Below are 57,671 nucleotides of genomic sequence, written 5' to 3'. Positions count from 1 at the left end.
AGGCCCGCGACCGCCTGGGCGGGCGCATCCACTCCCTGCGCGCGTGGGACGGCACGTCGGCCACGCTGGACGTGGGCGCCTCCTGGATACGCGGTGAGGAGAACAACCCCCTCGGGCGGCTGGTCCGAGAGATCGGCGTCCGCACCACCGTGTTCAACCGCTCCACCGAGACCGCCTACGACCCCAAGGGCCGCAGGCTGCTCTTCGACCGGCACCGCCGCAACATGGAGGACGTCAACCTCCTGCACGAGCACATGTACTGGGACAACGTCGGGGCCACGCCGCAGGAGTCGATGGAGGAGGGCATCAAGCAGGCCCTCTACGACGCCAACCTGGTGCGGGGCAGGGCCCGCGACGCCAACGAGATCGTGCACCGCCTCGTGGAGGGCGACCACGGCGCCGACGCCGACGAGGTCGCCTTCACCGCGGTGGCGGCCCTGCACGAGTTCAGCGGCGACGACGTCGTCTTCCCGGACGGCATGGCCCAGGTCACCGACCACCTGGCACGGGGGCTGGACGTGCGCCTGGAACACGTGGTGCTGTCGGTCTTCCACGACGAGGACGGCGCGGGCGTGCGCGTGGACACGCCCCGCGGGGAGGAGACCCTGACCGCCGACCGGGTCCTGGTGACCCTGCCCCTGGGCGTGCTCAAGGCCGGAGGGGTCGACTTCGACCCGGCGCTGCCCGAGGACAAGGGCGGCGCCGTCGAACGCCTGGGCAGCGGCCGCCTGGAGAAGCTGTTCCTGCGCTTCGACGACGTCTTCTGGGGCGACGCCGAGGTCCTCGTGCACCTGGGGACCGAGGAGGGGACGTGGTTCCACTGGTACGCGGGCCAGCGGGTCATGGGCGCGCCGATCCTGGTCTGCCGCAACGGCGGCAACGCGGCCCGGTTCCTGGAGGAGAAGGACGAGGCCGACGTGGTCGGGCACGCGATGGACTCGCTGCGCGGCCTGTTCCGCAAGGTGCCCGAACCCGTCGGCCACCACCTCACCCACTGGATGGACGACCCGTTCGCCCGGGGCAGCTTCTCCTTCACCGCCGTGGGATCGGGGGACGAGGACCGGATCGCGCTGGGCGAACCGGTCGGCGAACGGCTGTTCTTCGGGGGAGAGGCGACCGAGACCGAGCACACGGCCACCGTGCACGGCGCCCTGCTCTCGGGCCGGAGGGAAGCCGAGCGCATCCTGGAGCTGTGAGCCCGCCACCGCGGAACCGCGTGCGGCCCGGTGGGGCCGGGGCCCGGACCGGAGCAGCGGCGCCCGGGTCGGTGGGGGCCGCACCCGGGGCGGAGGGGGCGCGTGCGGCGCGGCGGCTCCGCGCGGGAGCCCCGCCGTGCTCCGGGTCGTCGTGAAGGCGGCGGTCAGAGCCCCAGGCGGCCCTCCACGGTCCGGATCCCCGCACGGCAGGCGCGTTCCACCTCCCGGTGGTTGCGCAGCCGCTCCAGCAGGCGGAAGGGCCGCGGGTCCGCGTCGGGGCCGCCGTCGGCCTCGGTGACCGCCAGGACCTGCCCCGACAGCGTTCCGGTGCGGGTCCAGCGCTCCCAGCGCTCGAAGTCGGGGCTGGCCTGGTGCCCCATCACCAGGGCCCGGCCGCCCCGGCCGGACAGGTCGCCGCCGTCGCGCGACCACAGCTCCACGCTCCGGCCCGGACCGGCCGACCAGTCCCGCGCGGTGACCACGTCCACGCGCACGTCCGCGCCGGGGACCGCTCCGGCGTCCGCGTCCATGTCGGCGTCAGCGTGTGCACGCGCGCCCGCGTCCGTGTCAGCGCCCGCACTCCGCTCCCGCACCAGCAGGGCGTCCTGCGCGCGGTCGCGCCTGCGCACCGCCTCCACCCGGTCCACCCCGCTCAGGGTCACCAGGGCGCGCGCCATCCACCACCAGTTCTCCTTGCGCGCCATCAGGCTCCCCGCGCGCAACCGGGTCGGCGGGTGCTTGGCCGCCTCCTGCTCCACCAGGTCGCGTCCGAACAGGCGGCCCCCCGGGTCCAGCCGGACCTCCACCGGCCCCGTGCCCACCAGGCCGGTGTCCGTCCCCGGCGCGGGCGCGGTCAGGCTGAACGCGGCGCGCGGGCCGAGCGCGTCCACCAGGTCCAGGTGGGCCAGCGGAAGGGCCGCGCACGGCGTCTCCCCGTCCAGCAACGGCACCACCGGGACGCTCACCGGAAGCCCCCGCGGAGTCACCCAGGACAGCTCGCCCACGGCCGAACGCCGCCAGGCCGTGGCGAAATCTTCCACATACTTCCTTTTCTGTGATGTGTGACTCATGTTAATTTCTCGGGACTGTACCCGAACCGCCTGGACAGAGCACACGCAGGCCCCCGCCCACCCGGTCCTGACACCGGAAAGAAGGAACTCCCCGATGCCCGCTGTAGCAGTACTGCTCGGCACCCTGGCGATCTTCGCGCTGGCGTACCGCTTCTACTCGGCCTACCTGGCCAAACGGGTCTACGCCCTGGACCCGTCCTTCGCCACGCCCGCGCACACGCTCCAGGACGGCGTGGACTACGTCCCCACCAACAAGCACATCGTCCTCGCGCACCACTTCATCTCCGTGGCGGGCGCCGCGCCCATCGTCGGCCCGGCGATCGGCGTGTTCTGGGGCTGGGGACCGGCGCTGCTGTGGGTGATCCTGGGCACCATCTTCGGGTCGGGCGCCCACGACTTCGGGTCGATCGTGGTCTCGCTGCGCAGCAAGGGCCGCAGCATCGGCACCCTGGCGGGCGACGTCATCGGGTCCCGGGCGCGCATCCTGTTCCTGCTGATCATCTTCTTCCTGGTGACCCTGGTGAACGCGGTGTTCGCCATCGTCATCTCCGGGCTGTTCGTGGGCACGCCCGAGTCGGTGCTGCCCACCCTGGTCACCATTCCGCTGGCCATCGCCGTGGGGCAGGTGGTCTACCGCCGCCGCACCGCCGCGCTGCTCCCGTCGATCATCGCGCTGCTCCTGGTCTACGCCTGCATCCCGCTGGGCCAGCTCCTGCCCATCAGCCTCGCGCCGGTCGCCGAGGCCACGGGGATCACGGAGAACCTGCTGTGGATCGTGATCGTGTTCGCCTACGCGTTCGTGGCCTCCCGCCTGCCGGTGTGGCTGCTGCTCCAGCCCCGCGACTACATCAACCAGCAGCAGATGATCGTGGCGCTGCTGGTCATCATGGGCGGCGTGATCGTGGGCATGGACACGATCGCGGCGCCGCTCTTCCGCGACACCCCGGCGGGCTCCCCGCCGATCTTCCCGCTGCTGTTCATCACCATCGCCTGCGGCGCGGTCTCGGGCTTCCACAGCCTCGTCGCCTCCGGGACCACCTCCAAGCAGATCGACAAGGAGACCGACGCGCGCTACGTCGGCTATCTGAGCTCCCTGGGCGAGGGCACGCTGGCGCTGTGCTCGATCCTGGCCTGCACCGCGGGCGTCATGGTCTACTCCGCCAACAGCGGTGTCGAGTGGGGCACCCTCTACGTCGACTGGGAGGCCGCCTCCGCCGACCCGCAGGGCATGTTCGTCCAGGGCGTGGCGGGCTTCGCCTCCAACATCGGAGTCCCCGAGAGCACCGCCCTGGTCTTCGGCGCCCTGGTGATCGTCAGCTTCGCCGTCACCACCCTGGACACCGCGGTCCGGCTCAAGCGCTACATCATCCAGGAGATCGCCACGATCGCCGCCGACCGCTTCTCCTCCGGCAGCGCACCGCACCGGGCGATGTCCTTCCTGGCCCGCAACATCACCGTCGCCACGCTCATCGCGGTGCTCATCCCCCTCGCGCTGACCCTGGTCCCGGGCGACTTCGCCGTGGGCACCCTGTGGCTGCTGTTCGGCACCACCAACCAGCTCACCGCGGGCCTGGCCCTGTCGGTCATCGCCGTGTGGGTCACCAAGCGCCACCGCAACCCGGTCATGATCCTCATCCCGCTGGTGTTCCTGGCCGTCATGACCGTCTGGGCGCTGGTCCTCCAGCTCCGCGACTTCGCGGTCTCGGGCGACGCGATGCAGACCTTCCTGCTCGCGCCGCTGGACGGCGTCATCCTGCTGCTGTCCCTGTGGATGATGGTCGAGGCCGCCATCGCCCTGAACAAGGCGCGCAAGAGCCCGCCGGTCGCCGAGACCGAGACCGAGGAGACCGCCGCGGGGAGGGACGAGGGTGAGGGCAGGTAACCGCCGCGCCCGGGGCGGCACCCCGTGAGCGAACCGGATGCCGGCGCCGGGCCCCCGCCGGGGGCCTGGCGCCGCGCCGTCGCCGCCTGGCGCCGCTTCGAGGACTTCCACCAGCAGGTCTTCGAGGCGCGCTGGGGGCACGCGCGCCGACGCGAGGCCCGCACCCAGCAGGACACCCTGCGGGCCCTGCTCATGCTGGAGAGCCTGGGGGTGGACAACCCCGTCGCCTACGAGACCCTCGACCTCATCCCGTACATGGTCGCCGACCTGCACGAGTGGCACCAGAGGATGGGCCGCAGGGACTTCGGAGCACCCGGAGGCTGCTGTTGACCGAGTCCGGACCCGCCGCGGCCCCCGCCGCGCCGATCACCTTCGTCGGCGGCAAGGGCGGGGTCGGCAAGACCACCCTGGCCGCCGCGCACGCGCTGGCCCTGGCCGACGCCGGGCGCCGGGTGCTGGTGATGTCCACCGACCCCGCCCACTCGCTCGGCGACGCACTGGAGGCGCCGCTCAAGGACGAGCCCGTCCCGGTCGCCCCCAACCTGTGGGCCGCCGAGCCCGACGCCGACGCCGCCGTGCGACGCCGGATCGCCCAGGTGGCCCGGGACGCCGAGCGGGCCGTCCCGCCCGAGGTGATGCCCGCCGTGCGCCGCCACCTGGAACAGGCGGGGGCCAGCCCCGGCATGGCCGAGTCCGCCCTGGCCGACCTGCTCGTGGACCGCATGGAGGAGGTGGGGCGGCGCTGGGACGCCCTGGTCGTGGACAGCGCCCCCACAGGGCACCTGCTGCGTCTGCTCAACCTGCCCGCGCTCCTGACCCCCTGGGTGGTGGGCCTGACCCGCCAGCGCGAGCGGGCCCGCCGCGCCGAGGCCTTCGCCGACGTCGTCGGCGGCTCGGAGGAGGAGGCCGACCCCCTCACCGAGCGTCTGCACGCCCGCCGCCACCGCCTGGAGCGCGCCGCCGAACGCCTGCGCCGGGACGCCGAGGTGCGCCTGGTGACCCTGCCCCGCCGCATGGTGCTGGCCGAGACCGCCCGCGCCGTCGAGCAGCTCACCGAGGCCGGGTTCCGGCTCGCCCCCGTGGTCGTCAACCAGATCCCGCGCGGGGACGCCGCGGGGCCCGACACCGCCGAGGCCCTGGCCGCCACCCGCGAGCGCTTCGCCCGCCTGGGGACGGTGGAGGTCCCCCTCCAGGACGCCGAGCCCACCGGCCCCGAACGCCTGCGCCGCCTGGCCGCCCTGCTCGCCGCCCGCTGAGGGGCCGACGGTGGGGAACAGCGGCCGGGTCCGCGGTCGGGGAACCCCGCCGGGCCGCTCCGCGTTGGACAGTGGTGAGGGTCCCGGAGCGGGGTTCCGACTGGGAAAACCGGAAAGCGTACACGGTACGATCGGGGTGCGGCCGCCCTCCGACCAGGGCGGGTGGACCCACGATGGCGGGAAACGACCCTCCCGCCCGTTATCGTTGGCGCCATGGGGCGATCCGCGCAAGAAGGCAGACACACGGCGGGGGGCGATGTGGTCAGCCCGGCGGTCAGTGACCGCGTCTGGACGGTTCCCAACCTACTGAGCATGCTCCGCCTGCTGGGCGTGCCCCTGTTCCTGTGGCTCGTGCTGGTGCCCCAGGCCGACTGGTGGGCCCTGCTCGTGCTGGCCCTGGCGGGCCTCAGCGACTGGCTCGACGGCAAGATCGCCCGCGCCTGGAACCAGACCTCGCGCCTGGGCACCGTGCTCGACCCCCTCGCGGACCGGCTCTACATCTTCGCCGCCCTGCTCGGCCTGGTCATCCGCGGCATCGTGCCCTGGTGGCTCATGGGCATCCTCGTGCTGCGCGACGTCCTCATCCTGGGCGCCCTGCCGCTCCTGCGCCACTTCGGCTACGGGCCCCTCCCGGTCAACTTCGCGGGCAAGGCCGCCACGCTGTGCCTGCTGTACTCCTTCCCGCTGCTGTTCCTCGCCGGTTACACCACGATCGCCGCAGATGTGGCGAGAATTATAGGTTGGGCCTTCGCGCTCTGGGGAACTGCTCTGTACTGGTGGGCCGGACTGCTCTACGCCGTACAGGGACTGCGCCTGATGGCCCAGACCCGCCGCGACGAAAGCGCTGATCGCACCGGCGGCCCCAGGGCCGTGGGCGACAGCGACCCCGTGCGCGGTCACGCCCAGGACCGACTCGGTCCAGCCGCACCGGCGACCGCTGACGGCGACCCCGGCGCGGCCGCCGAGGGCGCGGACCGACCGAGCCGCCCGGACCAGGGGCGGACCGGCCCCTGATCCGCACGCGGACCGGCTCACCACGAGTCCTGTCGGATCGAAAGGGAGTGTCGTCTCCGCATGAGAACATGTCCCGCCGCCCGCAACGGCGTGCGCTCCGAACACCATCCCCCCTCGGTGCGCACCGACGGCCCAGCGGTACGGAGGTACCGGCGATGAGCCAGGCCGAAGACACCACCCCGGAGGTCACCGCACCTCCGATGAAGGCCGTCGTGATGGCGGGCGGCGAGGGAACCCGCCTGCGCCCCATGACGGCGAACCAGCCCAAACCACTCCTCCCGGTGGTCAACAAGCCCATCATGGAGCACGTACTGCGCCTGCTGCGCAAGCACGGCTTCACCGAGACCGTGGTCACCGTGCAGTTCCTGGCCACCCTCATCCGCAACTACTTCGGCGACGGCGAGGAGCTGGGCATGAAGCTCAGCTACGTCGCCGAGGAGGTGCCGCTCGGCACGGCGGGCAGCGTCAAGAACGCCGAGGAGCACCTGCGCGGCGAGCCCTTCATCGTCATCTCCGGCGACGCGCTCACCGACATCGACCTGACCGACATGGTCCGCTTCCACCGCGAGAGCGGCGCCAAGGTCACCATCGGCCTCAAGCGGGTGGAGAACCCGCTGGAGTTCGGCATCATCATCGTCGACGAGCAGGGGCGCGTCCAGCGCTTCCTGGAGAAGCCCACCTGGGGCCAGGTCTTCTCCGACACCGTCAACACCGGCATCTACATCATGGAGCCGGAGGTCCTCGAACGCGTCGCCGAGGGCGAGGTCGTCGACTGGTCCGGGGACGTCTTCCCCCAGCTGCTGGCGGAGGGCGAGCCCCTCTACGGCTACGTCGCCGACGGCTACTGGGAGGACGTGGGCACCCACGAGAGCTACCTCAGCGCCCAGGCCGACGTGCTCTCGGGCAAGGTGGACGTGGACATCGACGGATTCGAGGTCTCCCCGGGCGTGTGGGTCGGCGAGGGCGCCGAGGTCCACCCCGAGGCCGTCCTCAAGGGTCCGCTCTACATCGGCGACTACGCCAAGGTCGAGGCGGGCGCCGAGCTGCGCGAGTTCACCGTGGTCGGCAGCAACACCGTCGTGCGCTCGGAGGCCTTCGCCCACCGCACGGTCCTGCACGACAACGTGTTCATCGGCCGCGGCGCCAACCTGCGCGGCGCCGTCATCGGCAAGAACACCGACGTCATGGCCGCCGCCCGGATCGAGGAGGGCGCGGTCGTGGGCGAGGACTGCGTCGTCGAGTCCGAGGCCTACCTCCACAACGACGTCAAGGTCTACCCGTTCAAGACCATCGAGGCCGGGGCGGTGGTCAGCACCAACGTCATCTGGGAGTCGCGCGGGCAGCGCTCGCTGTTCGGCCCCCGGGGCGTGTCCGGCCTGATCAACGTCGAGATCACCCCGGAACTGGCGGTGCGCCTGGCCAACGCCTACGCCACCACCCTGAAGAAGGGCGCGATCGTCACCACCTCGCGTGACGTCTCGCGCGCCGCCCGCACGCTCAAGCGCGCGATCATCAGCGCGCTCACCGCGGCCGCCATCGAGGTGCGCGACCTGGAGGTGGTGCCGCTGCCCGTGGCCCGCTTCCACACCTCCCAGAGCGGTGTCAGCGGCGGCATCACGGTGCGCACCACCCCGGGCGACCCCGAGTCGGTCGACATCCTGTTCCTGGACGGCGACGGCGCCGACCTGTCGCCCGGCGCCCAGCGCAAGCTCGACCGGGTCTTCTCCCGCGCCGAGTACCGCCGGGCCTTCCCCGGCGAGATCGGCGAGCTGACCTTCCCGTCGCGCAACGTGGAGAGCTACTCCCACGAGCTGCTGCGCAAGGTGGACACCTCCGGCGTCGCCGAGGCGGAGCTCAAGGTCGTCGTGGACTGCGCCGGAGGCAGCGGTTCGCTCATCCTGCCCTCCCTGCTGGGCCGGATCGGCGTGGACGTGCTCACCGTCAACAACCGGCTGGACGAGTCCTCGCCCACCGACACCGTCGCCAAGCAGAACCGCGACCTGGCGCGGCTGGGCGAGCTGGTCGCGGGCTCGGGCGCCGACTTCGGCGTGCGGTTCGACCCCGTGGCCGAACGGCTGTCCATCGTGGACGAGAGCGGCGACCTGGTCCACAACGACCGGGCCCTGCTGGTCGTCCTGGAGCTGGTCTGCGCCGAGTACGGGACCGGCACGGTGGCCCTGCCCGTCACCACCACCCGCGTCGCCGAGACGGTGGCCGCCTCGCACGGGGTCAAGGTCCACTGGACGGCCACCGCCACCGACGAGCTGACCAAGGCGGTCCAGGCGCAGGACGACGTCATCTTCGCGGGCGACGGCCGGGGCGGGTTCATCGTGCCGCGGTTCAGTCCCACCAGCGACGCCATCGCCGCCTTCGTGCGGCTGCTGGCACTGGTGGCCCGGACGCGCCGCTCGCTGAGCCAGATCGACCGCACGATCCCCCAGGCGCACCTCCTGCGCCGTTCGGTGCCCACCCCGTGGGCGGTCAAGGGGAGCGTGATGCGCGCCGTCGTGGAGGCGGCTGGCGGCCGCGAGCTCGACACCACCGACGGCGTCCGGGTGATCGAGCCGGACGGAAGCTGGGCCCTGGTCCTCCCCGACACCGCGGAGGCCGTGACCCATCTTTGGGCCGAAGGTCCCAACCCCGACACAGCGCACCGCCTGCTGGACGAGTGGGCGGCCGTCGTGGAACGGGCCGAGGGCTGAGGCGGGCCGCGCGGGTGCGGGCGGTCGTCCGTCCGCGCCCGCGCGGCGCGTGCCCGCGGCGTCACGCCCCGTGCGCGGGCGCGAGTCCTACCGTGAGTGACTCCGCGGGTTGGAATCGACATACAGGCAGGTCGTGGCGGTTCGGTGAAGTCGGTGCGAATCCGGGGGGATCCGTGGAGAACCAAACCCGCCGACACGGCATCAGCACCAGGGCAGGTGTGTTGTCCCGACTCGGCCCACCACCGTCGCCGGACACCGTCCGCGACGGCGGGGACGCCGCTCACCGATCCGTTCGCGGCGGGTCGTCCGCGGCGGGCGGGGGAGGAGCAAAACCCTTCCTGGACAGGGATATGGTTTAAAGTCGAGTGTTCCCCGAAGCGCCGCGTCGCCCACCGGACCGGGTATCCCGGCAACGGCGGACACCCTCGCCGGTGGTGACAAGGAGTGCGACACGGGGGATGAGACCTAGCGACCGACCGCGTGAGGCGCACCGCTGCCGCGACAGCGGGCCGTCTCACCGCGTACCGGGCGGTGTGCGGGCCACGTGCCCGACCGACGCCCGGTGCGTGCCACCGACCAGCCCAATCAAGCACCGCCCCGTGCGGTAGGAGGCCGAGCCGACCTATGTCGAGCGTTTACTGCACGCAGTGCGGTCACGCCGTTGCGGATGATGCCCGTTTCTGCTCCCACTGCGGAACTCCGGTCCGCAGAGCCGAACAGCAGGGCCCCCGACCCGGCACTGGCAGGGACTCCGGCGGAGACGTCACGTCCACGATCTCCCTCTTGGGCATACAGGCCCTGGAAGAGGAGGAGTCCGGCGACGAGCTGGGCGGCGACGACCCCGCCAACCCCGACGCTCTGCCGCCGGGTACGGCGCTGTTGGTGGTCAGGCGCGGCCCCAACGCCGGGAGCCGTTTCCTGCTGGACAGTGACGTGACCACCGCCGGCCGCCACCCCAACAGCGACATCTTCCTGGACGACGTCACCGTCTCCCGGCGCCACGTGGAGTTCTTCCGCCGCGGCGACGGGTTCGGGGTCCGCGACGTGGGCAGCCTCAACGGCACCTACGTCAACCGCGAGCCGGTCGACGAGGCACAGCTCGGGGGAGGGGACGAGATCCAGATCGGCAAGTTCCGGATGGTCCTGCTGACCAAACCGCGCCGCTGACCGGCGCGGGGACGACCGCGGGAGCGGCGGGTGGGCCGATGAGGTTTGCGGCCCCCCGCCGCCGGAGAGCTTTGTAACGAAGGGTGCCGATTTCGCCCTCGGGTCCTGACCCGCAGCGGGAGCAGGGACGAGCGCCCATCCGGCATCACGACTCGTGGGACGGAGACGCTGTGAAGCACATGGAGGTCGTCGGCGTCCGTGTTGAGATGCCCTCGAACCAGCCGATTGTCCTGCTCAAGGAAGCCGAAGGCGACCGCTACCTGCCGATCTGGATCGGCGGCGTGGAGGCCACCGCGATCGCGCTGGCCCAACAGGGCGTCGCACCGGCCAGACCGCTCACCCACGACCTGTTCCGGGACGTCCTCGACGCACTGGACACCGGGCTCAAGACGGTGAACATCACCGGCCTCAGCGACGGCATCTTCTACGCCCAGCTGGTCTTCAGCAACGGTGTGGAGGTGAGCGCCCGCCCCTCCGACTCGATCGCCCTGGCGTTACGGACGGGCACGCCCATCTACGCGCACGAGGACGTGATCGACGAGGCCGGGATGCCCATCCCGGACGAGCAGGAGGACCAGGTCGAGGCGTTCCGGGAGTTCCTGGACAACATCTCGCCCGAGGACTTCGGCAGGCGCGCGGAGTAGTTCGGCGTCGGACGTGTACTCTCCCCGGGGCCCGCGCCCACGCGCGGGTCCCGCGCCACGGCTGTGGCGTGCCCCGGGAGGACACGCTCCGACCTGCGGCTCCGTCCGCGGGGCCGGTGATAGATTGGGTAACGGAAGTGGTCGTAATGATCAGGGCCGAAACCCCCGTGTGCGCGTCGGGCGCCACCGGGGAGGCCCCGGCACACCGGCGCCGCGCGCACTTGGCGACGCGCCGCGCGGTGTCGTTGACGCTGCCGGTCGGCCGTCCTACCTTCAGTGCAGTGGAACCCACGGCGCACCCGTTCCCTGAGTGGACATCCCCTGTCGAGACCGCCGTGGGACGAGAAGCCGGAGGTCGGCGTGGCGGTAGCGAGCGGCAAGCGGGATCCCCATGACAGGCGGTCCGCGCTGCGGCTAGCGGGGCAGCAGGGCCTACTGTGCGAAGAGGACGTGGTGGCGCTGCCTATGGACGCCGGGTATCGGGGCCCCGCGGCGTGTACGGCCGCCGGGATCAGCTACCGCCAGCTCGACTACTGGGCCAGGACCGGCCTGGTGGAGCCGAGCGTGCGCACCGGAGCCCACAACGCCCCCCTGTACAGCCTTCCCGACATCCTGTTGCTCAAGGTCGCCAAACGGCTCCTGGACACCGGGATCTCCCTCCAGCAGATCCGGACCGCGGTCGACCACCTGCGCGGCCGCCCCGCCCCCGACCTCGCCCGCATCACCCTCATGAGCGACGGCGTCAGCGTCTACGAGTGCACCTCCCCGGAGGAGGTCGTGGACCTCATGCAGCGCGGGCAGGGCATGTTCGGCCTGGCGCTGGGCAACGTCTGGCGTGAGCTGGAGGAGGCCCTGGGCGTGGTCCCGGCCGAGGAGCGGGCCGACCTGCCCGCCACGGCGCCCCAGCCCGTGGACGAGCTGGCCAGGCGCCGCCGGGAGCGCCGCACCGGCTGAGGCGGGCGGACCCGCCCGCGACCGGGTCCGGAACCGCCGTTCCCCGCCGCGGCGAAGACCGTCCTGCCCCAGGGGCGGGGGAGGAAGACCACGGTCTTCGGGGCCTCGGGCCCCCGACCGGGTTCCCGACACCTGCGGCACGGTGCCAGCCACCGCGACGGGACGCACGGCAGCCGCCGCCGCTCACGCGGAATCGTCCGGTCCCACGTCCCCGACCGGGCCCTCGGCGGCCGTGGCGCCGCCGGCCGTGGCGTACGCGCGGTGCGGCAAGGGGCCCGGATCACCGGACACGGGTACGCGGTCGCTTGGAGGAACCTCCAGGTTCTCGGTGTGATCTGGGCGAAACGCCTGCCCGGAAGCGCTGCCCGGGGCGACGATCGAGTACGGTCGTAGTCACAACAGGGATGAAAACCGACATTCGCCCTGCTTTGTACACACGTACAGATCGTCAGCTGGCTGTCGACACCGCGCGAGAGAGACCCCGCAACGGGGCGCCGACGGGGCAATACTCCCCAGTAACCTCTCAGGCACCATGGACCGCGTGGAGGAGGCCGCTCTGAAGCCTGGGCACCGCCGTGTCCGGTGACAGAGGGGGAGACCGTGAGGAACACCGCCGACCCGACTCGGCCCTGTCACCAGGAGGTCTCCGTGCCAGACCAGCCCGTGCACACCCCGGGCGCGCCCGCCCGGGTGTTCGCCGACCGCCACATCGGCCCCACGCCCGCCGAGGTCCAGGAGATGCTCAAGGCGGTCGGCTACGGCTCCACCGCCGAGCTCATGGCCGACGCCGTGCCCGAGTCCATCCTCACGGGGCCCGGGCGCAGCGCGCCGCTGGACCTGCCCCCGGCGCTGAGCGAGGCCGAGGCCCTGGCCGAGCTGCGCGACCTGGCCGCCCGCAACCAGGTGCGCACCTCGCTGATCGGCCAGGGGTACTACGGCACCCTCACCCCGCCGGTCATCCTGCGCAACATCATGGAGAACCCCGCCTGGTACACGGCCTACACGCCCTACCAGCCCGAGATCTCCCAGGGCCGCCTGGAGGCCCTGCTCAACTTCCAGACCATGGTCTCGGACCTGACCGGTCTGCCCGTCTCGGGCTCCTCCCTGCTCGACGAGGCCACCGCCGCCGCCGAGGCCATGACCCTGACCCGCCGGGCCTCCAAGAGCAAGGCCGACGTCTTCGTCGTCGACGCCGACGTCTTCCCCCAGACCCTGCACGTGCTGCGCACCCGTGCCGAACCCCTCGGTATCGAGGTCGTGGTCGCCGACCTGTCCCAGGGCCTTCCCGAGGGCGACGCCTTCGGCGTCCTGGTGCAGTACCCCGCCTCCAGCGGAGCGGTGCGCGACCCGGGCCAGGTCATCGCCCAGGCCCACGAGCGCGGCGCCCTCGCGGTGGTGGCCGCCGACATCCTCGCCCTGACCCTGCTGCGCAGCCCCGGCGACCTGGGCGCCGACATCGCCGTCGGCTCCACCCAGCGCTTCGGCGTCCCGCTCGGCTTCGGCGGCCCGCACGCCGGTTACATGGCCGTGGGCGAGAAGCTGCGCCGCCAGCTTCCCGGCCGCCTGGTCGGCGTCTCGGTGGACAACGCGGGCAAGCCCGCCTACCGCCTGGCGCTCCAGACCCGCGAGCAGCACATCCGCCGCGAGAAGGCCACCAGCAACATCTGCACCGCGCAGGTCCTGCTCGCCGTCATGGCCGGGATGTACGCCGTCTACCACGGCCCCGACGGCCTGCGCGCGATCGCCCGCCAGGTGCACACCCGCACCGCGGCCCTGGCCGACGCCCTCTCCGAGCGCGGCTTCGAGGTCCTGCACCACGCCTACTTCGACACCCTGCGCGTGCGCGTGCCCAGCGCCGCCCGCGTCGTGGAGTCCGCCCTGGAGGCCGGGTACAACCTGCTCGCCGCCGACGAGTACACGGTCGGCGTGAGCGTGGACGAGACCACCACCGAGGCCGACCTGGAGAAGGTCCTGGCCGCCTTCGGCGAGGCCGAGCGCGGCTCCTCGCGCGTGCGCCTGAACGTGGACGAGGACGCCGACCGCCTGCCCGTCGAGCTGGCCCGCCAGGTGGACTACCTCACCCACCCGGTGTTCGGCACCCACCGCAGCGAGACCTCGCTGCTGCGCTACATGCGCCGCCTCTCCGACCGCGACCTGGCCCTGGACCGCACGATGATCCCGCTGGGCTCGTGCACCATGAAGCTCAACGCCACCGCGGAGATGGAACCCGTCACCTGGCCCGAGTTCGCCGGGCTGCACCCGCTGGCGCCGCTGGACCAGGCCGCCGGGAGCGTGGCCCTGATCCGCCAGCTGGAGGCCTGGCTGGCCGAGGTCACCGGCTACGACGCGGTGTCCCTCCAGCCCAACGCCGGATCCCAGGGCGAGTTCGCCGGGCTGCTGGCCATCCGCGGCTACCACCGCTCGCGCGGCGAGGCCCACCGCGACGTGTGCCTGATCCCCAGCTCCGCGCACGGCACCAACGCCGCCAGCGCCGTGATGGCCGGTATGCGCGTGGCCGTGGTGGCCTGCGACGACAACGGCAACGTCGACCTGGACGACCTGCGCGCCAAGACCGGCAAGCACGCCGACGACCTGGCCGCCATCATGATCACCTACCCGTCCACGCACGGCGTGTACGAGGACACCGTCACCGAGGTGTGCCGTCTGGTGCACGAGGCGGGCGGCCAGGTGTACGTGGACGGCGCCAACCTCAACGCGCTGCTGGGCTGGGCCAAGCCGGGCGAGTTCGGGGCCGACGTCAGCCACCTCAACCTGCACAAGACCTTCTGCATCCCGCACGGCGGCGGCGGTCCGGGCGTGGGCCCGGTCGCGGTCCGCTCGCACCTGGCCGGTTTCCTGCCCAACCACCCGGGTCAGCCCGAGGCGGGCCCGCACACGGGCGTGGGACCGGTCTCGGCGGCCCCGTTCGGCTCGGCGGGCATCCTGCCCATCTCCTGGGCCTACGTGCGCATGATGGGCGAGGAGGGGCTGCGCTCGGCCACCGAGGTGGCGGTGCTGTCGGCGAACTACCTGGCCAGGCGGCTTGAGCCGTACTTCCCGGTGCTCTACACCGGTGCGGGCGGCCTGGTGGCGCACGAGTGCGTCGTGGACATCCGCCCGCTCCAGAAGGCCAGCGGCATCAGCAATGAGGACCTCGCCAAGCGGCTCATGGACTACGGCTTCCACGCGCCGACGATGTCGTTCCCGGTCAACGGCACCCTGATGGTGGAGCCGACCGAAAGCGAGAACCTCGCCGAGCTGGACCGCTTCGTGGAGGCGATGATCGCGATCCGCGGCGAGATCGACAAGGTGGCCTCGGGGGAGTGGGACGCGGCGGACAACCCGCTGCGCAACGCCCCGCACACCGCGGAGGCGGTGACCGCCGACGAGTGGTCGCACGGCTACACGCGCGCCGAGGCGGCCTACCCGCTGGCGTCGCTGCGCACGGACAAGTACTGGCCGCCGGTCGGCCGGATCGACCAGGCCTACGGGGACCGCAACCTGGTCTGCTCCTGCCCGCCGCCGGAGGCCTTCGAGCTGTAGGGCGGCCGAGGCCGCGGTGAGGGGCGCCGGTCCGAGGACCGGCGCCCCTTTCCTGTTTCGCTTGTAGATCTACATCGTAAAAGTCCGGATTGCTCTTCGTGCCCTTCAGGAGAGGGGGGAGAACCAGACGGTCTCCACGGCCCCGGACTCCGGCGCGGACCTTCCGGCCCCGGCCACCGCAGGCGTTAGAGTTGCGGCGACACGGAACGCGTTCCCGCCACGCGGACCGCCACCCCGCCACCCCCATGGAAAGCGGAGACATGACCACGACGTCCGGACCCTCCGCGCGCTCTGGCCCCGCCGACCCGCCCCCGGCCACCGACCCCCGGGACACCGACGAGGCCGAGGCGCCGACCGGGCAGGGCGCCGCCGAACTGTGCGACCAGGCCCAGGACCTCGCCGGGAGCGGCCACCTCAAACGCGCCGCCAAGCTCTACCAGCAGGCGGTGGCCGCCAACCCCCACCCGCGGGTGCAGGCCCGCGCCCTGCTCGGCCTGGCCGTGGTCGAGGACCAGCGGGGCGACCTGGCCGCCGCCCGTGAGGCCGCCCGCCGCGCCCTGGCCACCGGCGACTCGCGGTACGCCCCGCGCGCCGCCTACCACCTCGCGCTCTCCCTCGAACAGGACGGCGACCAGGCCGAGGCCGACCGCGTCTGGCGCCGTCTGCTCGACCTGGGCGGGGCCGGCTACACGGCCGTGGCGCACTACGGGCTGGCCCGCTCCGCCGAGGGGCGCGGCGACACCGGCGGGGCCGAGGAGCACTGGGAGGCGGCGCTGGCTCTGCCGTCCGATCCCGGTTCGCTCGGCCGCCTGCACGCCACCACCGTCGTGGACGCCTCCCGCGACCTGGCCGAACGCCTGTTGGGGCGGGGGCTGCCGGGCGCCGCCGCGGTCGCGGTCGAACGCGGCCTGTCGGTCTCGGACGATCCCGGTCTGCGCCTGCTGCGCGCCGCCGCCCACCTGGAGCACGCCATCGCCGACGTCGGCGCGGTCGTGGACCCGGACACGGCCTCCGAGGACGCGGAGGGGACGGAGGCGGGGGCCGCGCCGGGCACCTTCGCCGCCGCCGTGGAACTCCTGGCGGGGCTGCTGGCCCTGCGCGGGGACCCCGCCGCGGCCGAGCGGGTCTGGCGGCTGGGCCTGGGCGACCGGGACCCGGACACCGCGGGGGAGGTGCGCTGGCGGCTGCGCAGGGCCTTCGCCGCGCCTGGGGAGGACGGGGACGGGGAGCCGTGGTGGGATCCCTATCTGGAGGAGGCCGTGGCGACCGCGAGCGCTCCCGCCCTGGCGGGGGAGCTGTTCGCCGTGGTCACCCAGATGCACGCCCTGCTGGCGCTGCCGGTGGCGGAGGGGGAGGCGCGCCCGGATGTGCTGAGGTCTGCCATGGAGCAGGCGCTGCGCACACCGAGCGAGCTGGTGTGGGGGCCCGGTGTGCACGCCGACTTCCGGCGTCGGCTGAGTGAGGCGATGGGCGGCCGGGACGTGCTGCCGGAGGGGTGGCCCGACCCGGCGAGGGAGTGAGGGCCGGGGGATCGGCCCCCGGCGCTCGCGCGGTCACCAGGGGCCGCCAGGGACACGTCGCCGCCCGGGGGCCGTGTGTCCCTCGACGGGCGGGACGCGTCAGCCTCGCGGCCGTGGTGTGTGGGCGCGGCCGGACGTCAGGCGGCGACGCGGGGTCGGTGCGGGGCGACGACCACCCCGTCGGGGAGCAGCTCACCGGTGTCGTCGAAAAGGACGACACCGTTGCAGAGCAGGCTCCAGCCCTGTTCGGGGTGGCTGGAGACGACCCGGGCCGCCTCGCGGTCGGTGTCCTCGAAGGACGGGCAGGCAGGTTCGTGGCTGCACATGGGACAGGCCTTTCGGTCCAGAGGTGCTCGTCGTTGAGCTGACGCCAAGAGTAGTGGTTCACATCACATGCTTGTTGCGGTTTAGCCCGGATGTGTTTGTCCTGCTGCTGTCGTCCGCTCTCAGTGGGTGAGATACCCCCAGGCCAGCAATGGTTCTGTTCTGTCCGGCCCCGGCCACAAGGAACTCAGTACCCGCCGCGAGTCCGGCGTGCCGCCGGGCGGCTGCGCATCCCCGCACCGGCCAGCCCGCCGTGCTGGAAGGCCCTGACCAGTTCGCCGCCGAGGTTGACCCCCGCGCCCAGCGCCAGGCCCACCGTGACCGCCTCCGCCAGGCTGAGCAGCCCGGTGGAGGGGTCGCCCTGCGTGATCTCGATCAGGCCCCGGTACAGGATGCTGCCCGGCAGCAGCGGGGCGATCGACGGGACCAGGTACGGCAGCACCGGTCTGCGCGTGCGCCGCGCCAGCCAGTGGCCCACCACGCCCACCGCGACCGCGCCGGCGACCGTGCCCACCACCGCGGGCACGTGCAGCAGGTCGCGCATGCTCGCGTAGATCACCCAGATCATCACGCCGAGCACGCCGATCATCGGCAGCATCCGCGGCGGTACGGCGAGCGAGATCGCGAAGGCCACCGCGATCCCCGCCGCGCCGATCAGCACGGGGATCTCCACCGAGGTGCCCGCGGAGGGGAGGTCCTCCAGGTCGATGCTCACGCCCAGGCGCTGCGCGGTGTAGGCGACCGCGCCCACGCCGGACACGATCGCGCCCAGGATGAAGAAGGTCTCCAGCAGGCGTGCGGCCGCCGACACGTAGGTGCCGCTGATGCCGTCCTGAAGGCTGGAGACCAGCGGGCGGCCGGGCAGCAGGGCCATGATGTTGCCGGTGATGATCGCCCCGGCCTGGAGGCCGAGGTCCAGCGTGGTGCTCGCCCACAGCAGCGCCACGCCGATCGTGGCGGCCACCACCGCGGCCCCGGCCATCTGGTAGAACTCCGCGACGCCCCGCTTGGCCAGGAACACCGACGTGCGGTCGCCCATGACGGTGGCCAGGAAGGCCGCGGTCGCCACGATCAGGCCGCCGCCCACCATGAGGCTCGCGCTGGAGGCGATGAGCCCGAACCCGACGGCGATGAGCCAGTTGGGGTAGGGCATGCGGGCGCGTCTGATCTGGGTCAGGCGGGCGGTGGCGTCCTCCAGTTCGAGCAGGCCGAGCGCGCACTGCTGTACCAGGGTGTGCAGTTCGTTGACGCGGAAGTAGTCCAGGGTGCGGCGGCGCACGACCCGTTCGCCGGTGATCGGGGGGTGTTCGCCCCCGGGGTGGGTGGACAGGGTGATGGTGGTGAAGGTGACCGAGACCTCCGAGCGGGGCAGGTCGAAGGCGACCGAGAGGCTGAGCATCGCCTCGCTGACGGCCTCCGTGCCCTCTCCGCTGGCGAGCATCAGCTCGCCCACCCGCAGCACCAGGTCGATGGCGCGGGCGTCGGGGAGGTTGACGTCCTCGGTCTCGTCGAAGCCGTCCGGGGTCAGCTCCCGCTCGTGTGCCTCCCGCCAGTCCCGCATCCTGCTGAGCAGGCGGTCCTCGCTCGGGGGCACGGGGCGCTCCCGCTTGCTTGGCATCCCTGTCTCCGTCTCCTCCCCGCCTGTACCCGTGGTGGCCGGCGCGCTGTGGACAACCCATGAGGGGACGCGGTCCCGGAGGGTGGGGTTCGCCCGGAACGGGGGTCGTGGCCGGTGAGTTCGATCACCGGATCATCCTTTCAAGGCCGGGGGCCCGTCGACAGCGACGCGCCGGGGTCTTCGGGGTGGGGCGGTGGGGCCCGTGCGCGGGGGGTCGGGGGCCGCACCGGATCGAGCCGTGGCCCCGGCGGGGCCGGGCCTCACGCCGCGCGCCGGGTTCGCGTTCCGGTGGCGGCGGGGCCGTGAACCGGGTGGCCTGGTATGCGTGCCGCGGGCAGGGGAGCGCGGACCTGGTGGCCCGGTTTCCCCGGGGCGCGGTCCGGAGGCGTCAGCCGGAGCCGGGCTCGGAGCCGCCGTCGCGTTCGCCGGGCCGGACCAGGCCGTGCTCGTAGGCGTAGACCACGGCCTGGACCCGGTCGCGCAGTTCCAGCTTGGTGAGGATGTTGCCGACGTGGGATTTGACGGTCGTCTCGCCCAGTACCAGGTGGGCGGCGATCTCGGCGTTGGACCACCCGCGCGCGAGCAGGCGCAGGACCTCGTGTTCGCGGGTGGTCAGGGTGTCCCCGGCGGGTTCGGTGCCGGGGGAGGCGGAGGGCAGGAGCGGGGCGAAGCGGTCGAGCAGGCGGTTGAGCACCGTGGGGGAGACGGTCGCCGCTCCGTCCGCGACCACCTCGACGGCCGACACGAGTTCGGCGGGCGGGACGTCCTTGAGCAGGAACCCGGAGGCGCCCGCGCGCAGCACCTCGAAGGCGTACTCGTCCAGGTCGAAGGTGGTCAGTGCCAGGACCCGCACCCGGTGGCCCAGGGGCCGCGCCCACGACACGATCTGCCGGGTGGCCTCGATCCCGTCCATGCCGGGCATGCGCACGTCCATGAGGACCACGTCGGGCAGCAGGCTGCGGGTCGAGCGGACCGCTTCGCGGCCGTCGGAGGCCTCCCCCACCACGGAGAGGTTCGGGGCGGACTCCAGGATCATGCGGAAACCGGCGCGGACGAGGGGCTGGTCGTCGACCAGCAGTACTGAGACGGGCACAGGGGGAATTGTGCCGTATTCCGGTGGTGGTCGGATCCGAACCCGGGGACGGCGCGGTCGGGGTCAGCCGCGTCGGTGGTCCGCCGGTGCGGGCAGGGGCGGCGGGGTGCCGCCGAACGCCGGGCACAGCGCCTGGTGTTCGCACCAGTCACAGAGCTTGCTCTTTTTGGGCTCCCACACCCCGGCGCGTCCGGCCGCCTCGATTCGCGCCCAGATGTCGGCGATCTCGGACTCCGCGGCCCGGAGTTCGTCCTCGGTGGGGTCGTACCAGCGCACCGCGCCGTCGCCGCCCAGGTAGACGAGTTGGAGGCGGGTGGGGACGACGCCGAGGTCGCGCCAGATCATCACCGCGTAGAAGAAGATCTGGAACCGGGCCTTGTCCTCGAAGCGGGGGGCGGGCGACTTGCCGGTCTTGTAGTCCACGATCCGGATCCGGCCGGAGGGGGTGACGTCGATGCGGTCCACGTAGCCGCGCAGCCGCAGGCCGGTGGGCAGGGACACCTCCAGGCGCATCTCGCGGTCGCGGGGCTCCAGGGCGGGGGGGTTCTCCAGGTCGAAGTAGCGGCGGACCAGGTCGCGGGCGGACTCCAGCCAGGTGTCGCGTTCGGCGTCGTCGGCGAACAGCTCGTCCAGCTCGGGCTTGTTCTCGCGCAGCTTCTTCCACTGGGGGTCGACGAGGCCGACGGCGTTGCGCGGGTTGCGCGACTCGGCGGGCAGCTCGTACAGGCGCTCCAGGCAGGCGTGGACGAGGGTGCCGCGCAGGGCCGCCGCGCTGGGCGCCTCGGGCAGGCGGTCGATGGTGCGGAAGCGGAACAGCAGCGGGCACTGGAGGAAGTCGGAGGCCCGGGAGGGGGAGAGGGCGGACGGAAGGAGCGCGGTGGTCATGGTTCGAGCCTATGAGAAGGTCGCGACAGGGGGCGAGGCGAGGAGGGCGGCCTGTGGAGAACCGGGTGGTCCGGGGCGGCGGGGTGCCGGGGTGTGGGCGCCGTCCGGTTGCGGCGGGCGAGCCGTAGTCTGGGGGTGTGACGACCGGTAGTGACCCATCCGCGCCCAAGCCCCGCGACCGTTCCGCCAGGCCGGGGTTACTGATCGGCCGCCCCTTCGGCATCCCCGTGTACGTGACCTCCTCGTGGCTGATCGTCGCGGCGCTGATCACCCTGGTCTACGGCGGTGTCGTCCAGGGCCGCCTGGCGCTGGGGCCCGCCGCCTACCTGCTGGCCTTCGTCTTCGCCGTCCTGCTCTACGCCTCCGTGCTGGTGCACGAGCTGGCGCACGCGGTGGTCGCGCGCATGTACGGCCTGCCGGTCCGGCGCATCGTGCTGTACGTGCTGGGCGGGGTCTCCGAGATCGAGCGCGAGGCGCCCACGCCGGGCCGCGAGTTCTGGATCGCGTTCGCCGGGCCGCTGTTCTCCCTGCTGCTGGCGGCGGGCGGGTTCGGCCTGTACCTGTTCACCGAGCCGCGCACCGTGGTGGGTGAGCTGCTGTTCCAGCTGTGGATCGCCAACCTGCTGGTGGGTGCGTTCAACCTGCTGCCGGGTCTTCCGCTGGACGGTGGGCGGCTGCTGCGCGCGGGGGTGTGGAAGGTGACGGGCAGGCCCTTCGCGGGGAGTGTGGCCGCCGCCTGGGGCGGCCGGGTGCTGGCCCTGCTGGTGGTGGCGCTGCCGTTCCTGATCACGTGGTGGGCGGGCGGGCGGCTCAGCCCGTGGAGCGTGGTGTGGGGATTCGTCCTGGGCGGTTTCATGTGGATGGGTGCCTCCGACGCGCTGCGCGCCGCCCGGGTGCGCGAGCGCATTCCGCGTCTGCGCGCCCGCGATCTGGCCCGCTCCTCGGTGACGGTGCTGGCCGACACGCCGCTGGCCGAGGCCGAGCGCCGGGCCCGGGAGGCGGAGGCGGTGGAGGTCGTGGTGACCGACGTCCAGGGCGTTCCCGCGGCGGTGGTGCACCCGGCGGCGGCCGGGGCGATCGAACCGGAGCGCCGGGCGTGGGTGCCGGTGTCGAGTGTGTCCCGGGCGGTGACCGAGCATTCTCTGGTGCCGGTGGGGCTGGAGGGTGAGGAGTTGTTGCGGGCGCTGACGGGTCATCCGCTGCCGGAGTACGTGGTGGTGGACGAGGGCGGTGGGGTGCGCGGGGTGCTCAGGGCCGCGGACGTCAACGCGGTGGTCTCGGGCGGACGCTGAACCGGTTGGGGCCGGACGGTGCCGGTGGGGCCGCTCCCCCCTTCGCGGCGGAGGTGCGCGGCGCGGGTGGCGGACGCCGGGCCGGGTCAGCGGCGGGCGCCCTCGGGCCACAGCACCGAGACCGGGCGAAAGAGCGAGCGCGCGTAGGCCACCACGTCGGCGGTGCCGCCGGGGCCGCGCGCGGGCTGGCCGTCCCAGACGGCCACCAGTTGGTCGCAGCGCCGTACGAGCAGCCTTCCGGCCTCCAGGTGGGCCTTGGGCGTGGACTCGGTGTAGGGCAGTGTGTGCACGAGGACGGCCTGTCGCAGGAGGCGGTCGTAGACGGGGTGGTGTTCCTGGGGCAGTGCCTCGCGGTAGCCGGCGGCGGGGATGACCGCCTCCAGCGGGGCTCCGGCCGCGACGACGGCCTCGGCGAAGACGGTGTCGGCGCCGTCGGCCAGGCAGGACAGGCCCACCATCTCGCAGCCGTAGGGTTCCAGGTGGGCGGTGAGCAGCGCGGTGACGGTGCGTTGCACGTCGGGGGTCAGGTCGCGGTGACCGGTGACTCCGATGTGGATCACGAAACCTCCCTGATGATCGCTTCGCGGCTTTTCTACCCTTAAGCGGTGATACCGCTCACCAGGGACAGAAGTCGGTCGTCCAGGTCGGCCACGCAGCGCGCCCGCGTTCCCGAGTGCTGGCGGCGAAAGGCCCGGACCCGGCCGATGACCCGCTCGGACTCGTAGCGGACGCCCGTGGTCAGCGCCTCGTGGACCAGGCGGAAGGCCTCGTCCACGTCCCCCGCCTCGGCGTGCGCCGAGGCCAGTTCCACCTGGAGGACCGCGGACTGCTTGGGGTTGGCGCTGTTCGGCGCGAACGCCTCGGCGAAGGCCCGCCGGGCGTCGTTCGGCTGGCGCAGCCGCACGCCCACCCGGGCGCGGTAACCGGCGACCTTGGTCTCGTCGAAGGCGAACACCCACGGCCAGGGCGGGTCGGTGTTGGCGGAGCGGGCCACCTCCCGCTCCGCCCGGCCCAGGGCGCGCGCGGCGGCCGCGCCGTCCCCGTTCCCGGCGTGCGCGAGCGCCCCCACGCAGGCGAGCCAGGCGCGGGCGGTGGGGTGGGCGGCGGGGCCCAGGACGTGTTCGGCCTCCTGGACCAGTCCCAGGCCCAGGTGGTGGTCCTCGGCGGTGTCGGTCTCGAAGGCCGCCAGGGAGCCCAGCATGTACACGTCGAGCAGGCGCATGTCCGCCTGGCGGGCACGCATGACCGCGGTGCGGTAGTGCGTCCTGGCCGATCCCATGTCGCCCCGGTCCGCGTGCAGCCAGGCGGCGAAGCCGGAGGCCTCGCTGGCGGCGGCGCTCAGTTCGCCGTGGAACGGTGTCCCGTGCGAGTGCCCACGCATCTGCTCGGCCAGATGCACGTGCGCCACAGCGCTGGGCAGCAGGTGGCGGGAGGGGGAGGTGGCGTCCATGCGGCGCTGGCCCCCGGTGATGGCGCGCAGGGAGGGCGCGGTCGTCTCGTTGACGGTGTCGGGGCACGGGCCCGACGCCACCGGGGCCTGAGCCGCACCGGCGGTGACCGTGGCGGCGGTGGTGGCGGTGAGCAGGGCTCCCGCGGCCACCGCGCGTCCGAAGTCGCGGCGCCTCGTGGTGTCCACCCCCTTCTCGGCGGGACGGGCCTGGGGCGCGCCGCCGCCGAAACGCAGCAGGTGCAGCGGGATGTCCAGGCGTCGGGCGAGGTCGTGTACCTGGCTGATGGTCAGCGACTGCTGGCCGTTGACCACGCGCGAGACCCAGCTCTGGGAGTAGTCGATCGCGCGGGCGAGGTCACCCTGGGACCAGCCGTGCGCCGCGCGCACGCCCTCGATGACCGTCGCCATGTCACAGGTGGCCAGGGCATCCGCCATACGGGGACGTGTCCACAGGCCCGGTGGGAGAACGCCGTCTGGTTGGGGCATGAGCTTAGGTTAGGGACTCCGGGCAGCGCCGGTGGCTATGTGTAAGAAAGAAGTCCGTATGCGTGATGCGCATAGGACCGGCCGTTTCGCCCCCGGATACGGCAGAGTGCAAGGGTCGTTGGTCCCAGAGATGTCTGGGAAGGGGAGGGGAGTCCCGTTGACCGTTGAGACCCCGCTGGCGGGGAGTCCGAGCCTGAGGCGCGACCCGGGCACGGCCGAGCTGGTGAACCGCGTGGAGCTGATGGAGTTCGCCCTGCGCGGGCTGGCCGCCGAGTTGCGCTCGCGCGGGGTGGAGGTCCGTGAGGACGGGTTGTGCGGGGCGGTGGACGCCGGTCCCAGCGCCCGGCCCCAGCGTGCCCTGCTGCGGCCACACCGCGGGGACCTGTGGTGGTGGATGCGCTGGCCGCTCCAGGACGGGCTGCCCGCGGCGCTGGCGGGCGTGCCCATCTCACCGGTCGCGCACACCGCCGCCGCCGCGCGGCGGATCGTGGTCGCCCTGTCCATGTCCGTCGGCGAGGGCTGAGAGCGCGCGGTCCGCGGAGCGGAACGCCCCCGGCGTGATGCCGTAGCAGCGGCCGAACCACCGTGTCAGGTGGCTCTGGTCGGCGAACCCCGACCGCGCGGAGGCCTCCGACAGCGGTGCCCCCGCCGCGATCAGGTCCCGGGCCCGCCGTAGCCGCAGCTGCCGCTGGTACTCGCTGGGGGCCATCCCCCGCACCGCCCGAAAGGCCCGGTAGACCGCGAACCGGCTCCGTCCCGCGGCCGCGGCCAGTTCCCCGGCGCCCACGTCCTCGGTGAACCGCTCGCGCAGCACCGCCTCCACCCGGGCCGCCACCCGCGCCGCGTCCGGGTCCGACACCGGTGCCACCTCCGGCCGCCCGACCGCTCCGCGGCCCGTCACCGCCACCACCGCGCCGCGCAGGGCCTCGTCCACGGCCAGCCGGGGGCTTCCCCGCCACAGTGCCGAGTGCAGTCCCAGCAGGGCCCGGGCCAGCCGGGGGTCCTCCACCAGCGGGTCGGCGAACAGCGGCAGCCCGGCACGGCCCTCGGCGGCGTCGGCGAGCACCTCCCGCACCAGTTCCGGTCCGATGTGCACGATCCGGTAGGTGAACCCCGGCTCGGCCCCGGCGTGCCCGTCGTGCGGGTCGTCCGGGTTGAACGCCAGCACCGTCCCGGACACGCTCGCGTGCGCGCCGCCCCGGCAGTTGAACGCCTGTACGCCCGACTCCGTCACCCCGAACGAGTACGCGTCGTGGCTGTGCCGGTGGTAGGCGTGCCGCTCGAAGTGCGCGTGCATCGCCTCCAGCGGTCGCTCGGGTGAACGCCAGTACCTGGCCCAGTCCCCTGTCACGCCTCCATTGTCGGACGCCCGCGGCCTCCGGCGGTACCCGCGCGCACCAGCGTCCAAGACGGCGGGGCCGCGCCCGCGCCATCCTCACACCCATGCGTTTCGACACCAAGATCGCCGTGGCCGTTCGCCGGGACCTGGCCCCCTGGCAGAAGCTCAACGTGACGGCCTTCCTCAGCAGCGGCGTCGCGCACGCGCGCCCCGGCTCCATCGGCAAGCCCTATGAGGACGCCTCGGGCAACACCTACCTGGCGATGTTCCGCGAACCCGTGCTGGTCTACGGGGCGGACGCGCGCACCCTGGCCCGCACGCTGGAGCGCGCCCGCTCCCGGGGCCTGGCCGCCGCGCTGTACACCGAGCAGCTGTTCGCCACCGGCAACGACGACGACAACCGCGCCGCCGTGCGCGAGGTGGCCGCCGCGGACCTGGACCTGGTGGGCGTGGCCGTGCACGGGCCCAGGTCGGACGTGGACAAGGTGGTCAGGGGGCTGCGGCTGCACCCCTAGGAGCGCTCGCCCTGGCCGCCTCGGGTCGCCTCGGACTCGGCGGCGGCCAGGGCGGCGCCGACGATCCCGGCCGTGTTGAGCAGCGAGGCGGCCACGACGGGCGTGCGGATGTCCAACAGCGGCAGGAACTTGTCCGCCTTGCGGCTGACCCCGCCGCCGACCACGATCAGGTCCGGCCACAGCAGGTCCTCCACGACCCGGTAGTAGCGCTGCAGCCGCTCGGTCGCCCACTCGCGGTAGGACAGCTCCTCACGCTCCTTGGCGCCCGAGGAGGCCCGCGTCTCGGCGTCGTGGCCGTCGATCTCCAGGTGTCCGAACTCGGTGTTGGGCACCAGGCGCCCGTCCACCACCAGGGCGGTGCCGATCCCCGTGCCCAGGGTGGTCAGCAGCACCACCCCCGGCACGCCCTTGGCGGCGCCGTAGCGGGTCTCCGCCACGGCGGCGGCGTCGGCGTCGTTGAGCACGCGCACCGGTCGGCCGGCGGCCTCGGCGAACAGCGCCCGCGCGTCGGTGTCGATCCAGCTCTTGTCCAGGTTGGCCGCGGTGCGCACCACGCCCCCCTGCACCACGCCCGGGAAGGTCACGCCCAGGGGCATTCCCGCGGCCTCGGGGAAGTGCTCGGCGATCCCGTGCACGATCTCGGCCACCGCCGCGGGGTCGGAGCGGTCGGGGGTGAGGACCTTCGTCCGCTCCCTGAGGAACTCGCCGGTGGTCAGGTCGACCGGCGCGCCCTTGATGCCGCTGCCGCCGATGTCGATTCCCAGCCCCGTGGTCAGCTGTGACATGGGTTGTCTTCTCCCGTGGTCCTCGTGGGTGGTCGGGCGCGGTCGGGGGCCCGTCAGGCTGAATACTGCCCTGGGGGCGGGGTTTTCGCACGCGCGGGCGCACCGCGCCCGTTCGCCGCGGTACCGGGGGGCCGATACCCTGGGCGATCGCCCTGCCAACCAATAGCGACGTGGGAAGACGAGAGCGACGTTGACCGGTATCCATGGCCGCCGCGGCCCCTTCACCGACGGCGACACCGTGCAGTTGACCGACCCCAAGGGTCGCATGCACACCATCACTCTGCGAGAGGGCGCCGCCTTCCACTCCCACAAGGGCAAGGTCGACCACGACGACCTCATCGGACAGCCCGAGGGCAGTGTGGTGCGCTCCAACACCGGCACGGCCTACGTGGCGCTGCGCCCCCTGCTGATCGACTACACCCTGTCGATGAAGCGGGGAGCCACCATCGTCTACCCCAAGGACGCCGCCCAGGTGCTCGTGGAGGCCGACATCTTCCCCGGCGCGCGCGTGGTCGAGGCCGGGGCGGGCTCGGGGGCCATGTCCAACTGGCTGCTGCGCGCGGTCGGTGAGGGCGGCATGGTGCACTCCTACGAGCGCCGCGCCGACTTCGCCGAGATCGCCCGCAAGAACGTGGAGAGGTTCCACGGCGGTCCGCACCCGGCCTGGAAGCTCACCGTCGGCGACCTGGTGGAGGAGCTGGACGAGACCGACGTCGACCGCGTCTTCCTGGACATGCTCGCGCCCTGGGAGTGCCTGGACGCGGTCGCCGACGCCCTCATCCCGGGCGGTCTGGTGTGCTGCTACGTCGCCACCACCACCCAGCTGTCGCGCGTGGTGGAGCAGCTGCGCGAGGACCCCCGCTTCTACGAGCCGCGCTCGTGGGAGACCATGCTGCGCACCTGGCACGTGGAGGGCCTGGCCGTGCGTCCGGACCACCGCATGATCGGGCACACCGGCTTCCTGGTGGTCGCGCGCCGCCTGGCCGACGGGGCTGAGGCCCCCGAGCGCCGCCGCCGTCCGGCCAAGGGGGCCTACGGCAAGGACTTCACCGCCGCGCGCGAGCAGGACCGGCGCGCGGCCGGAACGGAGGGGACCCCGGCCGAGGAGGTCAGGGCGCTGGCCACCGACGCGGTGGTCCCCGAGGCGCCCCGCGGTGACGGTGACGCCGGCGGGGCGGTCGACGCCTCCGGTCCGCAGACCCCGGGGGACGACACCGCCGACGCCTCCCCGCGGGTTCCGGGGGACGACGCCCGCGGCTGATTCACGGCCCACCGCCTGAGCCCACCGCCCAAGCCCGCCCGTACACGCCGCACACCGCTTCTCACCTCCTCACCGTGCGTCTTCGGCGGGTCCCCACGGGGACCCGTCCGGGCGGGCTTCGGCGTGTCCGGGGCAGGCCCGCTGACGTGGGTGGGGAGGGATCGCCAGGAGGGGCGGATTCCTTGCCCGCGCCCGGACCCAAAGGTTACGTTCTCATTACGTCGAGTCATCTGGTAGCACTCTGACCTGTGATGACGCAAGACCTGGAAATGAGGCCTACGACACTCTCCGGCCCTGGGAGGTTAGGAATAGGGCGAGGGTAGGTAGGCTCCGATGTAGTTCCTCATAGGGAGGTGGCGGACGTGGCTGAGCGCGACGACGAGCGTCAGAGCGACCGGGACCGTGAAGTCGAAGAACTCACGGCCCAGGTCTCCTACATGGAAAAGGAACTCAGCGTGGTTCGGCGCAAGCTCGCCGATTCGCCCCGGCATGTACGCCTGCTGGAGGAGCGGCTGAGGGAGGCACAGGCCAGCCTCGCCGCCGCCAACGGCCAGAACGAACGGCTCGTCTCCACTTTGAAGGAGGCGCGCGAGCAGATCGTGGCGCTCAAGGAGGAGGTCGACCGGCTGGCCCAGCCGCCGTCGGGCTTCGGCGTCTACCTCGGTTCACGCGAGGACGAGACCGTCGAGATCTTCACCAACGGCCGCAAGATGCGGGTCAACGTCAGTCCCTCGGTGGACCTGGACAGCCTGCGCCCCGGCCAGGAGGTCATGCTCAACGAGGCCTTCAACGTCGTCGAGGTGGAGTCCTTCGAGACCGTCGGCGAGGTCGTCATGCTCAAGGAGATCCTTGAGGACGGCGAGCGCGCCCTGGTCATCTCCCACCACGACGAGGAGCGGATCGTCCGACTGGCCGAGCCGCTGCGCGACGAGGCGATCCGCCCCGGCGACTCGCTGCTGCTGGAGTCGCGGTCGGGGTACGTCTACGAGCGCATCCCCAAGTCCGAGGTCGAGGAGCTCATCCTCGAAGAGGTCCCCGACATCGCCTACACCGACATCGGCGGCCTCTCCGGGCAGATCGAGATGATCCGCGACGCGGTCGAGCTGCCCTACCTGTACAAGGAGCTCTTCTACGAGCACCAGCTGCGCCCGCCCAAGGGCGTGCTGCTCTACGGTCCTCCCGGGTGCGGTAAGACGCTCATCGCCAAGGCTGTCGCCAACTCGCTGGCCAGGCAGGTCGCCGAGCGCACCGGCCGCGACGTCGGCAAGAGCTTCTTCCTCAACATCAAGGGCCCCGAGCTGCTCAACAAGTACGTGGGCGAGACCGAGCGGCACATCCGCCTGGTCTTCCAGCGCGCACGGGAGAAGGCCTCCGAGGGCACCCCGGTCATCGTCTTCTTCGACGAGATGGACTCGATCTTCCGCACCCGCGGCTCGGGTGTGTCCTCCGACGTGGAGAACACGATCGTGCCCCAGCTCCTGAGCGAGATCGACGGTGTGGAGGGCCTGGAGAACGTCATCGTCATCGGCGCCTCCAACCGCGAGGACATGATCGACCCGGCGATCCTGCGGCCCGGCCGCCTGGACGTCAAGATCAAGATCGAGCGGCCCGACGCCGAGGCGGCCCGCGACATCTTCGGCAAGTACATCACCACGGACCTGCCGCTGCACGAGGAGGACCTCGCCGAGCACGGCGGGTCGGCCAGGGCCACGGTGGACGCCATGATCCAGCGGGTCGTGGAGCGCATGTACACCGAGGGCGAGGAGAACCGCTTCCTGGAGGTCACCTACGCCAACGGTGACAAGGAGGTCCTGTACTTCAAGGACTTCAACTCCGGCGCGATGATCGAGAACATCGTCTCCCGGGCCAAGAAGATGGCCATCAAGGACTTCATCGACCAGCAGTCCAAGGGCATCCGGGTCTCGCACCTGATGCAGGCCTGCGTCGACGAGTTCAGCGAGAACGAGGACCTGCCCAACACCACCAACCCCGACGACTGGGCGCGCATCTCCGGCAAGAAGGGCGAGCGCATCGTCTACATCCGGACCCTGGTCACGGGCAAGAAGGGCGCGGACTCCGGGCGGAGCATCGACACGGTGCCCAACACCGGCCAGTACCTGTAGGAACACGGCTGTGAGAGCGCCTTGAGGGGCCGACCGGAACTTCCGGTCGGCCCCTTCCCGTGCCGGTTGCCTCCGGTCCCCGTGATGGCGGGGTGCTGACATTTTCCGGGCGTCCGAGCGAGCCGGGGAGCGCTCTCGACCGTCCTCCGAGTGATCACCGGTCGTAATCATCGAGGCCTGAAGCAGGGCCGTGGACACGAGGGCGGCTGCTACTCCGACACGTGCCCAGACGGCCGCGTGTGCCGCGTAGCGGGGGCCGGAGCTGCCCAGGCAGGCGCCAGGTCAGCGTGCGCCCGGTCAGAACCCAGAGCATGCGCAGAAAGCTCCCCACGAACGGGCGGGAGCTCGGAGCCACGGGGCGTCCCACAGCACGCCGGGGATCTGAGTCTTCCTGGCCGGAGCGCACGTGCCCACGGTGCCCAGGGGGCGGGAACAGCCGGTCGGGACCGGGACCCGGCGAAGACGGAGCGATCCGTCCGTGCGTCGACCCGGCCGCACCCCGCCGGTGCCCGCGGGTTCCCTCCGGCGCCCGCCCTGGTCCGGCTGACAGTCGGGAGCGGTGCCTGGACAGGGTTGTGAGAGGCTCTGGTGCCACGGCCCGAACGGGATCCGTGCCAGAGCACTACAGCATCGGAGACGACAGCAGTTATGGAAAGCTACGGGGTTCAACTCGGCCTCGTCCTTGTCCTCGTTCTCGTCAACGCCCTGTTCGCGGGAAGCGAGATCGCCCTGATCACCCTCAGGGAAGGGCAGATCAAACAGTTGGCGGCACGGGGGCCGGGTGGCCGGGCGGTGGCTCGCCTGGCACAGGACCCCAACCGGTTCCTGGCCACCATCCAGATCGGCATCACCCTCGCGGGCTTCCTGGCCTCGGCCACCGCGGCCGTGTCCCTGGCCCAGCCCCTCATCGAGCCCCTGGGATTCCTGGGCTCGGCCGCCAGCCCGGTGGCGATCGTCCTGGTCACCGTGCTCCTGTCCTTCGTCACGCTGGTCTTCGGAGAGCTGGCGCCCAAGCGCATCGCCATGCAGCGGGCCGAGACGTGGGCGGTGCTGGTCGCCCGACCACTGGACCTGCTCGCCATGCTCTCCCGCCCCGTGGTGTGGCTGCTGAGCGCCTCCACCAACCTGGTGGTGCGCCTGACGGGCGGCGACCCCTCCGCGGCCAAGGAGGAGGTCAGCGAGGAGGAGCTGCGCGACATGCTCGCCACCCAGCGGGGCATCACGCGCGAGCAGCGCACCATCATCTCCGGAGCCTTCGAGATCGACGACCGGCGCCTGCGCCAGGTCGTCGTTCCCCGCGGCGAGGTGTTCACCATCCCCGCCCGCACGCCCGCGGCCCAGGCGGCGCAGATGCTCGCCGAACACGGGCACTCCCGGGCACCGGTGGTGAACGACGACGACCTGGACGACGTGCTCGGTGTCGTGCACTGGTCCGACCTGGTGCGCGGTGAGGCCGACGCCGGAGAACTGGCCCGCGAACCGCTGTTCCTGCCCGATTCCCTGGTGGTGTCGTTGGCCCTGCGCCGCATGATCGCCGAGCACCAGCAGTTGGGCGTGGTCATCAACGAGGTCGGCGGTGTCGACGGCATCGTGAGCCTGGAGGACCTGCTGGAGGAGATCGTCGGGGAGATCTACGACGAGACCGATTCCGACATACGCACCGTGGTCCGCAACGCTGACGGGTCCTTCACCCTGCCCGGCACCTATCCCGTGCACGACCTGCCCGACATCGACATCCATCTGGAAGACCTCCCCGAAGGGGACTACGTCACCGTCGCCGGTCTGCTCATCGCCGTGCTGGGCCACATCCCCCAGGAGCCGGGGGAAGAGGTGGCACTGGACTCCTGGAAGGCCAGGATCGACCAGGCCAACGGGCGCACCATCACCCAGGTGGCCATGTACCCCGCCGCGACCTGACACCACGCGGCCCGCAAGGACGCGCCGTACCTCTGCTTCGGTACCGGCCCGGTGCCGGGCCGAAGCGGGGGAGCGGGTACCGGCCTCCCCGAGCCCGCCAGGGGTCGTCGCTCTCCGCGATGTCTCGCGGGGTGCGGGACCGGGGCCCGTCTCTCCACGCCCGCGGCACGGGTTCGCGCGCTTTCTCAGGTGGGTGCGTGCGCGAACACGCCGTCGAGCTGGTGCTCGATCAGCTCCACGGCCTGCTCGGGGCTGTGCCGACCGAGCAGGACGCTGGTCTGCAGGCCCGTGGCCCCCGCCACCAGGAACGCGCTCTCGGCCCCGACGTCGACCTCCGGCGGCACCTCGCCGGACTGTCGGCCCCGGTCAAGCAGACCGGCCACGAGGTCCTCCAGGGCGCGGGGCGCGTCGCGGGCCGCGGCCGTCAGCGCCGGGTCGGTGACGAAGGGAATGAAGTAGGCGGCGTAGACCAGGTGCCGGTTGCGGCGCTCCTCGTCCAGCGGGAGCAGCTCCCACAGCACCCCGCGCACGAGCGCGCGCATGCCGGGGGCCTCGCCCAGCTCGGCCAGGCGCTGCCCGGCCCGCCGTTCGGCGTCGGCGTTGAGGATCTCCAGTGCGCCCAGCAGCAGGCGGTCGCGGGTGCCGAAGTAGTACTGCAGCAGACGTGCGGAGACCCGGGCCTCCGCGGCGACCTGGCGCAGGGTGACGTGTTCGAGCCCGCCCCGGGTGGCCAGGCGCCACACGGCCTGGGCGATCTGGCGGCGGCGCAGGTCGTGGTCCACCTGTCGGGGCATGGCGGGTCTCCTTCGGTCGTGTGCCACAGCGGGCGCATTTTTGTGGTGCGATCGTACCAAGACCGTGTTATGGTTCGATCGAACCACAAAGAGACGCGCGTCGGAGGCCCTGGTCCCGGCCCCGCGCGGGGCATAGGGAGGACGTAACGATGGCGTATGTGGCGTGTCTGGTCGCGGGCCTGGTGATGCTGGTCCTGGGAGCGCAGGGAGGCATCCGGCTGCTGGTCGACCACGGTGACGCGGGCGTCCTGCACCAGGTGCCCGGAGGCTTCGCGGTGTGGTTCGCCTGCTACGCGGCGATGACGCTCCTCGGCACCGTCCTGGCCGGGTGGGGCGCGGCACGGGCCAGGCGCTCCGGGCACATCAGGTGAGCGGACGCCGGGGGCGGTGGCCCCCGGCTCCGCGTCCCGCCGACCGGGACGCTGCCCCTGCCCGGTGAGAGCGAATCGGTGCCGACCGGGTGTGGGGCGGCCCGTGCGCCGCGACCTGCGAGGGGGCGGCGCGCCGCCGTCCCGCGCAACGCCCCGGAACACGGCACTTGGGCCACAATTGGCGCGGAAGCGTTCAAGACCGGTCCCCGGTGGATAACCTCTCACCATGAGTGTGCGGCGGATTATGGGTATCGAGACCGAGTACGGGATCTCCGTACCAGGCAACCCCGGGGCCAACGCGATGGTCACCTCCACCCAGGTGGTCAACGCCTATCTGGCCGCCTCGGCGGCCCGGGCGCGGCGTGCCCGCTGGGACTTCGAGGAGGAGAACCCGCTGCGCGACGCGCGCGGCTTCGACCTGGCACGTGAGGTCGCCGATCCCACGCAGCTCACCGACGAGGACCTGGGCCTGGCCAACGTCATCCTCACCAACGGCGCCCGCCTGTACGTGGACCACGCCCACCCCGAGTACTCGGCGCCCGAGGTCACCAACCCGCGCGACGCGGTGCTGTGGGACAAGGCGGGGGAGCGGGTGATGGCCGACGCCGCCGCGCGGGCGGGGGCCACCCCGGGCATCGATCCGATCCAGCTGTACAAGAACAACACCGACAACAAGGGCGCCTCCTACGGCTGCCACGAGAACTACCTGATGCACCGGTCGACGCCGTTCGGCGACATCGTCCGGCACCTGATCCCGTTCTTCGTCTCCCGCCAGGTGGTGTGCGGGGCGGGCAAGGTCGGCATCGGATCCGACGGGCAGGGCAGCGGGTTCCAGATCTCCCAGCGCGCCGACTTCTTCGAGGTCGAGGTGGGGCTGGAGACCACCCTCAAGCGCCCCATCATCAACACCAGGGACGAGCCGCACGCCGACCCCGACCAGTACCGGCGGCTGCACGTCATCATCGGCGACGCCAACATGAGCGAGGTCTCCACCTACCTCAAGCTGGGGACGACGGCGCTGGTGCTGTCGATGATCGAGGACGGGTTCCTGAGTGTGGACCTGTCCCTGGAGACCCCGGTGGCCGATCTGCGGGAGGTCTCGCACGACCCCGGCCTCACCCACCGGGTGCGGCTGCGCGACGGGCGGCGGATGACCGCGCTGGAGCTCCAGTGCGAGTACCTGGACCAGGCCCGCAAGTACGTGGAGGACCGCTTCGGCACCGACGTGGACCCCGACACCGCCGACGTCCTGGACCGCTGGGAGTCGGTGCTCAACCGGTTGGGCGCCGACCCGATGAGTCTGGCCGACGAGCTGGACTGGGTGGCCAAGCTCAAGGTGCTGGAGGGCTACCGCTCCCGGGACTCCCTGGAGTGGTCGCACCCGCGCCTGCAACTGGTGGACCTCCAGTACTCCGACGTGCGGGCGGACAAGGGCATCTACAACCGGCTGGTGGCGCGCGGCCGGATGAAGCGCCTGCTGGAGGAGCCGCAGGTGGACCGCGCGGTCACCGAGCCGCCGGAGGACACGCGCGCCTACTTCCGCGGGCGCTGCCTGGCCAAGTACGCCGACGAGGTGGCCGCCGCCTCCTGGGACTCGGTGATCTTCGACCTGCCGGGTTACGACTCGCTCCAGCGGGTGCCGACCCTGGAGCCGCGCCGGGGCACCAAGGAGCACGTGGGAGCGCTGCTGGACGCCTCCCCGACCGCGGCCGACCTGGTGGCGGTGCTCACCGGGGGCCGCTGACCCGGCGGGCGGCGGGTCAGCGGCGGGCCCGGCGGTCCCCTCCCGGCTCCTGGACGGTGTGCCTCAGGTGTGCCAGGCGCCGTCGCGGCAGCGCATCGGCTCCAGGCTCAGTGCGGTCCACAGCTCCAGGCGGGTGCGGGGCTCGTCCAGGCGGCGGCCCATGACCCGCTCGGCGGCGCGCAGCCGCGAGCGCAGGGTGTTGCGGTGCACGCCCAGGTCCCGGGCGGTCGCCTCCACCTGGGCGCTGTTGTCCAGGTAGTGGCGCAGGGTGTGCGCCAGCTCCGTGCCGTTGCGGGCGTCGTGGTCGCGCAGCCTGCCCAGGACGGCCTGGTCGAAGGCGCGCGCCCTCGGCCGGGACCGCGGAGCGCAGCAGTGCCCAGGCGTCGGTCTCGTCCACGTGCCGGTACCCCTGCGTCGCGGCCTGGCGCGCCCGGTCCACGGCCGAGGACAGGTCGTCGGGCCCCCGGGCGGTGCAGGCCCCGGCCGCGACCGGGCCCACGTCCGTGGCGGACAGCGCCGCGAACAGGCGTCTGCCCAGGCGGGGCGCGCTCCCTCTGTCGGGTAGGACGGCCACCAGCACGTCCTCCAGGGCGCACAGGCCGCCGTTCCGCGCGGCGTCGGTGTCGCCGAGAACGTCGGTCAGCGCGTCCGCCGCGTGGTCCAACAGCAGGGTGGGGGAGGGTCCCCGCAGGCACACCACCTCCCAGGGCGGGGCGGGCAGGGGCGGCGGCACCCGGGGCCGCCCCGTCACCGCGGCGAGCAGGACCGGGGCGCGTTCGCGGTACAGCGCCCGCCGGGCGTCGCGCGAGTGCAGCAGGTCCACAGCCAGCAGCGAGGCCGCGTGGTTGGCGAGCATCCGCACGTGCGGCGTCACCGGAGACGGGCAGCGCAGCGCCAGCCAGCCCAGCGTCCGCCCGGTCGGCCCCAGCGTCTGGAGGAGGACGCTCGCCTCCCCGTCGGCCAGCACCGTCATCCCGCGCGGGCGCCCCGCCAGGGCCGAGCGCACCAGCGCGTGCCAGGGGGGTTCGGTGTCGGGCACGGCCGCGCTCGTCATCCCGTTGCGGTCCAGCAGCAGTGACGCCCCTGAGGTGGCCGAGGACAGCTCGCCCATCACCCCGGCCGGGCCCGAGCGCAGCGACGCGCGCGCCATCGCGTCCTGCGCGGTGAGCACCCGGTGCTGCTCGCGCGTGCGCTCGGCCGCGTAGTGGTCGGCCACCGCCTCCACCACCGCGACGAAGGGGGTCTCACCCTCCACCCGCAGGATCGGCAGGCCCAGGGCGTCGCCCTCCTCCAGCACCTCGGACGGGACCTCGCGCGGCCACATGTCGATGGCCAACCCCAAGCCGGCGCATCCGGCCCCGTGCAGTCGGCGCACGTAGGCGCGGCGCGCCCGCTCGTCGGCGCCCAGCCCCAGTCCGACCGTCAGCACCAGCTCCCCGCCGCGCAGCCAGCGCACCGGGTCGTGCAGCTCGATCACGTGCGCCCAGCGGATCGCCCGGTCCAGGCCGGACCGCCCCGCCGCCACCCGCACCTCCAGGTCCGGGTCGGCCGTGATGTCGCGGACCGTGATCGCCAACGCCCCTCCTCCTGCCTCGCGGATTGTGCACAGTGCACATGTGTAACAGCTGGTGCGGTGCACACCGTCCCGGCGCTGATGACCTCGGAGTGTCTACGGTCACAACAACACCCGAACCACCGGTTGTGGTCTGCGGTGGCGCCCGTCCGCGACGTGTCAGCGGCGGGACCGCCGACCGCGGACGGGCCCCGCAACGGCGGCGCCACGCCGGTCCGAGGCATCCGCCGACCGGCCGTTCCGGTCCGGGGCCGCACCGAACGCGCAACGGAGTACACATGTCAGAGCGGACCGCCCCCACGTCCTCGCACCCCGCGCGTGCGGCCGTGGCGGCCTTCGTCGGCACCACCATCGAGTGGTTCGACTTCTACGTCTACGCCACGGCCGCCAGCCTGGTGTTCGGCACCCTGTTCTTCCCGCCCGGCACCGATCCGGTGGTCGGCCTGATGGCCTCCTTCGCCACCTTCTCGGTGGGCTTCTTCGCCCGCCCGCTGGGCGGCCTGGTCTTCGGCCACTTCGGTGACCGCCTGGGCCGCAGGTCCGCGCTGGTCATCACCCTGCTGATGATGGGCACGGCCACGTTCTGCGTCGGCCTGCTGCCCACCTACGAGCAGGCGGGGTTCCTCGCCCCGGCGCTGCTGGTCCTGCTGCGCTTCGTCCAGGGCATCGCCGTGGGCGGGGAGTGGGGCGGCGCCGTCCTGATGGCGGTCGAGCACGCCCCCGAGAACCGCAAGACCTTCTACGGCTCCTTCGCCCAGCTCGGCAACCCGGCCGGTGCGCTGCTGGCCACGGGCTCGTTCGGTCTCATCGCCGCCTGGGACGCCGACCTGCTCCACACCTGGGGCTGGCGCCTGCCCTTCCTCGCGTCGGTCCTGCTGGTCCTGGTGGGCCTGTTCATCCGCCTGAAGGTGGAGGAGTCCCCGGTCTTCGAGGCCATGCGCGAGGACGCCGACCAGCCGCGGGAGCTGCCGCTGCGCGAGGCCGTGCGCGGCTCCTGGCGCCCGCTGCTGCTGGGCATCGGCATCCTGCCGGTGGCCGTCGGCGGCTACTACGTCGTCACCACCTTCCTCCAGGCCTACGGCGTCACCGAGGTCGGCATCAGCGAGCAGGTCATCCTCAGCGGTCTGAGCCTGGCCGCGTTCGTCGAACTCGTCGCGACCCTGGGCGTGTCCTGGCTGGGCGACCGCTTCGGCACCGTCCGCGTCGTCACCATCGGACTGGTCGGCGTCATCGTGCTGGCGCTTCCCCAGTTCCTGGTGCTGGAGACCGGCAGCACCGTGCTGATCTTCGTGATGCTGTGCGTGATGCGCCTGGCCATGGCCGCGGTCTACGGGCCCATCGCCCGCGTGCTCGCCCAGATGTACCCGCCGCGCACCCGCTACACGAGCATCTCCATCGCCTACCAGGTCGCGGGGGCGGTCTTCGGCGGCCTGGCGCCGATCGTGTGCACCGCCCTGCTCGCCGCGACCGGCAGCATCCTGCCGGTGGCGGGCCTGCTCATGGCCATGGCCGTGGTGAGCATCCTGTGCCTGGCCAGGGCACCGCGCCACAGCGACACCGACCTCGTCGCCGTCTGAACCCCGACCCGTGTCCGCCGCGCGGCCCTCCGGGCGCCGCGCGTCCCCCCGCACCGCCGCCGGGCCGACCGGCCCGGCGCCAGTCCACCGAGGAGGAACCCCACCCGTGTCCGGTCTGCTCATCCACAACGCCAACGTCCTGACCATGGACGACGCCAACCCCCGGGCCCGCGCCGTGGCCGTGCGCGAGGGCCGGGTCCGCCTGGCCGCGGACACCGAGGCCGCCCGCGCCGCCGCGGGTCCGGGCGCGGTGGAGGTGGACGCGGGCGGACGGACCGTCCTGCCCGGGTTCATCGACCCGCACAACCACCTGCTGTCCACCGCCGAGTCGCTGGCCGCCGTCGACGCCGGGTACCCCCGGGTGGGCAGCGCCGCCGATCTGGTCGCCGTCATCGGCGCCGAGGCCGAGCACACCCCGCCCGGCCAGTGGATCCGCGCCTTCCACATGGACGACGCCAAGTTCCCGGGAGGGCGCCCCACCCGCCGCGACCTGGACGGGGCCACCGGTGAGCACCCGGTCATCGTCTACCACGTCTCGGGCCACCAGGCCGTGGTCAACTCCGCCGCCCTGGCCTGGAGCGGCATCGGCGAGGACGTCCCCGACCCGGCGGGCGGCTCCTTCGTCCGCGACGAGGGCGGGCGCCTGACGGGCATGGTCCTGGACTCGGCGATGGAACTGCTGCTGCCCCTGGCCGTGGACATCGGCTGCCACGGCCCCAACTTCCACACCGACCTGCCCGCCGAACAGCTCCTGGGCTGGCTGGCCGCGGCGGCCGCCCCCTACCTGTCGGCCGGGGTCACCACCGTGTGCGACCCGCAGGTCTCGGCCCGCGAGCTGCGCGTGTACCGGGCCGCCCGCGCGGCCGGGACCCTGCCGCTGCGCACGTTCGGCATGCCGCTGTCCCACCAGCTGGACGCGCTCACCTCCGCCGGGCTGGCCAGCCCCTTCGGCGACGACTGGCTGCGGCTGACCGGCATGAAGTTCTACTCCGACGGCACCCTGCTGGGCGGCACCGCCAAGTTCAGCGTCCCCTACGGCGAGCACGGCGAGTTCGCGGGCAGCCTCTACCATCACCCCGACCAGCTCGTGGACCTGGTCACGCGGGCCGCCGCCGAGGGCTGGCAGGTCGCCGTCCACACCCAGGGCGACGCGGCCATGGAGAACACCCTGGCCGCCATCGCCTCGGCCGCGCGGGTGTCGGGCCCCGACCCGCGCCCGCGCGTGGAGCACTGCGGCTACCCCACCCCGGAGCAGGCCAAGCGCTTCACCGACTACGGCGTCATCCCCGTCAACCAGCCCAACTTCCTGTACGACAGCGGCGGCGACTTCCTGCGCCGCCTGGGGGAGCGGGCCCACCGGCTCCAGCCCATGCGCGAGGAACTCGACCTGGGGCTGCGCCCGGTGCTCTCCAGCGACTCCTTCGTCTCCAGCCTGCGTCCGATGGACACCGTGGCCAACGCGGTGTGCCGCACCACCCGCGAGGGCGCGGCGATCGGCGTCGAACAGGCCGTCACCCTGCACGAGGCCCTGCGCGCCCACACCCTGGACGCCGCGCACGCGCTGGGCGTGGAGGACCGCCTGGGCGCGCTGCGCCCCGGCCACCTGGCCGACCTGGTGGTGCTGGACCGCGACGTGGAGTCCCTGCCCGCCGAGCGGCTGCGCGAGGTCGACGCGTGGATGACGGTGCTCGACGGCCGCGTCGTCCACCGCGCCCCCTGAGTCCTGGCCGGGGCGGCGCGCGGGGGCCGTGAGGCCGTGCCCGGCGGGCTTCCCTCCGGTCCCCGCCCGTTACCCGCCTTCGAGGTCCGTTCCCGGGCGCGGTGCCCGTCCGGTTCCGGTGCCGGAGGCCCCAGGCTCCGCACACGGGCGTCCCCCGCCCGCGCCTGCGCGCGGACGGGGGACGTGCGGGGGAGGGGGTCAGCTGGTGCGGATGCGAACGCCCCACGAGTTCACCATCGGCATGACCTCCTGGTAGTAGGTCGTGCCGCCGAAGGAGCAGTTGCCGGAGCCGCCGGAGGTGACGCCCTGGGCCTGCGAGCCGGAGATGAACGAGCCGCCGGAGTCACCGGGCTCGGCGCACACGTTGGTGCGGGTGAGCGAGTAGACGGTGCCCTGCGGGTAGCGCACGGTCTGGTTGCGGGCCTGGATGGTGCCGCAGTGCCAGCCGGTGGTGGAGCCGGAGCGGCACACGGCCGAGCCGGTCGGGGCCTGGCTGGTGCCGGTCACGGACTGGTAGCCGCCGGAGTTGTAGCGCGAGACCAGGTTGGTCAGGGTGAAGTTGGAGGTGCCGCGGACGAAGGCGGCGTCGTTGCCCGGGAAGACCGAGTTCTGGAAGGTGCCGCGGCCGTTGCCGATGGTCACGCCGGTGCCGACGGTGCCGCAGTGGCCCGCGGTGACGAAACCGGGCTGACCGGCGCTGTTGGTGGCCGGGAAGCCGACGGAGCAGCGGCCGCCCATGTAGTAGGCCAGGCCGCCGATGATGTCGGCGTAGACCTGCGGGGCCTCCTCGGACTCCTCCACCCGGACCGAGGAGGCGTCCACGCCGGCGTCGGCGAGCAGGGCGGCGACGTCGGCCTCAGAGCCCTCCAGCACCTCGACCACGACGGTGTCGCTCTCCACGTCCGGGTACCAGCCCACGACGCTCTCCGGGGCCTCGGCGCTGTTGAGGTCCTCCACGACCTCGGTCAGGCCCTCGGCGCCGTGGGAGACGACGGTGGCCTTGGCACCGGTGGCCTCGACCGCGTCGACGGCCGAGGAGTCGGTCACCAGCACGGTGAGTTCGAGGGTCTCGGTGTCGAACAGGGAGCCGCCGTAGGCCTCGCCCGCGGCCTCGGTGGCCTCGGCGTCGGTCTCGATGGCGGCTTCCTGCGCCGAGAGCAGCTCCTCGGCCTCGGCCGAGGAGAGGTCGAGGTCGCGCTTGAGCGCTTCCGCCATGCTGGCGGCGCTGTCGTCGGCGACGGGGGTCTGGGGGACGGGGGCGGGCGCCGCGAGGGCTCCGGGGGCCATGGACAGCGCCATGCCGAAGGCCAGGGCTCCTGTGCCCACGGCGGAGATGATGGTGGAGGGTCTCATGGGGGTCCCTACTCTCCAAGGGGGATAGACGGGGGATTCGGGGCTCTGCGTTCCTGTAGGAGCGGAAAGCCCCTTTCGGGCATCGAAGTTGATCCGATTCCCGAAATTCACCGAGACATCCGGTAAACGATCACCAACATAGGTGCACACTTTGACGCTGCAAAGACCCGTGTGGTGTGGATTCATTCAGAAGGACGCGGGATTGTCCCATGACCCTTCGTCTCGCGATGGCTACGCGTAGTCGCTCTGCGTGCGACCTTGCGCTTTTCGCGTTCGACCCGTGACGGAGCGAATCGGGACGGGTGCGTCAAGAGGGGTTTCCTGGCCGGATGCGGACAGCGGTACCGGGTGCCATCCGTAACACCACGGCTACAGGGCTGTAACTCCAAAGGTCAGGGGCGGCCCGCGCGGGCCTTCCGGTGGGGTCCTGCCCCGGGGAGGGCCGGGCGCGCGCGTGGCCGGACCCGGACACGCGGGGGGCTTGCGGGACGCCTGAGGCACCTGCGTGTGCGGCCCGGGGGCGTGGCCGCGACCGTGCGAAGCGCCCCCACACGAAGCGCCCCCCACACAAAGCGCCCCCCACACGAAGCGCCCCCCACACAACAAGGGCGCCCCCGCCCATATGCGTGGACGGGGGCGCCGTGGGCGCTACCGGAGCGCTAACCGGTCACCAGGGACAGCCCCCAGCTGCTCAGCAGGGGAGTGACCTCCTGGTAGTAGGTCGTGCCGCCGGAGGTGCAGTCGCCCGAGCCGCCGGAGGTGACGCCCTGGGCCTGCGAGCCGGAGATGAACGAGCCGCCGGAGTCACCGGGCTCCGCGCACACGTCCGTCCGGGTCAGGTCCTGGACCGTGCCCTGCGGGTAGCTCACCGTCTGGCCGCGGGCCTCGATGGTCCCGCAGTGCCAGCCGGTGGTCGAGCCGGAGCGGCACACCGCCGAGCCGACCGGGGCCTGGCTGGAGCCGGACACGGCCTGGGTGCCGCCGGAGTCGTACCGGCTGACCAGGTTGGTCACGTCCCAGTTGGAGGTGGCCGCGACGAAGGCGCCGTCGTTGCCCGGGAAGACGGACTCCTCGAACGTGCCGGAGCCGCTGCCGTCGGAGCTCTCGGCACCGGTGCCGACGGTGCCGCAGTGGCCCGCCGTCACGAAGCCGCCCGCGCCGGAGCCGTCGGTCACGGCGAACCCGACCGAGCAGCGTCCGCCGCCCATGTAGTACGCCTCGCCGCCGACGATGTCGGCGAACAGGCGCGGCGTCTCGCCGGTCTCCTCCACCTGGACGGCGGAGGGGTCCACACCCGCGGCCTCGATGAGGCCGTCGGCGCTGGCTCCCTCGGCGACCTGGACCACGACGGTGTCGTTCTCCACGTCCGGGTACCAGCCGACGACCCCTTCCCGGCCGCCGGTCTCGTTGAGCGCGTCGACGACCTCGGCCAGGCCCTCGGTGCCGTACGAGACCACGGTGGCCTCGGCGCCGGTGGCCTCGACCGCGTCGACGGCCGAGGCGTCGGTCACCAGCACGGTGAGTTCGAGGGTCTCGGTGTCGAACAGGGAGCCGCCGTAGGCCTCGCCCGCGGCCTCGGTGGCCTCGGCGTCGGTCTCGATCGCTTCTTCCTGCGCCGAGAGCAGCTCATCGGCCCCGAGCGGGGTGAGGCCGAGGTCTCTCTGCAGCGCTTCCATCATCGTCTGGGCCTCGCTCGCTGGCTCGGCCGGTACGGTCGCCGCACTGGCGCCCGGCGTCACGGAGAACGCCAGACCGAACGCGAGTGCGCCGGTGCCGATGGCGGAGATAGCGGGGGAGGGTCGCATAGATCCCTACTCTCCTTGGGGAACTGACGGGGGTTCGGGGCCCGACGCCCGCCGGCGAGGACGTCGGACCCCAGCGGGGGCCGTGCACAGGGCCCGACCCCACGATGTGCCTACCGAAGGCCCTGTCGCCAAGACACTCGGTAAACGAACACACACCATAAGTGCACAACCTGGATAGCGGAAGAGCGGACATCGGGGTCCGCCTTTCCAGGGATGGCAGGATCATCGGATGATCTAATGAATTGCAATATGTGACGCATGGTGATGATGTGTCTGACCTTGTGCTTCTCTGTCGTTATCGCTTCCGCAACACGGAAATGGAATTCTGGCAAGAGGTGTTGCGTGGCCGGATGCGGTCACCGGAACCGGGTGCCATCCGTGACCATGTGGACACGTAGGAGTAACCCCGAAGGTCAGGGCGGTGACCCGCGGGTAACTCCCGTGCGCAGGGCGAACAGCCGTACCTGTGGCGGCCCGGCCCGGCCCGGCCCGGCGCGGGTGCAGCGGTGCGGCGTGGGTTGGTGCGGGCCACCGCGGGCAGTGCGGGCTGGAAGGGGCCGACGCGGGCTCCCCGGGCGTCCGGCGCGGTCCGGGGGGAGCGGCGGCCCCGCGGCCCCGCCGAACCCTCGCGGCGCCGGCCGTGACACGCCCGGGCGCGGCGCACACGCGTACGAGCACGTGGGCGCGCACATGGGACGATCCGAGGTAACTAGCGAGTATCGGGCCCCGGGAAGGGGGTTGAGGCGCCCGGTGTTGGGCCAAGATAAGGGCAAGAGCCCCGAACGGGGAGCCCGAACGGGAGGTAACCGGCTATGGCGACGAAGGACACGGGCGGCCAGAAGCACGCCTCACGCCGTGACGAGGAGGTCGAGGAGACCGAGGCCTCGGCGGACGTTCAGGAGCGCAACGACCAACTGGACGAGGACGTCGACGACATCCTCGACGAGATCGACGACGTGCTGGAGAGCAACGCCGAGGACTTCGTCCGACAGTTCGTGCAAAAGGGCGGACAGTAGCCGTCCCGCGGCGGTTCGCTGACAGCGCACTCCAGCGCCGTCAGCCCCGCCGCGCGCAGGACTAGGGTCAGTTCCAACGGTCGGCGCACAGCCTGACCGCAGACAACAAGGACAACAGGCGCCCCACCCGCCCCCATACCGGGGTGGGGCGCGCGTGGAGGGAGTCGCGTGTTCGAAGGGTTCGAGGGCGGACGGTTGCCCGCCGCTTTCATGAGTGCGGGAACCTCGTCCTTCACCGAGTTTCTCAGTTCGGTCCGCCCCGAGATGCTGCCCGGACACAAGCTGCCCCCGGGCGGAGGGACCGAGCACCTCACCCCCGACGCCACGACCATCGTCGCACTGACCTTCCCCGGCGGTGTGCTCCTGGCGGGCGACCGCAGGGCCACGCAGGGCAACGTCATCGCCAACCGCGACATGGAGAAGGTCTTCCGCACCGACGAGTTCTCCGCCGTGGCCATCGCGGGTTCGGCGGGGTTCGGTATCGAGCTGGCCCGCCTCTACCAGGTCGAGCTGGAGCACTACGAGAAGATGGAGGGCCGCTCGCTCTCCCTCGAAGGTAAGGCCAACAAGCTCGCGCAGATGGTCCGCGGCAACCTCGGCCTGGCCATGCAGGGCTTCGTCGTCGTCCCGCTGCTGGTCGGCTACGACGAGAACACCGGACAGGGCCGCGTGTTCAGCTACGACGCCACCGGCGGCCGCTACGAGGAGCAGCGCTACCACTCCATCGGCTCCGGCTCGGTCTTCGCCAGGGGCTCGATCAAGAAGCTCTACCGCGAGGACCTCGACCAGACCGGCGCCGCCAGGGTCGCCCTGGAGGCCCTCTACGACGCAGCCGACGACGACTCCGCCACCGGCGGCCCCGACCTGCACCGCAAGATCTTCCCCCTCGTCGACGTCGTCACCGCGGACGGCCACCGCCGTCTGCCCGCCGAGGACGTCGCCCGCCTGGCGACCGAGGTGGTCCAGGGACGCGCGGCCGACCCCGACGGCCCCACGGCCACGCTGGGCTGAACCGGTCCCGTCCCACACCAGACATCTCCCGACTAGGTAAGGAAACGATCCGCGGTGTCGATGCCGTTCTACGTCGCCCCCGAACAGCAGATGAAGGACAAGGCGGACTACGCGCGCAAGGGCATCGCGCGCGGCCGCAGCGCCGTCGTCCTGCAGTACGAGGGTGGGATCCTCCTGGTGGCGGACAACATGTCCCGCACCCTGCACAAGATCAGCGAGCTCTACGACCGGATCGGCTTCGCCGCCGTCGGCCGCTACCCCGAGTTCGAGAACCTGCGCCTGATGGGCGTGCGCTTCGCCGACGTGCGCGGGTACCAGTACGACCGCCGCGACGTCAGCGGGCGCCAGCTCGCCAACATCTACGCCCAGACCCTGGGCACCGTCTTCAGCGAGAGCCTCAAGCCCTGGGAGGTGGAGATCGTCGTCGCCGAGGTCGGCGACACCTCCGCCGAGGACGAGATCTACCGCATCACCTTCGACGGCTCCATCGTGGACGAGCAGGGCTTCGTGGCCGTGGGCGGTTCCTCCGAGCACGTGTCCGGCGTGCTCAAGGACCGCTTCGCCGCCGACGCCCCCCTCAGCGCCGCCCTCAACGCGGCCACCCACGCCCTGGCCAGGGAGAACGGCGAGGAGCGCGAACTGGAGGCCACCAACCTGGAGGTCGCGGTCCTGGAGCGGTCCAGGGAGCACCGCAAGTTCCGCCGCATCCACGGCCAGCGCCTGACCGACCTCATCGAGGAGGGCAGGGCGGCCGGCGGCACCGCGTCCGGCGGCGCCACCGGAAGCACCGGAAGTACTGGAAGCACCACCGCGGGCGGGACCGACGAGTGACCTGGAAACGATGATCACGGTGCGGCGCTCCCGAGGCGCCGCACCGGCCGGGCGGGTGTGGACGGCGCGGCCCCGTCGTCCACACCCCGGTGAGGGAAGTTGGTGAGGCCGCGTGGAACGACGGATCTTCGGGCTGGAGAACGAGTACGGGGTCACGTGCACCTTCCGTGGACAGCGCCGCCTGTCCCCGGACGAGGTCGCCCGCTACCTCTTCCGCAGGGTGGTCTCCTGGGGGCGCAGCAGCAACGTGTTCCTGCGCAACGGCGCCCGCCTGTACCTGGACGTGGGCAGCCACCCCGAGTACGCCACCCCCGAGTGCGACAGCCTCGTGGACCTGGTGGCCCACGACAAGGCCGGAGAGCGCATCCTGGAGGGGCTGCAGGTCGACGCCGAGCAGCGCCTGCACGAGGAGGGCATCGCCGGGGACATCTACCTGTTCAAGAACAACACCGACTCGGCGGGCAACTCCTACGGCTGCCACGAGAACTACCTCGTGGGGCGGCACGGCGAGTTCGGACGCCTGGCCGACGTGCTCATCCCCTTCCTGGTCACCCGCCAGATCATCTGCGGCGCAGGAAAGGTGCTCCAGACCCCCCGCGGAGCCCTGTTCTGCGTCAGCCAGCGCGCCGAGCACATCTGGGAGGGCGTCTCCTCGGCCACCACGCGCTCGCGCCCCATCATCAACACCCGGGACGAGCCGCACGCGGACGCCGAGCGCTTCCGGCGCCTGCACGTCATCGTCGGCGACTCCAACATGAGCGAGACCACCACCCTGCTCAAGCTGGGCTCCACCGACCTGGTGCTGCGCATGATCGAGGCCGGGGTGGTCATGCGCGACTACACGCTGGAGAACCCGATCCGGGCCATCCGCGAGGTCAGCCACGACATGACCGGCCGCCGCAAGGTGCGCCTGGCCAACGGGCGCGAGGCCAGCGCGCTGGAGATCCAGCGCGAGTACCTGGACAAGGTGCAGAGCTACGTCGACCGGCACGGCACCGACGCCACCGGCAAGCGCGTCCTGGAGCTGTGGCAGCGCACCCTGGAGGCGGTCGAGACCCAGAACCTGGAGACCGTCTCGCGGGAGATCGACTGGGTGGCCAAGTACCTGCTGCTGGAGCGCTACCGCGACAAGCACGACCTGTCCCTGTCCTCGCCGCGGGTGGCCCAGCTCGACCTGACCTACCACGACATCCACCGCGACCGCGGGCTGTTCTACCTGCTCCAGGCCCGCGGCCAGATGGAGCGGGTGGTCGGCGACCTGAAGATCTTCGAGGCCAAGTCGGTGCCGCCGCAGACCACGCGGGCCCGGCTGCGCGGCGAGTTCATCCGACGCGCCCAGGAGCAGCGCCGCGACTTCACGGTGGACTGGGTGCACCTCAAGCTCAACGACCAGGCCCAGCGCACGGTGCTGTGCAAGGACCCCTTCAAGTCGGTGGACGAGCGGGTGGAGAAGCTCATCGCCGGTATGTAGGACTTCCGGTCCACTGCTCCCGGAGCCCCGTCCGGCGGTCGAAGACCGTCCGAGGCGGGGCTCCGGTGTTCGTGGTGTTCCGGGGGGTGGTTACGGTCCTTCTTTTCGGTAGTGTGACTCTGTCCCAAGCCGGAAATCAGAGGTTGTGACCCATGCACCGACGTGCTGCCGCCCTCGCGGTGCCGCTGACCGCGATCGCCCTGGCGGTCTCAAGCTGCGGAAACATCCCCGAAGAATGGCGTACTCCCGCCTTCATGCGTATGGGGGAGGACCAGCTCGACCCGCGGCTTCCCGACGTCACCGGCGAGGTCGGTGAGGAACCGGAGGTCGCCTTCCCCGACGAGGAGCCCCCGACCGAGCAGCTCTCGGGCGTCGTCGAGGAGGGCCCGGGCGAGAACGAGCTGGTGCGCGCCGACGACCTCCTGATCGCCAACGTCGTCCAGTACCAGTGGACCGGTCCCGGCGAGGGCGAGCCCGTCGAGGGACAGTCCAGCTACGAGACCGGAGCCCCGGACCTCATCCGCATGGAGCAGATGCCCGAGGAGATCAGCGACGTGCTGGTCAGCCAGCCGGTCGGCAGCCGGGCGGTGTACGTCTTCCCGCCGCTCACCGAGCAGGAGCGCCAGCAGGCGGAGATGTCGGGCCAGCCCGTCCAGGAGGGCGCGAGCGTCCTGGTCATCGACCTGATGGACCGCTTCAACAAGGGTTCGGTCGTGGAGGGTGAGCAGGTCACCGACGGCGGCGACGGCCTGCCCACGGTGACCCAGGAGGGACACAGCGAGCCCACCATCGAGATCCCCGACACCGACCCCCCCGAGGACCTGGAGACCGTCCCGCTCATCGAGGGCGACGGCCCCGAGGTCGAGGAGGGCCAGCAGGTCATCGTCCAGTACAGCGGTGTGCGCTGGGAGGCCGACGAGGACGGCGAGCACCCGGTGTTCGACTCCACCTGGAGCCGCGGCGGCGACCCCTTCGACACCACGATCGGCGCGGGCGCGGTCATCCAGGGCTGGGACGAGGGCATCGTCGGCCAGCCGGTCGGCAGCCGCCTGATGCTGGTCGTACCCGGTGACATGGCCTACGGCGAGACCGCGGAGGAGACCGGGGGAGCCCCCGCCGGGACGCTGGTCTTCGTCATCGACGTCCTGGGCGCCTACGACAACCCGCCGCCCGCCGAGCCCGCCGAGGGCGAGGGCGCCGACGGCGAGGAGGCCGCGCCGGAGGAGTCCCCCGCGCCCGAGGAGGGCGGGGAGTAGCCCTTCCGGCACGTGCGTGTACGCCCGGGACCGGGGAGCGGTCCCCGGCGGACCCGAGCGCGTACACGCGTGCACACCCGGACAGCCGGACACCGGACGCCCCCGCGGGGAGGAACCCGCGGGGGCGTCCGCGTGCCCGGCGCGGGTGGTGCCCGGGCGGACACGCCCGGGTACCGCGTTCCACTGCCGTTCCCCGACCGGTGCGTAGAGTCGAATCCATCGGTGGACGGGCGAGGGGGAGGCTCATGTCAGACCGTCGGCGCTACTGCTACGTCTCCGGGCTGGGCCTCGGTGTCCCGGCGCTGGAGGAGCTGTGCGCCCGAGGCTTCCCGCCGAGCCTGGTGGTGTCCCATCCGGCCGAGTTCGCCCACTGCTCCGGCTACCTCGACTACGGCGCCCTCGCCGGTCGGCTCGGTGTGCCGCACCTGCGCGCCGACCTCGGCTCGGGCGAGGTGCGCGAGGCGCTCACCGCCCACGGCATCGACCTGATGGTCGTCGCGGGCTGGTCGGGGAGTATCCCGGGGGAGGTCGTGTCCTCCCTGGCGCTGGGCGGGGTCGGACTGCACCCGGCGCCGCTGCCCGTCGGCCGCGGCCGGGCGCCCATCCCGTGGACGATCCTGCGCGACATGCGCTCCAGCGCGGTCACCCTCTTCCACCTCGACGGGGAGGAGCACAGCGGCGACATCGTCGACCAGGCCTGGTTCGACGTGGCCCCGGACGCCACCGCCGCCGGTCTGTACGAACGCGTGGGGCGCCTACAGGCGGACCTGCTCGTGCGCCACGTGGAGGGGCTGCTGGAGGGCACCGCGCCCCGGCGGCCGCAGAGCGGCCACGCGTCGGTGTGGCCGCGCCGACGCCCCAGCGACGGCCGCCTCGACCTCACCGCCTCCGGAAGCGACGTGGACCGGATGGTGCGCGCGCTGGCCGAGCCCTACCCGGGGGCGTTCGCGATGTTCGGCAGCGCCCGGATCACACTGTGCTCGGGACGCCTGGTCGGCGGGGTCCCCGGCGGGGCGCCCGGGCAGGTGGTCGCGACCGGTCGGGGACGGGAGTGGGGGATCACCTGCGGGGACGGGTCCGTGTTCGTGCCCGAGGTGCTGCGGGTGGACGAGGGGGTGCGCGCCCGGCCGACCTCGCTGGCCATGTTCCGGCCCGGGACCTTCTTCGAGGCCCCCTCCCAGCACATGCTGGAGGGCACCCGGCGGGCGCCCCTGCCCGGTCAGGCGCCGAGCGGGCCTCACAGGGACGTGCCCGCGGCCCGGACGGCGCCGGAGGCGCGGGCCTCGGAACCCCGGAGCCCGGGGGCGGGGGACGCGAGCCCGGAGGCCTCGGTGGAGGGGACTTCGGAGGCGGACGTGGCAGGGGCGCCGGGGACGTCGGGGGCGGCCGGGGAAGACGGGCGCGGTCCGGTCCGCGGCCCTGCCGACAGGGCGTCGGGGACACCGCAGGCGGCCGGGGCGGAGGTTCCGGAGGCGCGGGCCTCGGAGCAGGTCTCGAAGCCCCGGAATCCCGAAGCCCAGGCGGGGGGCGGTGCGAACCCCGAACCCGGGATCGTGACGGGTGACCCCAGCCCGGCCGACCAGCGCTGAGGCGGGCCGGACCCCGGAGACCCGCGGCCCGGGACCCGCGTCCTGGCACTCGTCAAGCGGGGCGGGGCGCACCGGAGGCCGGGCAGCACGAGGCGGGCGGGCAGCACGAGGTGGGCGGGGCGCGAGCGCCCTCTTTATCAGGGTAGAAGCCCGGCCCCATCCCGGACCAGGGCGCTCTGGAACCTGTGGACAACCCGCCCGCGCCGCTCTTGGCCCGCGCCTACAGCAGCGCGGCCGCGTGGCGGCCCGCCGCAGCGGCGCTCAGGAAGGCCGCACGGTCCTCCTCCAGGCCCCGGCCCATCGTCGACACCTTCACCGGAAGCGTCCGCACCGCCTCCTCCAGCCCCTCCACGCCCACCTCCACCAGGGTGTGCCGCTCGCCCAGAACCCCGGCCTGGACGCGCACGCGCTCACCGAACACCCCCGGCAGCAGCGGCACCACCACCTCCGCCCGCGCCAGCGCCACCCGCCCGTAGGCGGTCAGGCTGTGGTGCGACACCCCCCGGTGCCGCTCGCGCGCGTCGGCCTCGCTCACCCGCAGCGACGCCACCGGACGCCCGCCCAGCACCGCCGCCGCGTTCACCGCCTCACCGCACGAGACACCCGAGAACCCCCACGGGGTCCCGGTGCCCAGGTTGCCCGGGCCCTGGCACACCACCGCCACGTCCGCGCCCAGCACGTGCCGGGCGGCCAACAGCCCCGAGTGCACGGTCACCGCCTCCAGGTCACCGCCGAAGGACTGCCCCGTGGTCACGCACCCCGCCAGCAGCCCCTCCTCGCGCAGCGCGCCCACCAGCCGCGAGAACGCCGCGGGCAGCGCGCCCCCGTCCAGCATCACGTGGACGATCCGCGCCCCCGGCCGGTGCGCGCGCACCCCCGCCACCACGGCGGGCAGCGCCGAGTGCAGGTCGGCCACCACCACCGGCATGCCGTCCACGCCCTCGGCCGAGCGCAGCACCTCGTGGTGGGGCGAACCCTGCTCGTCGGCGCCCAGCACGGTGGCCTGCAACGGCGTGTAGCGGGCCTTGACCAGGTGGCCGGGCCCCTGGGGGTCGGCGGGCAGCCGGTCGGGCACGGCCGCCACCAGCGCGTACCCGCCCGTCCCCAGCCCCAGGTCCAGGGCGCCGGTGTTGAGCAGCACGGTGTCGCCCGCCTCGGGCGAGCCCACCAGGTCGGTGTAGGCCAGCGCGCGGCATGTCACCTCCCCGCCCGCTCCCGAGGCCTCGCGGCCTCTGGCGCCTCCTCTGCCGTCCGCTTCGCCCACGGGCTCCAGCGCCACCGCGCACAGCACGACCCCCGGCCAGGAGGGGAGGATCTGACGGACTTCACCACGGCGCCACCGGATCATGCAAGGCACGGTACCGTCGTTGCTGAACCGGTGCCCGGGCGACGCGCCAGCGTCAGCCGCCGCCGGTCCATCCACCACGGGCGAGAAGGGTGCGGACGATGTCGCGCAGGAAGACGGAACGACAGCTGAACCTGGTCATCTGTCTGTTGTCCACGCGCCGCCACCTGACCGCTCAGGAGATCAGGAAGACGGTGCACGGTTACGCCGAGGCGGAGACCGAGTCGGCCTTCAAGCGCATGTTCGAGCGCGACAAGCGCGAACTGCGCGACAGCGGCATCCCCATCCAGGTGGGCACCGGCGACGCCATCAGCGGCGAGGAGGGCTACCGCATCTCGCGCTCCGACTACGAGCTGCCCGAGATCGAACTCCTGCCCGACGAGGCCCTCGTGCTGGGCCTGGCCGCCCGCGCCTGGCGGCACGCCTCCCTCGGCGAGGCCGCCGCCAACGCCCTGTTCAAGCTGCGCTCCGCCGGGGTCCCCGTCGACAGCGAGGCCGCCCCCGGCCTCACGCCCGCCATGCGCACCGACGAGCCCTCCTTCGGACCCGTCTGGCAGGCCGTGCGCGACCGGCGCCCCGTCTCCTTCGCCTACCGCAAGCCCGGCCAGACCGAGGCCGAGACCCGTGAGATCGAACCCTGGGGCATCGTCAACCTGCGCGGCCACTGGTACGTGGTCGGCCACGACCGCCTGCGCGACGCCCGCCGCGTCTTCCGCCTGGGCCGCATCCGCGGCGAGGTGACCGTCCTGCGCGGCGGCCCCGACATCGTCGTCCCGGAGGGGGTGGACCTGCGCTCGGTGGTCGCGGGCCACAGCGCCGAGTCCGAGCGCACCGCCGTCCTGCGGGTGCGCACCGACTCCGCGCACGCCCTGCGCCGCAGCGCCCTGCGCGTGGTGCCCGGCGAGCGCGACGGCTCCGGCGTCGGCTGGGACACGCTCACCCTGCCCTACACCGACACCCCCGACCTGGTGCGGCGCGTGGCCTACTTCGGCTCCAACGCGGTCGTCGTCGAACCCGTCGGCGCCCGCGAGGCCATGGCCGCGCACCTGAGGGCCACCGCCGAGACCGCCCCCGCCGCCGATGCCGGCGACGGCCCCGGTTCCGCGGAGGAGGACGAGGCCCCCGCCCGGGGGCCCCGCTCCGCCGACCAGCTGCGCCGTCTGCTGATGCTCGTCCCCTACGCGCTGGGCCGTGACGTGCGCGTGCCCGAGGTGGCCAGCCACTTCGGGCTCAGCGAGAAGCAGGTGGTCGCCGACCTCAGCCTGCTGTGGATGTGCGGTCTGCCCGGTTACACCCCCGGTGACCTCATCGACGTCGACCTCGACGCGGCCAAGGAGACCGGCGAGATCATCATCGCCAACGCCGACACCCTCGCCCAGCCGCTGCGCCTGACCGCCGACGAGGCGGCCAGCCTGGTCGTGGGCCTGTCCCTGCTGGAGGCGCTGCCCGAGACCGGGGGCCTGGAGACCGGCGCCCTCAAGCGGGTGGGCGAGAAGCTGCGCGCCGCCGCGGGGGCCGCCCTGGGCTCGCTGGCCGACTCGGTCCAGGTGCGCCTGGAGGGTGACGCGCAGGTCGCCCAGACCCAGCGCCGCTGCGCCGACGCCCTGGAGGCGGGCCAGCGCCTGCACCTGCGCTACCTGTCGGGCTACCTGGACCAGGTCACCGAGCGCGACGTGGACCCGATGGGCCTGGTGGTCCAGGACGGCTACCCCTTCCTGGAGGGCTACTGCCACCTGCGCAGGGACGTGCGCCTGTTCCGCCTGGACCGGGTCCTGGAACTGACCGTGCTGCCCTTCGCCGCCGAGGTGCCCGCGGGGGTGGGCCGCCGCGACCTGTCCGGGGGCGTCCTCCAGCGCTCGGAGCGCGACGCCCTGGTCGTCCTGGACCTGGAGCCCGCGGCCCGCTGGGTGACCGAGGACTACGTGTGCGAGTCGGTGGCCGAGCTGCCCGGGGGAGGGGTCCGCGCCACCCTGCGCACCCCCGCCCCGGCGTGGGTGGTGCGGCTGGCGTTGCGCCTGGGACAGCAGGGGCGCGTGGTGTCTCCCGTGGCGCTCGCCGAGGAGGCCCGGGCCGAGGCCCGCCGTGCGCTGGAGCACTACGGGACGCCCCAAACCTCCGCGAAATTGGTCGAGACCACTTCGTCGCCCGAGTGAGGCCCAGACGTTCACCCCGGGGCAGGGGACAGTTCGGGTCGGAAGGGATAAGGTTGCAGCGTGATCGTCCTCGCTGTCCTGTTCGGTGTGGTCGCGGCCGGACTCGTCGCCATCGGTGCCCTCGTGCTGCGCGCACGCCGCGCGGCGGGGGTGCTGTCCCGAGCGGTGGCACGGGCGTCGGACGAGTACCGGGCGAACAGCGCTGACCTGCGTGAGCGCGTCGGCCGCGGCGGTACGGGGCCGTGACAGCCCCGCGCCCGGATGCGCGTACCATCGAAGGCGCTTGGCCGCGCCCCACAGAGAGGTAGAACCATGGGACCGTTCAACGGACCTACCATCGCCATCCTCATCGTCCTGGCGATCCTGCTCTTCGGAGCCAAGAAGCTTCCGGACCTGGCCCGCTCCCTGGGGCGCAGCGCGCGCATCCTCAAGGCCGAGACCAAGGGCATGGTCGACGACAACAACGAGTCCGAGGAGAACGCGGACACCCGCGCCCAGGCTCACGACCAGCAGGCCTCCCAGCAGAACACGCACGGGCAGCCCCAGCAGCAGGGTTACCCGCAGCAGCAGCCGCAGCAGCCCCAGCAGCAGGGCTACCCGCAGCTGCCCCCCGGCCAGCGCATCGTCGACGAGTCCGGTGAGACCACGCACCGCACCTACGGCAACTAGGTTCCCGGAGGCCGCGGAGCGACGCGCGCCAGCTCCGCCCGCCCCGGAGTCCAGGGCCCTGACGCCGACCGGCACGGGGCCGCAGGAGACGACGAGAGAGTGACCGCACGATGAGGGCACGAAGCCGGGCCACCAACCCCGAGGCCCGGATGCCGCTCATGGACCACCTGCGCGAGCTGCGCAACCGTCTGGTGAAGGCGATGATCGCCCTCGCCCTGGGCGCGGTGGTCGGCGTCCTGACCGACGACTGGGTGTGGGACTTCCTGGTGGAGCCCTACTGCTCCCTGCCCGTGTCCCAGGTGAGCGGCCCCGACGACTGCTCCCTCATCGTCACCGGGCCCTTCGACGCCTTCTTCGTCTCGATGAAGATCTGGCTCTTCGTCGGCGCCCTCGTCTCCGCTCCGTTCTGGCTGTACCAGCTGTGGGCCTTCGTCGCCCCGGCCCTGCACGGGCGCGAGAAGCGCTACGCCTACATCTTCGCGCCGCTGGCCGCGATCCTGTTCGTCGCGGGCGCGATCCTGGCGTACTACATCACCTCGTACGCGCTGACGATGCTCTTCGGGTTCCTGCCCGAGGACGCCGACCCCTTCCTCACCATCAGCGAGTACCTCAACTACATGCTCATCATGATGGGCATGTTCGGCCTCGGCTTCGTGCTGCCGCTGCTGGTGGCACTGCTCAACATCCTGGGGATCCTGCCGCACGAGGCCATCGCCAAGTGGCGCCGCGTCATCATCTTCACGGTGTTCGTGATCGCGGCCGTCATCACCCCGGCCGAGCCGATCTCCATGCTCGCCCTGGCCGTTCCGCTCATCGTCCTCTTCGAGGCGGCCGAGCTGTTCGCCTTCCTCAACGACCGGCGCAAGAGGCGCGACGACCCCTACGCCGACCTGGACGACGACCAGATCTCCGAGCTGGACGAGACGCCCTCCGAGCTGGACGAGACCCCCTCGCCGTTGGACGGCCCCGACGTGGGCGAGGAGAGCGGAAGGCGCTCCTGAGCCCCTCCGGCACACGCTAGGGTCGGGCGGTGGGACAGGCCGCGGCGCTGTCCCGTCGGTCCGGGGACCCCGGCCGACGCCGGTTGCTGGGAAGAGGAAGTGCGATGAGCGAGCGGACCGAGACCGAGCGGGAGCTCCCGCCCGAGGCCATGGGCAACGAGAAGTGGCACGACACCACCGACGCGGTCTGGATGCGGTCCTCCCTGTCCAAGGAGGAGTCCGAGGCCGTGGTCGAGGTCGCCACCTTCGATGACGGCTTCCGCGCGGTGCGCGACGGCAAGTCTCCCGAGAAGGGCACCCTGTTCTTCACCCCCGCCGAGTGGGAGGCCTTCGTCCTGGGCGCCCGTGACGGCGAGTTCGACATCCCCGAGGAGTACCTCACCGAGGAGGAGCGCCGCATCCAGCGCGGTGAGGTCGACACCGAGGTGGCCTGGGTGCCCTCGCCGCTGAACACCCCCCGGGCGATGGAGGAGTACCACCGCCGCCAGCGCGAGGAAGCCGAGCGGAACGACGCGGAGAGCCCCGAGTAGGAGCGGCCCGCCCGTACGCCGGGCACCGCCAGCGCGGCGGCGCCCGGCGCGCGCGGAGCGGGGCGTGCGCCAGGCCGGGAGCCGGATCGGAGCCCGGCCCCGAAACGGTCCCCGCGGTGGCGCGGGGCCCGGCGAGTCACCCCTCCTCCGGTGCCTACTCCACTTCCTCCACTTCCTCCACCTCTTCTGCCTCCTCGGGCTCCTCCTCGTCGCCCTCGAACGCGTCGCCGATCTCGTCCACGACCTCGGCCGCCACGTAGCCCGCCGCGAGGCCGCCCGCGACACCGAGTGCGACCCCGCCGACGGCGCCGAGCATGCCGCCGCCCTCCTGCTCCTCCTCGTGTCCGGGGTGGCCGGAGAACCCGCGGCGCCGGTACAGCGCCTGCCCGATCCACTCGTCCACCGCCCGCGTCCAGTCGGTGTGGTCGGCGTTGGAGTGCTCGGCCCGGAACCAGCTGGGGGCGGCGCCCTCCGAGAACCCCTCGGCGTGGCGGTCGAAGAAGAAGCCCACCGCGACGCCCGCGGGGTCGGCGGCGAAGAGGACCTCCACCTCACCGACCTCGTGCGCGTGGTGCTCGGAGGGGTGGAACACCAGGGTCTGGAGGAACGCGGCCTCCTCGTGGGGCCCGGGCGGCGGCCCGCCCTCCACCCGCACCCCCGCGAACACGGCCCCCAGCCGCAGCATCGCCTCCAGCACGCGCTCCTGGACCGGCAGCGGATGGATGTGGACGCGGTCGAGGTCGCCTTTGTCAGCGGCCCCGTCGACGACCACCTCGGTACGCAGTCCCGCGGAGACACCGGGCAGCGGCGAGCCCCCGGCCTCGGTGACGGGCGCCTGCCAGGGGATCGGGTGGCTGAAGGGGATCGACAGGTGCTCCCCGGCGTCCAGGCTCACGCCCGCCGCCACGGGGACGCGGGTGCACTCCGCGCCGCCGGTGGCCTCCCCCTCCTCGTCCTCGGTCTGGACGACCAGCACGAGGACGATCTCGGCGATGTCGGTGCGGCTTCCGCCGCCCGTGAGCTCGACGCTGCCCTCCAACAGGTCTCCGGGCCGGGTGTGGGGGTGCGGCAGGACGGTGTCGACGGTGGGTCCGTCGGCACCGAAGGCGGCGAGCAGGCGTTTGAGGACCATGGTTTCCTTCCGGGAGGCGTCGTGTGCGCCGCGGCGCGCTGGCGGCCGGTGCGCTGGTGTCGCCCGCCCAACGCGGGCACGGTACGCGCCGGTTCCGCGGGGGCCGGGAGCGGACTTCGCGGGAGGGCTTTGGGTGCGTCCGCAAAACACACCCGTGCGCAGTGTGGCCGGGACCGGGCCCAGCACGGCCGGGTTCGGGCAGGGGCCAGGCCGGCTCCGGGCGCGGAGTGCCCGCCGACGGCGCTGGTGGAACCGGTGCGCCCCACAGGTCCACGGTGGTCCTCGCCGTGTCCGGGCCGGGCGGCTGTGGCCTGGCCGATGTCGTTTGGTGCGGACCGCAACACGGCTGTCCCACTTCCGTGCCGGGCGTGCGGCACGGACCCTGGGCGGGATTGGTCAGGGGGTGTGGCGGCCCGCGTGGCCGACCTGGCGTTGTCCCGATCCTGTGGCCGTTCCGACGAGTAAGGTCACGGCCTTCCGTGAGCCGTGCCCGGGTGGTTCTCCGACCCCGGAGGTGCGTGATGGTGCGTTTTCTGACCGCGCTCTGCCTGGGCGGGTGCCTGGGCGGGTGTCTGGGCGGGTGTCTGTGCGGGTGGCTGAGGTGGCGTCGGCATCAGCTGCCGCGCGGTGGTCCGGGAGGGCGTTCAACGGTGGGGGTTCGGGGGTGGTGGGGCTTTGCTGCGTTGGCAGCAAA

Annotated in this window: 46 protein-coding genes, 1 pseudogene and 1 riboswitch (1 of these 48 running past the window's edge); of the genes and pseudogenes, 32 read left to right on the top strand and 15 right to left on the bottom strand. The window is 72.6% G+C overall.

The genetic code is table 11. From position 1 onward, the window contains the following. Positions 1–1,196, top strand: partial view of a flavin monoamine oxidase family protein gene (locus HGB44_RS16770; protein ID WP_061079118.1) — the 3' portion only. Its footprint begins 193 nt before the window's first position; the window shows 1,196 of its 1,389 coding nt (coding positions 194–1,389); its start codon lies beyond the left edge, outside the window; its stop codon occupies positions 1,194–1,196. A gap of 164 nt (positions 1,197–1,360) precedes the next feature. Here the strand turns inward: HGB44_RS16770 and HGB44_RS16765 are convergent, their stop codons facing one another. Further along, positions 1,361–2,236, bottom strand: coding sequence for a hypothetical protein (locus HGB44_RS16765; protein ID WP_061079119.1), 876 nt, complete (start codon positions 2,234–2,236; stop codon positions 1,361–1,363). Positions 2,237–2,360: 124 nt separating this feature from the next. Between HGB44_RS16765 and HGB44_RS16760 the strand changes: the two genes are divergently transcribed. The 10 genes from HGB44_RS16760 to HGB44_RS16715 all read left to right on the top strand — a co-directional run bounded on the left by HGB44_RS16760 (position 2,361) and on the right by HGB44_RS16715 (position 16,948). After that, the gene (locus HGB44_RS16760) at positions 2,361–4,148 is read left to right on the top strand and encodes a carbon starvation CstA family protein (protein ID WP_061079120.1); all 1,788 of its coding nucleotides are present in this window, start codon (positions 2,361–2,363) and stop codon (positions 4,146–4,148) included. A 24-nt stretch (positions 4,149–4,172) separates the two neighbouring features. Continuing rightward, complete coding sequence (locus tag HGB44_RS16755; RefSeq protein WP_061079121.1) at positions 4,173–4,478, top strand: cory-CC-star protein; 306 nt, start codon at positions 4,173–4,175, stop codon at positions 4,476–4,478. Beyond that, entirely contained in the window at positions 4,475–5,404 is a 930-nt protein-coding gene (locus HGB44_RS16750; RefSeq protein WP_061079122.1) for an ArsA family ATPase, read from the top strand. The genes HGB44_RS16755 and HGB44_RS16750 overlap by 4 nt, the downstream gene beginning before the upstream one ends. 258 nt (positions 5,405–5,662) lie before the next feature. Continuing rightward, a complete protein-coding gene (locus HGB44_RS16745; protein ID WP_061079123.1) occupies positions 5,663–6,418 on the top strand; it encodes a CDP-alcohol phosphatidyltransferase family protein in 756 nt (251 codons plus the stop codon). A gap of 200 nt (positions 6,419–6,618) precedes the next feature. Beyond that, positions 6,619–9,120, top strand: a complete 2,502-nt coding sequence (locus HGB44_RS16740) for a mannose-1-phosphate guanyltransferase (RefSeq protein WP_061079158.1) — start codon at positions 6,619–6,621, stop codon at positions 9,118–9,120. Positions 9,121–9,744: 624 nt separating this feature from the next. Beyond that, a complete protein-coding gene (locus tag HGB44_RS16735) occupies positions 9,745–10,287 on the top strand; it encodes an FHA domain-containing protein (RefSeq protein WP_061079124.1) in 543 nt (180 codons plus the stop codon). Between the two features lie 170 nt (positions 10,288–10,457). Then, entirely contained in the window at positions 10,458–10,931 is a 474-nt protein-coding gene (locus HGB44_RS16730; RefSeq protein WP_017564797.1) for a bifunctional nuclease family protein, read from the top strand. A gap of 465 nt (positions 10,932–11,396) precedes the next feature. After that, positions 11,397–11,885, top strand: a complete 489-nt coding sequence (locus HGB44_RS16725) for a MerR family transcriptional regulator (protein WP_082768231.1) — start codon at positions 11,397–11,399, stop codon at positions 11,883–11,885. Between the two features lie 460 nt (positions 11,886–12,345). Continuing rightward, a riboswitch (glycine riboswitch) is annotated at positions 12,346–12,435 on the top strand. Between the two features lie 98 nt (positions 12,436–12,533). Next, complete coding sequence (gcvP, locus tag HGB44_RS16720) at positions 12,534–15,428, top strand: aminomethyl-transferring glycine dehydrogenase (protein WP_061079126.1); 2,895 nt, start codon at positions 12,534–12,536, stop codon at positions 15,426–15,428. Positions 15,429–15,688: 260 nt separating this feature from the next. Further along, entirely contained in the window at positions 15,689–16,948 is a 1,260-nt protein-coding gene (locus HGB44_RS16715; RefSeq protein WP_061079127.1) for a tetratricopeptide repeat protein, read from the top strand. 137 nt (positions 16,949–17,085) lie between these two features. Here the strand turns inward: HGB44_RS16715 and HGB44_RS16710 are convergent, their stop codons facing one another. From HGB44_RS16710 to HGB44_RS16695, 4 genes are all read right to left on the bottom strand, one after another. After that, positions 17,086–17,274, bottom strand: a complete 189-nt coding sequence (locus HGB44_RS16710) for a DUF5999 family protein (protein WP_017564807.1) — start codon at positions 17,272–17,274, stop codon at positions 17,086–17,088. 185 nt (positions 17,275–17,459) lie between these two features. Beyond that, on the bottom strand, positions 17,460–18,890 hold the full coding sequence (locus HGB44_RS16705) for a threonine/serine exporter family protein (RefSeq protein WP_231972282.1): 1,431 nt from the start codon (positions 18,888–18,890) through the stop codon (positions 17,460–17,462). Positions 18,891–19,278: 388 nt separating this feature from the next. Beyond that, positions 19,279–19,983, bottom strand: coding sequence for a response regulator (locus HGB44_RS16700; RefSeq protein ID WP_061079128.1), 705 nt, complete (start codon positions 19,981–19,983; stop codon positions 19,279–19,281). 63 nt (positions 19,984–20,046) lie between these two features. Then, the gene (locus HGB44_RS16695) at positions 20,047–20,868 is read right to left on the bottom strand and encodes a RecB family exonuclease (RefSeq protein WP_061079129.1); all 822 of its coding nucleotides are present in this window, start codon (positions 20,866–20,868) and stop codon (positions 20,047–20,049) included. 227 nt (positions 20,869–21,095) lie between these two features. Here HGB44_RS16695 and HGB44_RS16690 point away from each other — a divergent pair, with 227 nt between their 5' ends. Beyond that, positions 21,096–22,160, top strand: coding sequence for a site-2 protease family protein (locus HGB44_RS16690; protein WP_061079130.1), 1,065 nt, complete (start codon positions 21,096–21,098; stop codon positions 22,158–22,160). A gap of 86 nt (positions 22,161–22,246) precedes the next feature. On the opposite strand, the gene HGB44_RS16685 is transcribed toward HGB44_RS16690, so the two are convergent. Together HGB44_RS16685 and HGB44_RS16680 are read right to left on the bottom strand one after the other, a co-directional pair. Further along, entirely contained in the window at positions 22,247–22,720 is a 474-nt protein-coding gene (locus tag HGB44_RS16685; RefSeq protein WP_061079131.1) for a hypothetical protein, read from the bottom strand. Between the two features lie 38 nt (positions 22,721–22,758). Then, on the bottom strand, positions 22,759–24,045 hold the full coding sequence (locus HGB44_RS16680) for a helix-turn-helix domain-containing protein (protein WP_082768232.1): 1,287 nt from the start codon (positions 24,043–24,045) through the stop codon (positions 22,759–22,761). A 208-nt stretch (positions 24,046–24,253) separates the two neighbouring features. Here HGB44_RS16680 and HGB44_RS16675 point away from each other — a divergent pair, with 208 nt between their 5' ends. After that, entirely contained in the window at positions 24,254–24,619 is a 366-nt protein-coding gene (locus tag HGB44_RS16675; RefSeq protein WP_061079133.1) for a hypothetical protein, read from the top strand. Here HGB44_RS16675 and HGB44_RS16670 read toward each other — a convergent pair. Then, a complete protein-coding gene (locus HGB44_RS16670; RefSeq protein ID WP_231972291.1) occupies positions 24,545–25,447 on the bottom strand; it encodes an AraC family transcriptional regulator in 903 nt (300 codons plus the stop codon). The genes HGB44_RS16675 and HGB44_RS16670 overlap by 75 nt on opposite strands. A gap of 92 nt (positions 25,448–25,539) precedes the next feature. Here HGB44_RS16670 and HGB44_RS16665 point away from each other — a divergent pair, with 92 nt between their 5' ends. After that, complete coding sequence (locus tag HGB44_RS16665) at positions 25,540–25,950, top strand: DUF2000 domain-containing protein (RefSeq protein ID WP_061079135.1); 411 nt, start codon at positions 25,540–25,542, stop codon at positions 25,948–25,950. Here the strand turns inward: HGB44_RS16665 and ppgK are convergent. Beyond that, positions 25,947–26,735 (bottom strand): polyphosphate--glucose phosphotransferase, encoded by a 789-nt coding sequence (ppgK, locus tag HGB44_RS16660; RefSeq protein WP_061079136.1) that lies wholly within the window; start codon positions 26,733–26,735, stop codon positions 25,947–25,949. The two genes, HGB44_RS16665 and ppgK, sit on opposite strands and share 4 nt — an antisense overlap. A gap of 190 nt (positions 26,736–26,925) precedes the next feature. Between ppgK and HGB44_RS16655 the strand changes: the two genes are divergently transcribed. The 3 genes from HGB44_RS16655 to HGB44_RS16645 all read left to right on the top strand — a co-directional run bounded on the left by HGB44_RS16655 (position 26,926) and on the right by HGB44_RS16645 (position 32,036). After that, positions 26,926–27,996, top strand: coding sequence for a tRNA (adenine-N1)-methyltransferase (locus tag HGB44_RS16655; protein WP_082768233.1), 1,071 nt, complete (start codon positions 26,926–26,928; stop codon positions 27,994–27,996). A 353-nt stretch (positions 27,997–28,349) separates the two neighbouring features. Further along, a complete protein-coding gene (arc, locus tag HGB44_RS16650; protein WP_231972293.1) occupies positions 28,350–30,119 on the top strand; it encodes a proteasome ATPase in 1,770 nt (589 codons plus the stop codon). 648 nt (positions 30,120–30,767) lie between these two features. Further along, positions 30,768–32,036 (top strand): hemolysin family protein, encoded by a 1,269-nt coding sequence (locus HGB44_RS16645; RefSeq protein ID WP_061079137.1) that lies wholly within the window; start codon positions 30,768–30,770, stop codon positions 32,034–32,036. A 185-nt stretch (positions 32,037–32,221) separates the two neighbouring features. Here the strand turns inward: HGB44_RS16645 and HGB44_RS16640 are convergent, their stop codons facing one another. Further along, on the bottom strand, positions 32,222–32,830 hold the full coding sequence (locus HGB44_RS16640; RefSeq protein WP_061079138.1) for a TetR/AcrR family transcriptional regulator: 609 nt from the start codon (positions 32,828–32,830) through the stop codon (positions 32,222–32,224). 149 nt (positions 32,831–32,979) lie between these two features. On the opposite strand from HGB44_RS16640, the gene HGB44_RS16635 reads away from it, so the two are divergent. Together HGB44_RS16635 and dop are read left to right on the top strand one after the other, a co-directional pair. Then, positions 32,980–33,201: a hypothetical protein gene (locus HGB44_RS16635; RefSeq protein WP_061079139.1), complete on the top strand. Its 222-nt coding sequence runs from the start codon at positions 32,980–32,982 to the stop codon at positions 33,199–33,201. 226 nt (positions 33,202–33,427) lie between these two features. Then, positions 33,428–34,945 (top strand): depupylase/deamidase Dop, encoded by a 1,518-nt coding sequence (gene dop, locus HGB44_RS16630; RefSeq protein WP_061079140.1) that lies wholly within the window; start codon positions 33,428–33,430, stop codon positions 34,943–34,945. Between the two features lie 63 nt (positions 34,946–35,008). Here dop and HGB44_RS16625 read toward each other — a convergent pair. Then, positions 35,009–36,521 (bottom strand): annotated as a pseudogene (locus HGB44_RS16625) (PucR family transcriptional regulator). Positions 36,522–36,796: 275 nt separating this feature from the next. On the opposite strand from HGB44_RS16625, the gene HGB44_RS16620 reads away from it, so the two are divergent. Together HGB44_RS16620 and HGB44_RS16615 are read left to right on the top strand one after the other, a co-directional pair. Continuing rightward, positions 36,797–38,095, top strand: coding sequence for an MFS transporter (locus tag HGB44_RS16620; RefSeq protein ID WP_061079141.1), 1,299 nt, complete (start codon positions 36,797–36,799; stop codon positions 38,093–38,095). A 106-nt stretch (positions 38,096–38,201) separates the two neighbouring features. Next, positions 38,202–39,815 carry an amidohydrolase gene (locus HGB44_RS16615; RefSeq protein WP_061079142.1) on the top strand — a complete coding sequence of 538 codons (1,614 nt, stop codon included), beginning with the start codon at positions 38,202–38,204 and terminating at the stop codon, positions 39,813–39,815. 198 nt (positions 39,816–40,013) lie between these two features. Here HGB44_RS16615 and HGB44_RS16610 read toward each other — a convergent pair whose 3' ends face one another. Both HGB44_RS16610 and HGB44_RS16605 read right to left on the bottom strand, forming a co-directional pair. Beyond that, positions 40,014–41,168: a S1 family peptidase gene (locus HGB44_RS16610; RefSeq protein WP_061079143.1), complete on the bottom strand. Its 1,155-nt coding sequence runs from the start codon at positions 41,166–41,168 to the stop codon at positions 40,014–40,016. 659 nt (positions 41,169–41,827) lie between these two features. Beyond that, complete coding sequence (locus HGB44_RS16605) at positions 41,828–42,973, bottom strand: S1 family peptidase (protein WP_061079144.1); 1,146 nt, start codon at positions 42,971–42,973, stop codon at positions 41,828–41,830. Between the two features lie 812 nt (positions 42,974–43,785). Between HGB44_RS16605 and HGB44_RS16600 the strand changes: the two genes are divergently transcribed. The 6 genes from HGB44_RS16600 (at position 43,786) to HGB44_RS32470 (ending at position 50,147) form a co-directional block, all read left to right on the top strand. Continuing rightward, positions 43,786–43,989 (top strand): ubiquitin-like protein Pup, encoded by a 204-nt coding sequence (locus HGB44_RS16600; RefSeq protein WP_017564829.1) that lies wholly within the window; start codon positions 43,786–43,788, stop codon positions 43,987–43,989. A 168-nt stretch (positions 43,990–44,157) separates the two neighbouring features. Further along, positions 44,158–45,000, top strand: coding sequence for a proteasome subunit beta (prcB, locus tag HGB44_RS16595; protein WP_017564830.1), 843 nt, complete (start codon positions 44,158–44,160; stop codon positions 44,998–45,000). 54 nt (positions 45,001–45,054) lie between these two features. Further along, a complete protein-coding gene (gene prcA / locus HGB44_RS16590) occupies positions 45,055–45,831 on the top strand; it encodes a proteasome subunit alpha (RefSeq protein ID WP_061079145.1) in 777 nt (258 codons plus the stop codon). Between the two features lie 112 nt (positions 45,832–45,943). After that, positions 45,944–47,302, top strand: coding sequence for a Pup--protein ligase (gene pafA / locus HGB44_RS16585; RefSeq protein WP_017564832.1), 1,359 nt, complete (start codon positions 45,944–45,946; stop codon positions 47,300–47,302). Positions 47,303–47,454: 152 nt separating this feature from the next. After that, a complete protein-coding gene (locus tag HGB44_RS16580) occupies positions 47,455–48,558 on the top strand; it encodes an FKBP-type peptidyl-prolyl cis-trans isomerase (RefSeq protein ID WP_061079146.1) in 1,104 nt (367 codons plus the stop codon). Positions 48,559–48,803: 245 nt separating this feature from the next. After that, positions 48,804–50,147 carry a methionyl-tRNA formyltransferase gene (locus tag HGB44_RS32470; protein WP_061079147.1) on the top strand — a complete coding sequence of 448 codons (1,344 nt, stop codon included), beginning with the start codon at positions 48,804–48,806 and terminating at the stop codon, positions 50,145–50,147. Between the two features lie 220 nt (positions 50,148–50,367). Here HGB44_RS32470 and HGB44_RS16570 read toward each other — a convergent pair whose 3' ends face one another. Beyond that, a complete protein-coding gene (locus HGB44_RS16570) occupies positions 50,368–51,495 on the bottom strand; it encodes a DUF3866 family protein (RefSeq protein ID WP_061079148.1) in 1,128 nt (375 codons plus the stop codon). A 98-nt stretch (positions 51,496–51,593) separates the two neighbouring features. Between HGB44_RS16570 and HGB44_RS16565 the strand changes: the two genes are divergently transcribed. From HGB44_RS16565 to HGB44_RS16545, 5 genes are all read left to right on the top strand, one after another. Next, the gene (locus HGB44_RS16565) at positions 51,594–53,645 is read left to right on the top strand and encodes a helix-turn-helix transcriptional regulator (protein WP_061079149.1); all 2,052 of its coding nucleotides are present in this window, start codon (positions 51,594–51,596) and stop codon (positions 53,643–53,645) included. A gap of 60 nt (positions 53,646–53,705) precedes the next feature. After that, complete coding sequence (locus tag HGB44_RS16560; protein WP_061079150.1) at positions 53,706–53,891, top strand: hypothetical protein; 186 nt, start codon at positions 53,706–53,708, stop codon at positions 53,889–53,891. Positions 53,892–53,957: 66 nt separating this feature from the next. Beyond that, entirely contained in the window at positions 53,958–54,314 is a 357-nt protein-coding gene (gene tatA, locus HGB44_RS16555; RefSeq protein ID WP_061079151.1) for a Sec-independent protein translocase subunit TatA, read from the top strand. A gap of 149 nt (positions 54,315–54,463) precedes the next feature. Further along, a complete protein-coding gene (tatC, locus tag HGB44_RS16550) occupies positions 54,464–55,315 on the top strand; it encodes a twin-arginine translocase subunit TatC (RefSeq protein ID WP_061079152.1) in 852 nt (283 codons plus the stop codon). Between the two features lie 104 nt (positions 55,316–55,419). Beyond that, the gene (locus HGB44_RS16545) at positions 55,420–55,845 is read left to right on the top strand and encodes a DUF397 domain-containing protein (RefSeq protein WP_061079153.1); all 426 of its coding nucleotides are present in this window, start codon (positions 55,420–55,422) and stop codon (positions 55,843–55,845) included. A gap of 154 nt (positions 55,846–55,999) precedes the next feature. Here the strand turns inward: HGB44_RS16545 and HGB44_RS16540 are convergent, their stop codons facing one another. Continuing rightward, positions 56,000–56,977: a sporulation protein gene (locus HGB44_RS16540; protein ID WP_061079154.1), complete on the bottom strand. Its 978-nt coding sequence runs from the start codon at positions 56,975–56,977 to the stop codon at positions 56,000–56,002. Positions 56,978–57,671: the final 694 nt, after the last annotated feature.

The sequence above is a fragment of the Nocardiopsis alborubida genome (assembly GCF_012396365.1).
In the GTDB taxonomy this organism is placed as follows: Bacteria; Actinomycetota; Actinomycetes; order Streptosporangiales; family Streptosporangiaceae; genus Nocardiopsis; species Nocardiopsis alborubida.
This window is presented reverse-complemented; position numbering and strand designations above follow the sequence as displayed.

What these genes read in the sequence shown, in the direction of transcription:
- HGB44_RS16735 (WP_061079124.1), top strand. Translation starts at nt 9,745, where the DNA reads ATGTCGAGCGTTTACTGCACGCAGTGCGGTCACGCCGTTGCGGATGAT.
- HGB44_RS16600 (WP_017564829.1), top strand. Translation starts at nt 43,786, where the DNA reads ATGGCGACGAAGGACACGGGCGGCCAGAAGCACGCCTCACGCCGTGAC.
- dop (WP_061079140.1), top strand. Translation starts at nt 33,428, where the DNA reads ATGAGTGTGCGGCGGATTATGGGTATCGAGACCGAGTACGGGATCTCC.
- HGB44_RS16635 (WP_061079139.1), top strand. Translation starts at nt 32,980, where the DNA reads ATGGCGTATGTGGCGTGTCTGGTCGCGGGCCTGGTGATGCTGGTCCTG.
- HGB44_RS16725 (WP_082768231.1), top strand. Translation starts at nt 11,397, where the DNA reads ATGGACGCCGGGTATCGGGGCCCCGCGGCGTGTACGGCCGCCGGGATC.
- HGB44_RS16665 (WP_061079135.1), top strand. Translation starts at nt 25,540, where the DNA reads ATGCGTTTCGACACCAAGATCGCCGTGGCCGTTCGCCGGGACCTGGCC.
- HGB44_RS16545 (WP_061079153.1), top strand. Translation starts at nt 55,420, where the DNA reads ATGAGCGAGCGGACCGAGACCGAGCGGGAGCTCCCGCCCGAGGCCATG.
- HGB44_RS16580 (WP_061079146.1), top strand. Translation starts at nt 47,455, where the DNA reads ATGCACCGACGTGCTGCCGCCCTCGCGGTGCCGCTGACCGCGATCGCC.
- HGB44_RS16610 (WP_061079143.1), bottom strand. Translation starts at nt 41,168, where the DNA reads ATGAGACCCTCCACCATCATCTCCGCCGTGGGCACAGGAGCCCTGGCC.
- tatC (WP_061079152.1), top strand. Translation starts at nt 54,464, where the DNA reads ATGCCGCTCATGGACCACCTGCGCGAGCTGCGCAACCGTCTGGTGAAG.
- tatA (WP_061079151.1), top strand. Translation starts at nt 53,958, where the DNA reads ATGGGACCGTTCAACGGACCTACCATCGCCATCCTCATCGTCCTGGCG.
- HGB44_RS16540 (WP_061079154.1), bottom strand. Translation starts at nt 56,977, where the DNA reads ATGGTCCTCAAACGCCTGCTCGCCGCCTTCGGTGCCGACGGACCCACC.
- HGB44_RS16705 (WP_231972282.1), bottom strand. Translation starts at nt 18,890, where the DNA reads ATGCCAAGCAAGCGGGAGCGCCCCGTGCCCCCGAGCGAGGACCGCCTG.
- HGB44_RS16640 (WP_061079138.1), bottom strand. Translation starts at nt 32,830, where the DNA reads ATGCCCCGACAGGTGGACCACGACCTGCGCCGCCGCCAGATCGCCCAG.
- HGB44_RS16620 (WP_061079141.1), top strand. Translation starts at nt 36,797, where the DNA reads ATGTCAGAGCGGACCGCCCCCACGTCCTCGCACCCCGCGCGTGCGGCC.
- HGB44_RS16680 (WP_082768232.1), bottom strand. Translation starts at nt 24,045, where the DNA reads ATGGCGGATGCCCTGGCCACCTGTGACATGGCGACGGTCATCGAGGGC.
- HGB44_RS16570 (WP_061079148.1), bottom strand. Translation starts at nt 51,495, where the DNA reads ATGATCCGGTGGCGCCGTGGTGAAGTCCGTCAGATCCTCCCCTCCTGG.
- HGB44_RS32470 (WP_061079147.1), top strand. Translation starts at nt 48,804, where the DNA reads ATGTCAGACCGTCGGCGCTACTGCTACGTCTCCGGGCTGGGCCTCGGT.
- HGB44_RS16695 (WP_061079129.1), bottom strand. Translation starts at nt 20,868, where the DNA reads ATGACCACCGCGCTCCTTCCGTCCGCCCTCTCCCCCTCCCGGGCCTCC.
- HGB44_RS16565 (WP_061079149.1), top strand. Translation starts at nt 51,594, where the DNA reads ATGTCGCGCAGGAAGACGGAACGACAGCTGAACCTGGTCATCTGTCTG.
- HGB44_RS16760 (WP_061079120.1), top strand. Translation starts at nt 2,361, where the DNA reads ATGCCCGCTGTAGCAGTACTGCTCGGCACCCTGGCGATCTTCGCGCTG.
- HGB44_RS16645 (WP_061079137.1), top strand. Translation starts at nt 30,768, where the DNA reads ATGGAAAGCTACGGGGTTCAACTCGGCCTCGTCCTTGTCCTCGTTCTC.
- HGB44_RS16605 (WP_061079144.1), bottom strand. Translation starts at nt 42,973, where the DNA reads ATGCGACCCTCCCCCGCTATCTCCGCCATCGGCACCGGCGCACTCGCG.
- HGB44_RS16715 (WP_061079127.1), top strand. Translation starts at nt 15,689, where the DNA reads ATGACCACGACGTCCGGACCCTCCGCGCGCTCTGGCCCCGCCGACCCG.
- HGB44_RS16710 (WP_017564807.1), bottom strand. Translation starts at nt 17,274, where the DNA reads ATGTGCAGCCACGAACCTGCCTGCCCGTCCTTCGAGGACACCGACCGC.
- ppgK (WP_061079136.1), bottom strand. Translation starts at nt 26,735, where the DNA reads ATGTCACAGCTGACCACGGGGCTGGGAATCGACATCGGCGGCAGCGGC.
- HGB44_RS16740 (WP_061079158.1), top strand. Translation starts at nt 6,619, where the DNA reads ATGAAGGCCGTCGTGATGGCGGGCGGCGAGGGAACCCGCCTGCGCCCC.